The organism is Acinetobacter sp. A2 (assembly GCF_012371325.1).
GTDB lineage: Bacteria > Pseudomonadota > Gammaproteobacteria > Pseudomonadales > Moraxellaceae > Acinetobacter.
In genome coordinates this window covers 1-57,671 of record NZ_JAAZQX010000013.1, presented here as the reverse complement: position 1 = coordinate 57,671, position 57,671 = coordinate 1, and the positions used below count along the sequence as shown (strand labels likewise).

The following is a 57,671-nucleotide window of genomic DNA, read 5'->3' as shown; positions in this document are numbered from 1 at the left end:
TCCTGCGCGCTATCAAGCGAATATTATTGTGACTCACAAACCCAACAGTGGCGTACCTGTTATTTTTGAAGATTTTCCCACCCATTACAATTTATTAGGGCATGTGGAACAACTCACGCAAAATGGCACCATTACCACAGACTTTACTTTAATTCGTGCAGGAAGCTTACACAAAGCTAACGGCGGTTTTCTGATGCTCGAAGCAGAGCAATTACTTGAGCAGCCTTATGCATGGCAAGGACTAAAACGTGCTTTAAAATCAGGGCAATTAAAACTATCCTCTTTAGAGCACATGCTGACTTTAACCGGCAGCATTTCCATTGAGCCACAAGCCATTCCACTGAATATTAAAGTTATTTTACTGGCAGAACCTGAAATTTATTATGAAATTTTAGAGCTAGAACCTGAACTGGGCAGTGTCTTTAAAATCCGTGCCGACTTTACCGATACATTACAACGTAATGACGAAAACGAGCAGGCCTATATGCAACTGATTGCCGATTATGTGCAATCTGACAAATTGTTGCCATTTGATCGTTCTGCTTTAGCGGCATTGCTGACCGACTCAAGCCGTCAGGCAGAAGACCAAAGCTCTTTATCATTACATGCCCTCACCTTGGGTGATCTAATTCGCGAGTCACATCACCATGCGGCTCAAGCGGGTGATAAAACTGTTTCCGAACAGCATATCAATACGGCGCTCGATCATCGCAAATATCGCTTAGGCTATTTGCGTGAACTCTATTGGCAGGACTTATCGCGTGGTACGCAGTTAATCGAAACACGTGGGCACCGCTTAGGGCAAATCAATGCCTTGTCGGTGATTCACTATGCCGATGTCGAATTTGGATTACCTTCTCGCTTAACTGCTTCGGTCTACCAAGGCGGTGGCGACATTTTAGACATTGAACGCAGTGTAGAGCTTGGCGGGTCATTACATGCCAAAGGCGTGTTGTTGATGGCCAGTTTCTTAAAAGCGCATTTTGGTCGTGAACAAATCTTGCACTTTTCTGCTGCCCTCGCCTTTGAACAAAGCTATGGTCAAGTCGATGGTGACAGTGCGACTGTGGCAGAACTCTCGGCTTTGATTTCAGCGATTAGCCAATTGCCAATTGATCAGTCTTGGGCAATTACAGGTTCCATGAACCAGTTGGGTCAGGTACAACCAATTGGTGGCGTGAATGCAAAAATTGAAGGCTTCTTTGATGCCTGTAAGCTACAAGGTTTAACGGGTAAGCAAGGCGTGATTATCCCACGCCAGAACATGCAGCATTTAATGCTACGCAAAGATGTTATTGAAGCCGTCGAACAAGGTCAATTCCACATTCATGCCATTGATACCATTGACCAAGCCCTAGAAATTTTAATGGCACGTCCTGTTGGCAAACTCAACAAAAAAGGACGTTATAGCAAAGGCTCAATTTATGCTGCAGTCATGGAGCAGCTTGAGTATTGGCAAGCCATTGAAGATGGCGCGGAAATTGAAGAAGAGCCGAAGAAAAAGAAAAAAACCAAAAAAGAAAAGGATAAAAAAGACAAAGAGAAAAAGGACAAGAAAAAGCCGAAAGTGGTAGTACAAGCAGATGAGCAAGCTGAAGAACCAGCTGAAACTACTGAGCTTGCAGCGACAAGTCCTACAGTTGAATAATGTGCTTATCCCTTAAAACTATAGCAATAAAAAAAGCGCTTCGGCGCTTTTTTTATTTCAACTTTTGCGTTTTCAACACTCAGGCATAAATGCCCTCAGTTTAGTCGCTTAAGCTTCAGGTGCTGGGCTGTATTGCTCAACTAAAGGCTTTAACTCACCTTTTTGGAACATGTCCAACATAATATCGCTACCACCAATCAACTCGCCGTTAATCCACAATTGTGGGAAAGTTGGCCAGTTGGCAATTTTTGGTAAAGTCGTACGAATATCCTGATTTTCTAAAATATTCACATAAGCAAAAGGACGACCAATTTGACTGAGTGCTTCTACTGCGCGCGCAGAAAAACCACATTGTGGAAATTGTGGTGTGCCTTTCATATAAAGAAGAACAGCATGTTTAGCAATTTGTTCACGAATTAATGCTTCGGTATCGCGTACTTGTTCAGTCATTGGTAAATCCTCAACTCATCTGTGTGGCATTATACCCAAAACCGAGCAAAACAGTACGTCTAAAGCAATAAATCCAACTTTATTTACAATTAGGCTTTTCATCTGTGGCAGATTTTGCTTATATAAGTTTTTTCCTCCAACCTAACAGATAAGAGTTAGTCATGAATAACATTACCCTTGCTCCTGTGCAAACTGATCAACCATCACACTTGATGCCTGTATTTGGCCGTCAGCCGATCAGCTTTGTTCGCGGTCGAGGTTCTTATCTTTATACTGAAGATGGCACAGAATATTTAGATGCCCTCACTGGTATTGCTGTATGTGGTTTAGGTCACGCACATCCTGCTATTACAGAAGCTATTGCAGATCAGGCCGCAACTTTAATTCACACCAGTAACTTATTTGAAGTGCCTTGGCAAACTGCTGCTGCACAAAAATTGGCGCAAGTTGCTGGCATGGAAGAAGTATTTTTTTCAAACAGTGGCGCAGAGTCTAACGAAGGTGCAATTAAAATTGCACGTAAATTCGGTCACATGCAAGGCGTAGCCAATCCTAAAATTATAGTTGCAGATCACTCTTTCCACGGCCGTACTTTGGCTACCCTGTCTGCAACTGGCAATAAAAAAGTTCAAGAAGGTTTTGCACCTTTGGTGGAAGGCTTTATTCGCGTACCTTTTGGTGATGTTGAAGCCATTGAAGAAGCTGCAATTCAGCATCCAGACATTGTGGCAATTTTGGTTGAACCGATTCAAGGCGAAGGTGGTGTTAATACAGCACCACAAGGCTTTAGCTACCTAGAAGACATCCGCCGTATTTGTAATCAGCACAATTGGTTGATGATGCTTGATGAAGTACAAACAGGTAATGGTCGTACAGGTAAATTTTTTGCCTACCAACACACCAATATTGTGCCTGATGTATTGACTACAGCGAAAGGTTTGGGCAATGGCTTCCCAATTGGTGCAGTCATGACTCAAGGTCGTGGTGTGGGCGTTCTTACTGCTGGTAATCATGGCTCAACCTACAGTGGTACTGCGTTAGGTTCACGCGTGGTTTACACTGTGATTGACACCATTCAGAAAGAAAACTTGGTAGAAAATGCTGCACAAATGGGTGGCTATATTGTGACGCAATTGCGTCAACAACTCGCAGACCAAAATGTGACTGTGCGTGGCTTTGGTTTGATGATTGGTATTGAATTACCAAAACCATGTGCAGAGTTGGTAGATATTGCCCGTGATGAGTACAAAATGATCATTAATGTCACTGCAGGTTCTGTGGTGCGTTTATTGCCAACATTAAATATTACTCAGGCTCAGGCAGATCAATTAATTGAGCGCTTGGTCAGCATGATTAAAAAATTCTTGGCATAAATTCTATGCCCTACCGAAAAAGCCGCAGTTGAAACTGCGGCTTTTTATTTATTATTTATAATTGTGTGAAACTCAAAATACTTAACCATCATTGCCCCATCAAGATGCTTCTTGATACACACGCCCACCAGGTAATTGAGAAAAATACTGTTTTAATGCCTCTAGACAACGATGAATTTTCATTGGAAGTTGCTCATGTTTAGAAATAATCGCATACAAGGTAAATGCAGGTAATTTCCACTCAGGCAAAACTTCAACCAAACCACCGTTCAATAATTCTTTTTGAATATCTAAATGTAAAATGCGGGCTATACCATGCCCCTGCATACATAACGATTTAGACACCAAAACATTATTGGTCGATAACCGTGATCCCATTTCAATACTGACATTTTCATCACGGGTCACGTGCTGAAAACTTAAATGCTGAAAATTCTTCATAATCGTTAATGGAATTAGATCATGATTTTTTAAATCTTCAGGGCGTGAAATTGGTGCGGTCTGATTTAAATAACTTGGAGATGCCACTAAAACCTGATCTACATGTGCAATTGGAATCACATGCAAGTTTTGATCTTCAATTTTTGGGCTCATACGCAAGGCAATATCAATACGGTTATCAATTAAATCGATGTATTGATTGTCTGTTTCTAGATGGATAGATAAACCACGATGGGCCGACATCCAATGTGAAAGTGCAGGAATCACATGATTCGCGCCTAACTCAGGAGTGGTGGCAATTCGTAAATCACCGACCAGATCATCTCTTAATTCATTAATGCGGATTTTTCCGCGCTCAGCAGCAGCTAGCATTTCTTGACAGCTGTGGAAAAAAGCTTGTCCTGCTTCAGTCAAACTCAGTTTTCTAGTAGAACGATGCAGAAGTGTGACTTCCATTTCTTGTTCTAATGAACGGATTTGTTGACTGACGGCACTTGTGGTGATCCCTAGATCACGCGCTGCACCGCTAAACGAGCTTTTTTCAACAACACAAGCAAATACACCCATTGCTCGAAGTTGATCTAACATAAATTCCCTCTGAAATTATACAGGTGCTCTTATCTTTCGATAAAAGCAACCTATTGTATTATACGGTGAAATTTATGTTTTGTATTTGCAAAATTTAATTTATTGGTAAAACATTAGTCGGATTGATTGGCTTACCATCTAGGCGTACCTGAAACTCCAACATGGTACGTGTAGCACCCGAAGAGCCCATTTCTGCAATTTTTTGACCCGCTGTTACATTTTGACCACTATTCACGTTCATTTTACTGTTATGTGCATAAGCCGTGATATAACCATCAATATGCTTGATTAAAATTAAATTGCCATATTCTTTCAAGCCATCGGCTGCATACACCACTTGACCATCGGCAGCGGCATAAATTGGATCGCCTACATTGCCACCATAACGTGTACCCTTAACATTACTTGCTAAATTAAAATGCTCAATTACCGCACCTTGCGATGGTTTCACCCAACGCAGGCTACTACTGCGTACAGGAGTTGCTGGTGATGATGAGCTCGTAGTCGTTGTTGTGGACGAAATCACAGGTGCTGGAGTTGGCGTAGTTGGTAAAGTTACAGTCTGACGCTGAATTGGCGCAGCCTGCGTTACAGGGCGTGTGGTTGTGGTACGTGGTGCATTACCGCTTTTCAGGCGAATAGACTGCCCTACATAAATACGATACGGCGGTGCAATATCATTCATTTCTGCAATGCTGAGGTAGCTCAATCCATAACGTGCCGCAATACCACTTAAAGTATCACCCGAACGTACGGTATAAAAATTCGGTGCCGTTGCATAACGTGCAGAATTATTTACTTGAGGTTTAGAAGCACAGCCACTTAACAATACGGTAGAAACAACAGCAGTGGATAACACAAGGGTTTTCAACACGGCGGTTGGTGTGGCAAATAAACGATATTGAAACACCACGGGCATTCTCTTCCTCTCTACAAATTCTATATATGTTCCATTTCGCTAAGAGTAGCAAAAAAGTCCTTGAAATGAGGCTTAACAGCCACTTTTTCACAAAGTTATAACATTACTTTGTCAATTTTTTGGCAATTGACTGTGCAAGCTTTGTAAAACCTCATAATTGGTCGCATCCATTTGAATTGGTGTGACGCTAACATAGCCATTCGCCACAGCAAAAAAATCGGACTCGATCTCGGTTAAACCTTTTTTCGGTGCAGCAACCGCTTCCCCCGACAAACCAATCCAATATACCTGACGTCCACGCGGATCGACCTGACTGGTGATAGGCTTGGACTGGGTGCGTTGCCCTTGATAGGTGATTTTTGTGCCTTGCAGTACAGGTACATCTGGAATATTCACATTAAAAATATGGCGGGCTGGCAAACTTGGTAAACCTTGGGCAATAAAATCATGTACCCATTGTGCAGCTTGCATATAATCTTGCGGATGCTGATAAGAACGCACATTGTGCCCTGCCAGTGATACAGCAATGGCTGGTTGTTTCATCAAGCGACCTTCAAATGCAGCCCCAACAGTACCTGAATACAGCACATCATCACCAAGATTTGCACCACTATTAATACCACTAACCACCAGATCAAATTCAAAATCGAATAATCCATTCATGGACAAATATACACAATCTGCAGGTGTACCATTAACTGCCCAAACGTCTTCAGCAATTTGCACAGGTCTTAAAGGACGATCCAAAGTCAGTGCGCTTGAAAAACCACTACGTTCACTTTCAGGGGCTACAATGACAACACGACCCAGCGGTTTTAAGGCTTGCGCTAACGCTTGAATACCAGGTGCAAACACGCCATCATCATTGGCTATTAGAATATTCACAAAAAAATCTCAGATAAAACAACAATAAAGAATCAAATAAATTTAGGAAGCGCTACATCAAATTAAGTTCAAAATCACATTGCCCATGCTTCAGCAGATTCGGCACACAACATAAACTAAAATGACTGGTCAGCACATTTCATTGAAATATACACAAGATTATATATATTTAGCGACTAACATCCATCCAAAATATATGTGACTCTCATGATTTTAGCTTTGCCATTTCGTCGTTTATTGGGTTTAGGTTTTGCTGCTGTAATGACTCAAGCTGTTGTTGCCAGTGATCTAACTGCTGAAGAAGCCAATACCATTATTAAGGAAGATGTTGCTGCAGCACAAGTCATGACTGAAATGTGCCCTGCGCTGATTGGCAAAAATGCAAAATTAGACAGTAACATTCAAGCGCTGATTCAAACCTATTTACAAGATTATTCTGATAGCAGCATGACACTTGCAAAATTACAGGCCGATGCAGAATATCAATCTGTTTTAACCGAAGCACGTCAAGCCGCTAAAGACACCAGTGCCGATGAACAAAAAGCAGTATGTCTAGAAGCTTTAGAATTAGCAATTTAAATCAGATGATTTAAATTACGATTGAATCTTTTTCTAATAAGGCAAACTTTGAAAGTTTGCCTTATTTTTTATACTGCGCACATATAACTTACAACACATCCAGACTTTCCTGATTTCAAAGCAAAGCTCCACTTTTCTACATGATTGATGTTTGAATCACACAGCTTTAATACATTTTCACTCTTTCAATTACAAAATAAATGTTTAATCTTATAAACACTTAAATGAATCACATGATTCAGCTCAAACCATATTTAAGGTAATTTATATGCAATTTTCTGCTTCATTTTCTGGCTTTAAAAAATCACGTACAGTTCAAATTTTGGGTGCAATTGCACTGAGTTTAGGTTTAAGCCAAGCAGCAATGGCACAAGAAGAAAATATTGAAGTCACACCATTACAACAGGTGACTCAGCAAGAATTAGCGGCTATTTATGTATTATCTGAAGTTTGCCCTGCATTGGTAACAGATAAAGCCAAGTTTAATCAAGGTTATGCGCAACTTGCACAAGAATATATGCCTAAAGAAAAAGACGCTGTTACAGCATTAAATAAACTCAGCAAGCAAAAAAGCTTTCAACCTATTTTAAAAGAAGCACGTGCCGATGCCAAAGCGGCTGGAACAGCCAAAAACAAAGCAATTTGCCAAGAATTGACAGCATATAGCCGATAATACAATTTGGTTACAATACTTTTATCAATAAGCCGATTTCTCCCATAGAAGTCGGCTGAGCTTTGCCCTAAAATGCTAGCTCTTTGTGCATACATCAAGTATTGGAACCCCTTAGAATGACCCGAAAAAGCGCCCTTGCTGCATTATTACTATTACCAAGCTTTTCTTATGCAGCAACTGTCTTAGCCACACCACCAGAACTCAATAACAAATCATACGTTTTGATGGATTATGAGACGGGACAAATTTTAGCTTCAAAAAATGAAAACGAAAAACTCGCCCCTGCCTCTATGACCAAAATGATGACCAGTTTCATCATTGAACAAAAGTTATTGAAGGGTGAACTCACGGAAGATGAACAAGTCCGCATGAATGAATCTGCATGGTGTCGTGGTAGCAGCACAGAATCATGTATGTACGTTCCTTTAAATGGCACAGCCACTGTACTTGAAATGCTACGCGGTATTATTGTTCAATCAGGCAATGATGCCTCTAAAGCCATGGCCGAGCACATTGCAGGCAACGAAGGTACTTTCGTTCACATGATGAATGAAGAAGCCAAACGCATTGGCATGAGCAACACCCAGTTTATGAACTCTACAGGTATGCCTGCAGAAGGTCACTTATCTACCGCAAAAGATATGGCGACTTTGGCACAGCACATCATCCACGACAGTTCAAAGTATTATCCAATCTATTCTGAAAAAGAATTTTCTTTTAATGGGATTAAACAAGGCAACCGTAATGCCCTGTTATATACAGACCCAAGTGTAGATGGTTTAAAAACAGGCCACACCAATGAAGCAGGTTATTGTTTAACAACATCGTCTAAACGTGGTCCAATGCGTTTAATTTCGGTGATTTTTGGTGCACCAACCATGCAAGCACGTGCAACACAAACACGTGAATTATTGGCTTGGGGTTATGCAAATTACGAAACTGTACGTGTTCAACCTGCCAACCAAGTCTTGGCAAAAGCCAAAGTTTGGTACGGTAAAAGTAAAGAAGCTCAAATTGGTTTACCAGAAAACTTTAACGTGACCATGCCTAAAGGCAAAGCCAACCAAATCAAAACACAATTGGTGGTTCAGCCTAAATTGACTGCTCCTTTGAAAAAAGGTCAAGTCATTGGTAAATATGTGGCGACTTTAGACGGTAAAGTGATTGCAGAAAAACCATTGGTTGCTTTGCAAGATATTGAACAAGCAGGCTTCTTTGCACGTATGCTAGATCATATCAAGCAGTTCTTTAGCAACTTATTCTAAGATTTTCAGCTTAGACTAAAGCGAAGCACACATTGTCCGAATGTGTGCTTTTTTATTTTATACTGTGTTTAATCCTGAATTTATAAGCTATAGATGTGTCAATCATGAAAAAAAATATTCGTGCCTATTTAGACCACACTCCAAAAGTTGACGCAAGTTGTTATGTAGATGAATTATCTATTGTGATAGGTGATGTGCATCTGGCTGCCAATGTATCGGTTTGGCCTTTTGCCGTGATTCGTGGCGATGTTAATCATATTCGGATTGGTCAAAATTCCAACGTACAAGATCATGCCATGCTGCATGTTAGCCATAAAAAAGCCGACAAACCTGAAGGTTCTCCGCTAATTATTGGTGAAGATGTCACCGTTGGACATGGTGTAACCTTACACGGCTGCACCATTGGTAATCGGGTGTTATTGGGCATTAACACGATTGTTTTGGATGATGCCATTATTGAAGATGATGTGATGATTGGTGCAGGCTCTTTAGTACCTCCGCGTAAACGCTTGGAAAGTGGTTATTTGTATGTGGGTAGCCCTGTGCAAAAAGTTCGTCCTTTAACTGACAAGGAAAAGGAGTTTTTACCTTATTCTGCACGGCACTATGTGAAAGTTGCGGGGAATTATCAATAAACGGCCTTAATTTAGATTAGATCGGCAAAAGTCAATTTTTAAGCATGATGATTCCAAATTCGTCATGCTTCAGAAAAGATATTCCTCATTTAAAAACTCACGATCAATTGCAGTCAGCTTTAATGAAAGCTAAAAACCGGCAAAATCAGATTGATAAATTAATGTGATTGATGCAACTAGAGATATACTTTTAATCCAAAATAATAAAGAGCCAATTACAATTAATAGAAATATGTTTGTTGATGTTTTTAAACAGAATTTTAACCCACACATGATTCAAATATTAAAATCTCAAGGTATATATTTAGGCGATCCAGACAATGTTATATATAAAAAAATTAATAATACCCCTTAGTGTATTATGTTGCATATTTTTAACTAGCTGTTCACTCACCTCTCAGACAGATAAAAATAGTGTAGCACTCAAAAATGCCAATCGTGGAATAGTAGGTACAACATTGTTATCTGACACCAAAGTGTACCAAATCGCCTCCTCATCCGAACCATCCCCCTTAACGCAGCAGTTATTACTTTCAACACTTGAAAAAGTTGCTGTAATACGGGGCTATGAGCAAACCATTGGCAATGCTTATCATTTTGATACAGAACTAAATATTACTCAAATCAATCAAATCTGCTGGATGGGGATTTTTCTGCAAAAACATAAGCCATATTTACCAACCCAAATTGACAAACATGAAAGTTACCTCTGGATAAAGGCTTATGTTAAACATTGGCAACATCAACTAAATTCTACTTATGGTAATACATTGATTGAAAATGACTGTAGAAAATCAGAGTAAATTTATAACGTCCAAACGGTTTTGTTGCATAAATATATAAGCCATTGATTTTATTAAATTAAAATCCTGACTGAAAAACAATCAAATCCTATAAAATCATATAGTTAGGAAATCTTTGTGCAACAAAGCCCGTCCAAACTATTCTTGGTGAGATATTAATTATATTTTTGTTGATTTATCTCCGAGCATGCAGGTGCAATAACATCTTAAAGAAATCCCCTTTCAACATAGCCACATCCCCCTAAATTTTGTAGAATATGCGTTTTATCCCATGGTGCTTTTCAATGACCGCTTGGACTGCTCACGTTACTGTCGCCACCGTTATCGAAAAAAACGGAAAATTCCTGTTTGTTGAAGAACATACAGAGGGTGTGACGCATAGCGTGTTTAATCAGCCTGCAGGGCATGTTGAAGCGGGCGAAAGCTTAATTGAAGCTGCATTGCGTGAAACCATGGAGGAAACTGGGCATCAGGTCAAAATTAATGCCTTATTGGGTATTTATAGCTATACCCCGCCCATGTTTCCTGACCGTACTTATTACCGTTTCTGCTTTTTAGCCGAATCGCTACAACATGATGCGCAAGCTCAACTCGATCCAGACATTATCGGTACTGTGTGGATGTCTGCAGACGAACTGGCTGAATCTGCACGTGCCCGTAGTCCGTTGGTAATGAAAGCGGTTCAAGATGCGCTCAGTGGTCAGTCTTATCCTTTATCGCTCATTTACGAGCACCAAAATTCTCCCCTAATTTCAAGTTTGGATGCCTAATCCTATGCAACAACGTGTCATCGTCGGTATGTCAGGTGGTGTAGATTCATCTGTTTCTGCTGCACTTCTACTTCAACAAGGTTATCAGGTTGAAGGTCTTTTCATGAAAAACTGGGAAGAAGATGACGGCACCGAATATTGCACCGCAATGGAAGACCTTGCCGATGCGCAAGCAGTGTGCGATAAACTAGGTATTAAGTTGCATACAGCCAACTTTGCTATGGAGTATTGGGATCGTGTCTTTGAGCATTTTCTTGCCGAATATGCTGCAGGACGTACACCAAACCCAGATATTCTATGCAATAAAGAAATTAAATTCCGTGCCTTTTTAGATCACGCCATGAATTTGGGTGCAGATTTTATTGCCACTGGTCACTACGCTCGTCGTGGTGAAACGCAGTACAACTCTAAAGGCGAAGCCTACGCCCCACTATTACGTGGTTTAGATAAAAATAAAGATCAGACTTATTTCTTACATGCAGTGCATGGTCGTGAAATTAACAAAACCTTATTCCCAGTAGGTGAAATTGAAAAACCACAAGTCCGAAAAATTGCCGAAGAACTAGATTTAGTCACCGCCAAGAAAAAAGACTCGACTGGTATTTGTTTTATTGGTGAACGCCGCTTTAATGATTTCTTAAAACAATATTTACCTGCACAAGCTGGAAAAATTGTTTTAGACAACGGCAAAGAGGTTGGTGAACATCACGGCTTAATGTACTATACGCTCGGTCAGCGTGGCGGGATTGGCATTGGCGGCTTAAAAGGTGTTGCCGAAGGCGCGTGGTTTGTGCTGCACAAAGATATTGAAAATAATCGCTTGGTGATTGGTCAAGGCCATGAACATCCACTTATGCAAAGCACCATTTTATGGAGCGAAGCTGTGGATTGGGTTGCTGGTGAACAGGAAATTCCTGCAACGGGTTTCCGTTGTACTTGCCGTACCCGTTACCGTCAGGATGATCAAGATTGCGTGATCTTCAATGATGCTGATTTACCTGGTGGCGTACGTGTCGAGTTTGATGAACCACAGCGTGCCGTAACTCCTGGTCAAAGTGTCGTATTCTACTCGGGCGAAGTGTGTTTAGGCGGCGGTGTCATTCACCATACCAACGCACCAAAACCAGATTTTATTTAAGGATTGTTCCGGATGACAGAGTTACCGTTTCAACAGTCTCCAACTCTGAATGTTCGCCAAAATCGTGCTTTGGCATTAGCGGGTGTGTTCCAAGCCACTCAGCTTACGCACATGACCGCACTAACAGGCAGACAAAGTATTGGCGATAGCGGTAACTTTTATTTTGAGCAATTGATTAAAGCCAGTTTAAACATTCGTCCAAGTCATAACAAAAGCTCACAAACACTGGATTTTTTTAATCACTTGGCCGATATTTCGCTGGGTTTAAAAACGCTAGAAAGCAGCATCAACCAACCCTTCAATACTGCGCCAAAATCGCGTTTACCCAAGTTATCGAATGCCAAATTGCCCATGTCTTATGCTATGGCATTGCTGCAATTGGAAAAGAAAGTCTATAGCAACCCCAAATACGTTGAAATCATTGAACAATCACAGCAAAAAATTTTAAAACAACTCTCATTTTTTGATAATAACTATTTGCATCCCAGTATTATTGCCAATTTAGCGCAAACCTATGTAGACACAGCAGGACAAATTAACCCGCGCATTATGGTACGTGGCAATGCAGAGGCATTTAAAGATTCTGCACATACCAATCGAATTCGTGCTTCGCTTTTTACAGGCTTACAAATGGCACACCTGTGGCGTCAACTTGGTGGCAGCTCATGGGGCATGATATTTAGCAAACGTAAATTATTACGTGATATTCAAGATCTGGCGCGTTTACAGTATCAGGTGGTTTAAACCATGCTGAACACGCTTTTGTTTTAGGTTTAATTCCAAAGTTTAAGGAATCGATATGAACGCTTTAACCGCACTTTCTCCATTAGATGGGCGCTATGCAAGCAAATGTGATGCACTCCGCCCTTTCCTCTCTGAGTTTGGTTTAATCCATGCTCGTGTGACTGTTGAAGTGCGTTGGTTACAAGCGCTTGCCAATCGTCCAGAAATTACTGAAGTACCTGCGTTCAGTGCTGCAACCAATGCGGCATTAGATGCAATTGTTGCAAACTTCTCTGAAGATGATGCCAACCGCATTAAAGAAATTGAACGCACCACCAACCACGACGTAAAAGCGGTTGAATACTTCTTAAAAGAAAAAATTGCCAACATTGATGAGTTGAAAAATGCGGGGGAATTTATTCACTTTGCTTGTACTTCAGAAGACATTAACAACTTGTCACATGCTTTAATGCTTAAAAATGGCCGTGAAGTATTGATTGAAGCTATGCAGCAAATCATTGACTCAATTGTTTCATTGGCAGAAAAACATGCTGATCAACCAATGTTGTCACGTACTCACGGTCAAACTGCAAGCCCAACTACTTTGGGTAAAGAAATGGCGAACGTGGCGTATCGTCTTGCTCGTCAAATCAAACAGTTCAAACAAGTTGAGCTTTTGGGCAAAATCAATGGTGCCGTAGGTAACTACAACGCTCACCTTTCTGCTTACCCAGAAATCAACTGGCCTGCACATTCTCAAGCATTTGTAGAGTCTTTAGGCTTAACATTTAACCCATACACCACACAAATCGAGCCACACGACTACATGGCAGAATTGTTTGATGCATTACGTCGTTTCAACACCATTCTGATCGACTTTAACCGTGACGTTTGGGGTTATATCTCACTTGGCTTCTTCAAGCAAAAACTTAAAGAAGGCGAAGTGGGTTCTTCAACCATGCCACATAAAGTTAACCCAATTGACTTTGAAAACTCTGAAGGTAACTTAGGTATTGCTAACGCAGTCTTGGCGCACTTGGGCGAAAAATTACCAATTTCTCGCTGGCAGCGTGACTTAACCGACTCGACTGTTCTACGTAACATGGGTGTTGGTTTTGCACAAAGCTTGATCGCATTTGAAGCTTGCTCAAAAGGTATTGGCAAACTTGAATTGAACGCTCAACGTATTCTTGAAGATTTAGACAATGCACAAGAGGTATTGGCTGAACCAATTCAAACCGTTATGCGTCGCTATAACATCGAAAAACCATACGAAAAACTAAAAGCCCTGACTCGTGGTCAAGCCATGACACGTGACATGATGGTCGATTTTGTAAATGGTAACGAGTTAGAAGGCGTTCCTGCAGCAGACCGTGCACGTTTAGCGGAAATGACTCCTGCAACTTATATAGGTAATGCTGCTGAACAAGCTAAACAAGTTGCTGATCTTATTTCTAAAATCTAGTTTGTATAGCAATAACCCGAATACAAAAATGCGAAGCTTCGGCTTCGCATTTTTATTAGAATAAAATAAATCTCCCAAATCAAAATCCACATGGAAAATCAATTCCACATTAAACATTACTACGCTTTAGGCTTGGTCGTACTCGCCATGTTTGCTGCCAGTATTCAACCACTGGAATTTGAGTCATATTTACTGCATCAGGCAGGCACAGTTTTTATGATGGCTGGTTTGCTGATTGCCTTTAAAAAAGTAGGACTGAGCTTTTCCAGTTTTGTGCTGTATTTAATATTTTTACTGATTCACATTATCGGGGCACATTATCTGTATTCTTATGTGCCCTATAATAATTGGATTTTGCACAGCTTTGGCTTTAATTTAGATCAAAGCATGGGCTGGTCACGCAATATGTATGACCGCTTTGTGCATTTGACTTATGGGATTTTGCTCTACCCTGTTTTATTACGTTTGTTTGAAATCTGGTTTCCAAAAAATAAACCGATAGTTTTATATCTTTTGGTCATTCAATTTGTCATGGCAAGCAGTTTGATTTATGAATGGCTGGAATGGCTCATTGCGCTTGGCTTATCACCAGAAGATGCTGAAAATTATAACGGACAGCAAGGGGATATTTGGGATGCACACATGGATATGCTTTTAGCGACAATAGGGGCAATACTCATGGGCTGTTTCTACTTAATCAAGAAACACACCCCATAACAGAATACCCTTGCTGACTAAATCCAAATTTATTGCCAATACCACCACCAAAAACCAGCTAAACTTGCAACTGAAATCATCCAGACCAGCACTGTGAATACTGCGGGTTTACCTGAACCCCAAAACATGGTTTTGGCAAGCCATTTTTTAAACAATACACTGCTTAAAGTTAAACTTGCTAAATGCACCAACACTGCAACTAAGAATAAATTTGCAGCAAATTCATACACCTCCTTTAAGGTATGACTTTGGGTATAATCGGTGAAAAATCCAGCCAACACAGTTAAAGGCAATGCTAACCAAATCAACAAAATACTAAATTGAAACGCACTGGAACTACCCGACTTTAAAAACTGCAGTGAAAAATACTGCTGTGGCTGTTTCCAATAGCGTTTTATAAATTGTTGGACCATGCCTAAACGTCTTGAAATCCCTGTTGGCTGTCTACTGTTCAACATACTCAACACCTGCCACACTATTCGTAAAGCTAAACTAATTCCCAAAGTGTAACCAAAAGCCATGTGCAACTGATGCCATTCTTCCACATCGCCTGTTAAATATGCTCCTGTAAAGCTCAGTAGCATCACCATATGTAAAAAACGAATCATTAAATCTGTAGATGTTGATTGCTTCGCTGGCACAATATTTGTTTGCATATTCAACATGGCTAGGTGTTTTTTTCTTATTACCAAGATATCGCATCAAGCTGAATTGAAAATTAAGATGCTTAAATCAAAGACCTAAAAACTTTAATTTTTTATAAAATATGAATAAAAAAATTGCGCTCAATGAGCGCAATTTTTAGATCAAACTTAGAAGTTAGATGATCGCTATTACAGTTTCGGATCACGTATTTGCAGCAAACTACTATTGGCTTTGCTTAGGCTATCCACCAGTTTATTCATTACAGCTGGAATCAGACTGTCTGCCATTTGTGCTGCTTGTAAACCCAGTTTTTCACCCAATGTTGGTTTTTTACGAGTTTGAATTACATAAATATCATGCTGTGGCAATAAGCTCAGTAAGTACTCATCTGAAGTTTGTAGTTTATCCACCAAATTTAAATCTAAAGCATCATGACCATACCAATGCTCACCTGTTGCGACTTTTTCAACATTCAGTTGTGGGCGGTACTTTTCAACAAAGTGCTTAAACAGAATATGGGTTTGCTGCAACTCTTGTTCAAATTTTGCTTTGCCTTCTGCGGTATTTTCACCAAACATGGTCACGGTGCGTTTATATTCACCTGCGGTGTACATCTCAAAATCTATATTTTTTTCTTTCAGCAAGCGATTAAAGTTCGGTACTTGTGCCACTACCCCAATAGAACCCAAAATGGCAAATGGCGCTGACACAATTTCTGAACCAATGCATGCCATCATATAGCCACCACTTGCCGCAACTTTATCGACACAAATGGTTAAATGAAATCCTGCATCACGTAAACGCACCAATTGAGCAGCAGCAAGTCCATAGCCATGTACCATGCCACCAGGGCTTTCTAGGCGCACCACCACACGGTCACGACCTGCTTTTGCTGTTGCCAAAACCAAAGTGATTTCTTCACGTAATTGCTCTACTGCTGATGCGGCTGTATCGCCTTTAAAGTCAAGTACATAAATTTTTTGATTGTTCTTTTTACGGGCTCGTGCTTCACGTGCCATTTGTTGGCTAAGTTGCAATAACTCAAGTTTAGATGCCGTAGTTTGCGCAATTTTTTTTCGTTGTTCGTTAATTCGCGCATTTAAATGGCTAATACGAATTTCGGCAGGTAATTTAGGTAAATGAAATAACATAGATCCGCAATTCTCAATTTTATTTGTGCTTAGCTTAAGATGAGGGCTGAACTTAAAAATTCAATATCACCTTGTTGATTTGCTTAATTTAATCGATTTTAAATCTCATTACCGTTTAATTTGTGCAAAAGCAAAATCATGCTAGGTACTAAACATTCGTCATAAAAAAACCGCAAATCGGTTTGATTTGCGGTCCTTTTATACAGATTTTGAAAATTAACCAAAACGACCTGTAATATACGCTTCTGTTAATTGATGGTCTGGCTGAGTAAATACTTTTTCAGTTGCATTCACTTCAATCAAATCACCCAAATGGAAGTATGCAGTACGGTCAGATACACGTGCTGCCTGTTGCATAGAGTGCGTTACAATTGCAATTGTATATTGAGTAGAAAGTTCAGAAATTAATTCTTCTACTTTTGCCGTTGCAATTGGGTCAAGTGCCGAACATGGTTCATCCATTAAAATTACTTCTGGACTTACCGCAATGGTACGTGCGATACAAAGACGTTGTTGCTGACCACCCGACAAACCAGTACCTGGTTGATTCAAACGGTCTTTCACTTCATCCCACAAACCAGCTTTACGCAAACTGTTTTCTACAATTTCTTCCAAATCGTATTTATCGCGCGCTAAACCATGCAGTTTAGGGCCATAGGCTACGTTTTCAAAAATTGATTTTGGAAATGGGTTTGGCTTTTGGAACACCATACCAACTTGCGCACGTAATAATACGACGTCAAGGTTAGGATCATAAATGTCTTGGTTATCCAACATCACTTTACCCGTTACACGACAGCTATCAATGGTGTCGTTCATACGGTTTAAAGTACGCAAGAAAGTAGATTTACCGCAACCAGATGGACCAATAAATGCAATCACTTCATTTTCATAGATATTTAAATCAATACCTTTGATTGCTTCAGATTCACCATAGTACACATGCACATCATTGGTACTTAATTTCACATTTGAAGACTTAGCTTCTTTTTTGCTAGACGCTTGTGTATCAAACTGTGAAACAAACGAAGTTGATGATTGCTTCTGTTCTACATCTGGAGATGTAAATTGGCTTTGCTGTGGATTCACTTGTTTATCCTGTTCTAAGGAATTTGGTTTTTCTGTGCTTGCTACAGTATTCATATTCTGCCCTCAATTACCAGCGTACTTCAAACTTCTTACGTAACCAGATTGCAAGGCTGTTCAAGCCAATCATTAACGCAAGCAATACGATAATGGCTGCAGCGGTACGTCCTTCAAAGAAGTTACGCATTTCATTACCCTGCCATAAGAAAATTTGCACAGGTAACGCAGTAGATTGATCAAATGGAGTTGCTGGTACACTGGCAACAAAGGCACTCATACCAATTAATAACAATGGTGCAGTTTCACCTAAAGCTTGTGCGACACCAATAATTGCACCCGTTAAAATACCCGGCAATGCAAGTGGGAGTACATGGTGGAACACAGTTTGTAAACGCGATGCGCCCAAACCTAAAGCTGCCTGACGAATAGACGGTGGCACTGCTTTTAACGATGCACGTGTGGTAATAATTACGGTTGGTAAAGTCATTAAACTTAACACTAAACCACCCACCAACGGTGCAGACAATGGTAAGTGCATCCAACCAATAAAGATGGCAGCACCTAGCAAACCGAACACAATAGAAGGTACAGCAGCCAAGTTGTTAATGTTCACTTCAATAATATCAGTAATGGCATTTTTTGGCGCAAATTCTTCTAAGTAAATTGCCGATGCCACACCAATTGGAATCGAAATAAAGATCACAATTAGCATCATGAATAAAGAACCCATGAATGCACCCGCCAAACCAGATGTTGCAGGAGAACTACGTGAGTCTGGGCTAACAAAAATGTTGGTATTGAATGTACTTTCAATAATGCCTTGTGACTCTAACTTGTCTGCCAATTGACGTACTTCAGGGCTTAACTGTTGCTGCTCATCTGGCAGGCTACGGTCAATATTACCTTCTAACCATACATCTACGTTAGCATCTGCAAGTACTTTAACATCTTTGGTTTGACCAATCAGTGATGGATCAGCCAACACCATGTCACGTACACGGTACGCTTCAGAACTGGTATATAAATAGCCAAGATCATCACGCTGTGCTTCTAGCGCTTTATCTTTAGCAATAATGCCGTTCACAATGAGGGCATCCCAATCGACCATGCCCATTTCAGTTTGCCACGCAATCATACGTTCTTCGTATTGGGCTGGTGACTCACCTGCAATTGCTTTCGGTTTTGGACCTACATTCACAACTGCTGGATCGAAATAAATTGGAAGGCTCATGCTGCTTTGCCAAAATGCTGGCAAGCCTTTGGCCAAAATACTGCCAAAAAGCAACACGACAAAGAATAAACCTGCGATAACTGCCGACAGCCCCATAATACGGAAAGTTTTTTCCTTACGATGGCGCTTACCCAATGAACTGGCGATAGTCTTTTTACGTTGTTCACGTAATTCGGCAGCAGCTTGTGGATCTAACTGATCCAAAGACGATGTATTTGAAGTACTCATTAGTCGTATTGCTCACGATATTTACGCACGATGTATAGTGCAACAATGTTCAAACCTAAGGTAATCACGAACAGGGTCAAGCCAAGTGCGAAAGCAACCAATGCTTGCGGACTTGCGAAATCTGTATCACCTGTTAATTGGTTGACAATCGTAATCGTAACCGTAGATACCGCCTCTAATGGGTTTGCGTGTAGTAAAGGACTATTACCTGCAGCTAACACCACAATCATGGTTTCACCAATCGCACGTGACGCAGCAAGTAAGAACGCACCAATCACCCCTGGTAATGCAGCTGGCATAACTACACGGCGAATGGTTTCAGATTTGGTTGCACCCAAGCCTAAAGAACCATCACGTAGCGCACGCGGCACTTGCGTAATAATGTCATCAGACAATGAAGATACAAATGGAATGATCATAATACCCATGACCAGACCTGCAGTTAATGCACTAGTGGCATTAATATCGAGTCCAATTAAGGCACCTGCAGTTTTTAAGAACGGACCAATGATCATCATGGCAAATACACCATATACAATCGTTGGAATACCCGCTAAAACTTCAATGGTTGGTTTTGCCCAAGCACGGAATTTAGGAGATGCATATTCTGCTAGATAAATTGCAATCATTAAGCCAATTGGTACTGCAACAAGTAAGGCAATACCACTGACCATTAAGGTACCCCACAGCAATGGCAATAAACCATAACTGCCGTCTGCACTACCCGATGTACTAAAACCTGGGTTCCAGACAGTACCAAAGAAGAAATCCAGTGGGCTAACGAAACTAAAGAATCGCATTGCTTCACTGAACATAGACATCACAATACCGACTGTAGTCAGAATCGCGACACCAGAACATAATGCCAAAGAAATGTTGATGATTTTTTCAACTTGGTTACGTGCGCGGAATTGTTGTGAAACACGTTTCTTTGCCCACACCAGACCAAATAAAGCCGCACAAATAACAACCGCAAGTTTAGCGTATGAACCAATCGTTGCTACTTTAGACAATTGCTCTGCTGCTGCAATTTCATAAGCAGCTGGTGTATCACTTACACCAAAACCAGAAGCAATCGCTTGTACACGATCAACCAAAACACTGGTACTTGCAGGATCTAGACCAGCAGCAATGTGCGCAGGCACATTATTTAACACCACTTGCTCTAGAATACTTGGTTCAACCAAGTTCCAAACAATCAAAATTAAAAAAGCAGGGATACCACACCATAATGCTACCAACGCACCATAATATCCTGGGCGTGAATGTAACATTGCAGAGTTATTTCCCTTACCTGCTAGGTTACGGCTCTTGCTTAACCCGATTTGATAGGCTATGGCGATAATGGCCAATAACACACCTATGAGTAGCAGATTCATGTATTCTCCACTGTTTTTTCAATTTCGTTTTTGAAAAAACATTTCTTAGCAAAAAGCCGATGGCAGGTCATCCCTGCCATCAGCTGTTTTAACTCAAATTACTTAACCGCTTTACCAGCTTTGAAGTTAGCAAGAACTTGTGCACGCTCTTTGTCAGACATAGAAATTAAGCCTGCTTTGTCTAACTTAGAACCTTTACCAGATACTTTTTTGCTCAAGAAGTATTCAGTAAACTCTGGTAAGCCTTTGATTGATTTAAGGTGCTCACCTTTCACGTAGAAGAACAATGGACGTGATACAGGGTAAGAACCATTTAAGATTGTGTTTTCAGACGGTGCTACGTTGTTTACAGTTGCAACACGTAAACGGTCACGGTTTTGGTCATAGAAGCCTAAACCAAATACACCTACTGCGCTTGGAGAAGTTTTCAAGCGAGCCAATGTTTCTGTGTAGTCACCCGCAATTTCAATTACACGACCATCTTTACGGAAAGATGTACATGCTTTTTTCTTCGCATCTTTGTCTAAAGCTTTAATTGCTGAGTAAGCTTCACAGCCTGCATCAACCATTTTTTCTTGGAACACTTCACGTGTACCGTGGTTAGATGCTGGAATAACTAAAGTGATAGGCTCATTTGGAAGTGTTTTGTCAATTTGGTTCCAACGAGTATATGGGTTAGCAACCATTTTACCTTTAGATGGTAATTCAGCTGCAATTGCTGCAAACACGTGGTAAGGTTTTAATTTATAAGCTGCTTTGTTTGCATTTGATGCAAATACGATACCGTCGTAACCAATTTTAATTTCTAAAACTTGGTTAACACCAGCTTTTTTACAAGCTGCTAATTCTGAATCTTTAATTTTACGAGAAGAGTTCGCGATGTCGATTGTGTTATCACCTACACCGTTACAGAACTGCTTCAAACCACCTGAAGAACCGCCTGAACCAACAACTGGAGTTTTGAATTGTGGGAAAGTATTACCAAATTCTTCTGCTACAATACTTGCGTATGGTAGAACGGTTGAAGAACCCGCGATTTGGATGGTGTCACGAGCTGCGTTTGCAGTTGTTGTTACAGCTGCTGCAGATACGGCTAAAGCAATGGCGATGTTTGTAAAGCGCATTCTGTTCTCTCTCAATGTATGCAAGTTCGGAGTACGTCACTTGTTATTAAGTTTTGTACTTATTTCGATAACTGCATTGTGGTTTTATAATATGACAGCCATGTTACAACTTTGTTACGCTTTGGTTATATTTGCCTTTTCTGCATTGATTTATTTTAATTTCCTTAAAAATCAATATGTAATAAAATATTATTGTGCTCATTTTTTTCTTAAATTTATTTTTAAAATGTAATAATTCATGCCAATGTCATCTTTTTTCATGAATTTTTCTGAAATATTTGCTGTTTTATTCATCAATTCTAATTATTTTCTATGACAAATACGCCTAAAACCATTGAAGAATCTACGATGAACTCTTTTATTACACTCAAATTAACAAAACATTTTTAGCCCCGTTCTACGCTCGCTAAACAATAGGCACAAAAAAAGCCACCGTAGTGACTTCTTTTGCTGTATTTGATCAAAATTGCTGTAATTCAGCCATTAGTCAATTGCTGGTGTATATGTACCTGCAGCAATTGCATCTTTAATACGTTCTGCTTCAGTTAAGACCAAACCAAGTAAGTTCTTCACGTTGTCTAATGTTGCAACAGGGCTTAACGTCGTCATTTTCAATGATTGGACATTGCCTACTTTGGTTACACCAATATTAGCTTCACCACGCGCAAATAATTCATCTGCCACGTTTTGGTTCAGGCTATCTAAGAACTCTGCAGGATAACCTTCAGGCACAACACGGAACAATACAGAAGCAAACTGAGGCTCAACCAATAACTCTAAACCTGCCGTTGCTTTAATATAGTCAGCAACATCACGAGTTAAGGTCACACCATGGTCAATCATTGAACCGTAGAGCTCTTCACCTAAGGCTTCAATAGTCATCCAAAGTTTCAATGCATCAAAACGACGTGTCGTTTGTAGTGACTTAGACACAAGGTTTGGTACACCGTGTTCTTCATCATACGCAGAGTTCAAATATTCTGCTTCATAGTGCATGAAACGATAGTTCGCTTCATCTTTCAGCAAGAACGCACCGCACGAAATTGTTTGGAAATAATGCTTATGGAAATCAAGTGTTACAGAATCTGACAACTCAATACCATCAAGCATGTCACGATGACTGTTAGAAAGAATTAATGCCCCACCCCAAGCCGCGTCAATGTGCATCCATGCGCCATATTGATTGGTGATGTCACGAATTTTTCTGAGTGGATCAATCGCACCTGCATCGGTTGTACCCGCAGTTGCAACCACACAGGCAACAATCTTACCTTCTGCTTTTAAATGTGCCATGGTTTGCTCAAGCGCAACCACGTCCATTTGTGCATTTTCATTCACAGGTACAGTAACAACCGACTGGAAGCCCATACCCATCATCGCCATGTTCTTTTGCACAGAGAAGTGTGCATTTTCAGAACAAATGACTTTTACGTTGCGCATTGCATCGCTTGGTACACCATCACGCTGAACAGACCACGGATTACCGTTTTCATCTTTCCAGTTTTTCGCAATACAAGCATCACGCGCTAACAACACACCCATCAAGTTAGACTGTGTACCACCTGATGTGAACACACCTGCCTGACCTGCGCCATAGCCAACTTTTTGACGTAACCAGTCAATTAGCTGTACTTCCATCAATGAACCAGCAGGGCTTTGATCCCATGAATCCATAGATTGGTTGGTTGCATTAATTAACACTTCTGCAATTTGGCTTGCCACCATGGTTGGGCAATGCAAATGTGCCAAAGAATGTGGATGATGAACTTTTAAACTTTTGTTTAAGAAAAGCTCTACCATGCGTTCCAATGACTTTTGTACACCTAAACCCTGTTTAGACGGCTGGAAAGCAATCGCTTCACGCAATTCTTTAATGCTGCCGCCTGTGTACATTTTGTCATTTTGCAACCATGCCGCGACTGCTTGAGTCGCTTGTTCCATTGCTGCACTGTAGTCAGCAATGGATTGAGCATCATTGCAGAGTAACGCTTTACGATGTTCTGCAAAATCTACCATAAACTTATGCGCCTCGAACTGCGACTAACGCTTCAGCAATTGCTTTCTTGAAGCGAGCGATAACTTCTACACACTCTTCTTGTGTAATGATCAATGGGCAAAGTAAACGAATTACCGTACCACCGCGACCACCTTTTTCAAGCAATAGTTTGTTGTCAAAACATGCGGCCTGAACAGCAGCAGCCAATTGAGAATCTGCTGGATAAGCACCTAAACGGTCTTTTTCTTGGCGTTCATCTACAATTTCAATACCAATCATTAAACCGCGACCACGAACATTACCAATACATGGGAATTCAACCGCTAATTTTTTCAATTCAGCTTGAAGGAACTCACCACGCTCTTGTGCGTTTTGTGCCAAGTTTTGTTCTTTAATGGTTTTAAGCACCACAAGACCAGTACCCATTGCCAATTGGTTACCACGGAAAGTACCCGTGTGACCTGCAGGCTGCCATGCGTCAAACTTACGTTTAATAGCAAGTACAGCTAATGGCAAGCCACCACCAACAGCTTTAGACATAACAATCACGTCTGGCTCAATACCTGCATGTTCAAATGCAAACATTTTGCCTGAACGTGCAAAGCCCGCTTGTACTTCGTCTAGAATTAAAACGATGTTGTGCTTTTCAGTCACTTCACGGATTTTCTTCAACCATTTTACTGGTGCAGTCACAACACCGCCTTCACCCTGAATTGCTTCAAGAATTACAGCTGCAGGCTTAGTGACACCGCTTTCTACATCTTCAATAAAGTTTTCAAAATAATACGTTAATGCATCTACACCCGCTTCGCCACCAATGCCAATTGGGCAACGGTATTCATGCGGATACGGCATAAATTGAACACCAGGCATTAAACCATTGACTGCATTTTTTGCAGACAAGTTACCTGTCATGGCCAATGAACCATGAGTCATACCATGATAGCCGCCTGAGAAGCTAATCACTGAACTACGACCGGTGTAGGTTTTTGCCAGTTTAATTGCAGCTTCAGTGCCATCTGCACCTGTAGGACCACAGAACTGTAAGCAGTACTCTTCTTGACCGCCAGGCATGTGTGAAAGCAACGCTTCAGTAAAAGCATCTTTCAAAGGTGTCGTTAAATCTAGGGTGTGTAATGGCAAACCACTCGCTAAAGTGTCTTGGATGCTTTGAACCACCGCAGGATGGTTATGACCCAATGCCAAGGTCCCTGCCCCAGCCAAACAATCTAGGTACTCAGTACCTTCAACATCGGTAACCCAACAACCCAGTGCTTTCGCTATCGCTAACGGTAATTTACGAGGATAACTACGCACATTCGATTCCATCTGACTTTGGCGAGTCAAGTAGTATTCGTTTGTGGAATGGTTGGCAGGGTTTACAGAAGTAACGCTCATATCGAATTACCATCTCTGATATGGGTTGAAAGAAATAAGTCTGGTGACTTGCGGTCCTTTGACTCGGTGCTTTTTTGATCTAGCGAGATAGAGTTTTGTTCTTCAAGACTAGGAAGCGGGATAATACCTAATTTTTCTAGAAAATAAACAGGTTTAACCCAAATATTGCCTAATTTCATCGAAAAAACATATCTTGCAGATGATTCGATTGAATTATCATCTTACATTGTGACAAAGGAAAGAAAAATTAACTCTTTCCTATTCCTTTATACTTTCTTTTGAGCAATCTCTCAAGCCGTGCAGCATTTATTTTCAAAATAGTATAGATCATTATTTTTATTGAATTTTATAAATCTGAATTTACTGCAATTTTATAGTGAAATTTTACAAAGCCACCACAATTTCGACTAAAAATCCTCACAAAGCAAAGTTACTATTTAATGCAGACAAATCATCTCCAAAATTTCCGATAATTTGAACAATAGGTCAGAATATGCGCTTACTTTCTCTCGCTGCTACGCTCTTGGCTGCTGGTGCTGCCAGTACGGTATTTGCACAGCAAAATGAATCACTGAATTACAATATCGTCAATGTACAAGCTGAAGCTTCACGCGAAGTTTCAAACGATCAAATGCATGCAGTACTGTATATTGAAAAAAGTCACAAACAACCTGCAGAGTTGGCATCGCAAATCAATCAGTTAATGAGCCAAGCCATTGCAACGGCACGTAAGTATCCACAAGTGAAAGTTGAAACAGGTTCACAGACCACCTATCCAATTTACGACAATGACAGCCGTAAGTTAAAAGAATGGCGTGGTCGTGCCGAAGTACGTGTACAAAGCACCGACTTTAAAGCCGCAAGCCAATTGGTTAGCGAACTACAACAAAACTTCCAAACCCAATCAATTAATTTTAGCGTGTCGGATGCGCAGCGTAAAAAAGTTGAAAATGAGTTAATGGTAGAAGCCTCTAAAAACTTCCAGCAACGTGCGCAAATGCTGAGTCAGGCTTGGAATAAATCGGGCTATAACTTGGTGAATTTAAACCTGAATACTAATTCTTATTTCCCACAACCTGTGATGCGCGCGAGTATGGCTAAATTTGCAGTCGCGGAATCGGCTGTAGCTGATCAAGATATGGCGGCGGGTGAATCTAAAATTACCGTCAATGCAAATGGAACGATTCAGTTTAAATAAAAATCTGAATTTACCTAAAACAGCTCATCAAGATTCATTTACTCGAATCATCTGAGCATATAAAAATCCCGCGAGGCAAACCAAGCGGGATTTTTTAAAACTTAAACTTAATTCAAAGCTTAAAATGCAAGCCAAATTTAGTAGATTGCCATGTGATAGCGATATATAAAACTCATAAGCTACTGTTTTAATTATATTATTTTATAGGGTCAAAATATTTAACCTCTCATTTAACCTCTGCATGAGTTCTGTACCCCCTATTTTTGAGCAATAAATTATTTTTCTGATTGATTAATTATTTTCAATTTTACGCATTGCGTAGGTTGGAGTTTTGAGTCTGCCTCGCACGCCCACGCTTTTTTTAATTCTCTAGCACTTCAACAATTGTTTGTTGTGTTTTTTCGCTCCTCTTTTTGGTGGAACGAAAAACTAAATATTTGATCTGCTCACTTTACTGGTGGCTCAGGTATGGTCATCTTGACCAATGGGGGGTAGTCCTATGTTCAGGCTATTTGTAGCAGTAAACCGCTTGAATAATCGCATTGTAGTTCTATTGGGATTTTAAGCATTAAAACCACAGTTGCATCCATCCCTCGTAGTTGTTGCGAAACACAACGCAATTTTGCGTCATCATAATGTTAGTAAATGTTAGTTTTGCGGACTGCTTTAAAAAAAGAAAACCTGATAAAACATGAGATTCAGAACGGCGTAAATCCTAAGTAATCCTAAGGTCACAACCTCACAAAACCTGACTTTTAAAACGCCGTAGCAGTTAATAAAAAATTAACTTTTTAACAAAACAGAATTTTTTTTATACGTGCGATTGGCTGCGGTCTAGGTTTTGAATCGTGGTATAGCTATTCACCTCCCCCCACTGGTTAGCTCTATCCAATTATGGATTGACCTTAGAAAACAATAAATTATTGATAGAACAATCAACACTTGCACTCTATAAAAAGAGATGCAAGCGTGTAGCTATCAGGCTTGTGGCTATGCTGCATTTTGCAAGTTCATTATTCCCATGATGGTTTTAAACCATGTCTATTCATAAAGGCATGAAAGTTTGCAATGCAATATTGCTCTGACTTTCGCTCTAGCTCGTCATGCCTCTGCACCAATCTGTTGTAGGTTGAATGGTGCATCCCTTTAGGCTTCAACTTATGCCACGACTTCATGAATGCGGTGTCATACTGCCAGTTAAGTTTATTCCTGATTTTATACATGCCTGCTCGTGTGCTTTCTAATTTGCAGCTTTGTTGGGTCATGTAATTTAGCTTGTGGCAAGTTCTACAAAAAAACATTGAATTGCGTAGGTATAGCTTTGCAACTCGCTTAGAACACTTTGGGCAATTAAACCAATAGCGTTTGCCACCGTAGTTGCATGGTGTGGTGACAACATCCACTAAATAGCGGTGCTGCTGCTCGTTGCATGTGTAGCTTAATACTAAACCGCCGTTATCGTAGTGATATGTTATAGATGAAAATACTTCTTGAGAGTCGCCTTTTCGCCATGCCCATGAGTTACTTCCTCCACCATCAAATACCTTATATCGAGCCATGACTCGGCTGTCTAAGCTCAAACAATCCTCAACCTGACTGTGTGTTTTTTGCATAAATAACTGCACCTCAATTCACAAGTATTAAATCAGGCTCAATGCCTTATGTACCCTGTGTTTTAGTCATTTTACAGTGTTTTTCAATATGAAATTTCACTAATGATTTAGGTTGGCAATCAAGGTCTAGGTTTGAATCATGTTTAAGGTTTTGTCTAATTAGACTATGCCGATCTAATCGAATCTAAGGAATAAAAAAAGCTCCCCATTTTTAGGGAGCTATCCGTGACAAGTTATCTAGCATCACAGCAATTGCAGAATATCCGCCTTTATCTCTGTGACTTCACGATCTGCACCGCTTTGGTCTTTCCACTTCCTTGTTCTCATGCTGCCCTCAATATAAACCTTGCTGCCTTTCTTGAGGTACTTGCTCGCAATCTCGCCTAATCGGTTGCTAGTGGTGATTCTGTGCCATTCTGTAGCACTTTTGCGCTCGCCAGTGGCTTTGTCTTTCCAGTGGTCGGTAGTTGCAACGCTGAAATTAGTAACGCTGCCACCATTGGGAAATTGTTTTGTTTCAGGGTCACGACCTAGCACACCCATCACGATTGATTTATTCACGTTCGCCATTGTTCAATTCTCAATATATTTCATTTATCTAAAAAGCTGACTAAATGACTAAATTGCTCTGTATGCCTTTATATATATGGGTTTACGTTTAGCAGTCACTAAATATCACAATGACTAAGTGACTAAATGAATACGTGGTTTAGTCATCCACTTAGTCATTTAGTCAAAGCCATTTTTGCTGACTGCTAAGTGAAAAGCCTTGCTGTATAAGGGTTTCGGCTTAACTTAGTCACTTAGTCACGATTTCAGTAATAAAGGATTAATTACAACGTACCGAGTACGCCCCAACGATTCAATTTTGATATGGTTAGAATCCTCTAACTGTTGAATAACCATTTCTAAAAGATGATTGTTTTTCTGCATCGGTCTTGGGCATGATGTCTGCATGTAAGAGTAAGTAAGTCGGTCTGTTTTTTGCTGCACACATTTACCGATAAGCCACTTAATCAGCTTTTGAGCATCACTTTCCGCCTTAACCTCAATTTCTGCATACATTGCCCATTCATTTAATGAGTGTTTGACGACCTCACAAGCTCCTTGCAAGGTTTTGCCATCAATCTGTTGCAGTCCCTCAAAATAAGCAAATACAGTGGCTAAACGGCGTGCCAATTGACTAGCACGGCTCGCAAACGCCTGTAGGTACTCAAAACGCTTGCCTGCACGTTGTAGCGACTCAATGACGTTATAAAATTCTGTATCAATCGCTATGGCTTCCTCATTCATAGGGATGACATACCGCCCATTGTGTAGCTCATGCCCTGTTTGTACCTGTGGGCAGCTATCGAGCAATGATTCGCACCGTGTCCAGTAAGCAATAAGCCTGTGGTCTTTGTTGGCGTTTTTATTGCGATATGCTGCATCTTGTAGGCGTGTGCCTGCCAAGTTTTCAGGAATGGTTAAGATGAATCTAGGTAAAAAACCTTGCCCCCTTAGCACTGGGTCTTTTAAGGCATTGTCTAAAACTTCACGCTGCCCTTGTAGATTAAACGTCACTCGAACGTCATGCGCCCGACCACTGCCATTGAGGTTTGACTTTGAGCGTGTACGTTCCACATACCCATCATCAAACAGTTTTGTATAACCGCCTAATGCTTGGTTACGTGTATCGGCTTTCATAGTATGCCCACCGAAAAATTGCCCTGCTTCATCACTTGAAATAGAAGCATTTTGCAAGATTCCATCAATAAACAATCCTGCAATAGATTCAAGGGTTATGTCGCTGTATAGGGTGCTAGGGTCATTCGGTGGTGGATTCTCTGCACAGTACGCCTCACGGTCTTTTTTGGGTAATCCTGCTTGACCACTTTTCCATTGCTCTAAATCGGCTCGGTATATTTCATACTGCTTGCGCTCATAGTCCAAAATCGCACGATCTGCTAGATTTTTGCTTGTACTCTTACGGCTGCCACTTTGCCCCTCTGTGAGTAAAAATAGACTGCATGGCTCGCCGTGTGCTTTGAATCTATCGGGTGCATTTACTTTGGCTTGAGCAATATGTGACATTGCACCAATAACACATTGTGCAGTCATGGCTATTGGTGATTGCACATGCTCGGAAATAGCTAAAACTGCCTCCCTTGCTAACAATGGCAGTGCATCAATAGGATAAGGGTTGCTTGGTACTGATTCCGCTTGTTGAAGTGGTAGCAACTCGCCCCAGTGTTGAGAATCTGCATCTTGATTGAATGCACCTGATTCAATAATTTGCTTCCGTTTCTCAAGAAAAAACATTTCTATTTGTTGAGAGGTAAACGCTCTAAAAGAGTCATCCACTTGAACAAATAAATCAGTATTTTCTTTTGGTGGAATCTTGCCTGCAATCAATCTAAAAACAGTTTTAGGCATACCACTGTTTAAAATCTTGTACGCTTCATCTAAACTTTGATGCAGCAAAACCGCTTTGCCTGCCTTAGCAAGTTGAATAAATAAATCCATATCATTTGTACCGACTACATACGATAAATGAGGTTTATTTAAACCGCTTGCAAACAATCCTTTTTTACCAATAATGAATGACACTTGTTGGCTGTCTATTTCTTTAAATGGTGTTGTGGTGGTGTCGTATTTTCTTGCTGTACCTCTGACTGCATAGCCTATAACCTCGCTCAATTGTTTTGGATTCACTAAGGGGTAGGCTTCGCAATTTTCGCAGTTATAATTAGGCAATTTAGAGTAGATATAGCTCTCAGGCTTTACTTTAAAATTGCCCTCATCAATACAGTTTGTCGCAAAATCTTCTAGCTGAAAAAACTCTACCCGATGCCCTGTTACTGGGTCGATATTAACTGCTAGAGGTATTGGCTTGTTTAAAATATCGGGGTGTTTTGCATTCATTCCGCACCCCCTTTGGTGTTCTGCCACTCTTTTTCATATTGTTCTGACATTTCCACATGGAAGCTATGACGTTCCTCTGCTAGGTAGCTATACATTTCCAGTGCGGTTTTTAGTTCATCGAAATGGCATGAATGTATGCCTTGCTGCTGTAAGTCCACACTTAACTTGATGAAGTCACGGCGTACTCGGTTTAGTGCGCTTTGCATCCAGTTCATGTCATACGCAGCCAACGACTGAATGTCGTGCATGTCGCCTGCATCGTATTTTTTAGGTGCATTTGTAGAATTGATTTGTTTAGGCATGAGAATTGCCTCCTGTTAGTTTTGAGTTGAGATTCGGCTTAACTTGAGAAATTAAGGCGAGGGGCATCACTCTCGATCTAACAGAATCGCCCGACATATTCGGCATTGCTGCCTTATTTTGTCGTGTCTGCCCCTCATAGAGGGATTGCAGCCTTGTTTGCGTAGCTGAAACGCTTGCGCTTGTTTTCTGCACAGCTTGAGAGGCTTTGCAAAACTTAGGCACAATAAAACCACAATGACGCTGTGGGGTAACGCTGTTAGATTTTGAGAGGTCTACAGCATAAGCGGAACGGCTTAGACTTGCAATAACAAAGCAAAACAAAACAAAACACATGCCTAGAAGTAGTCCCTTAAACATTTCAAAAAATAGCTCTTTCATGCTTATAACTCCTCTTGAATAATCTCTAGGACTTCAATCATCTGTGCTTTGATTTCTGCCATTGAGAAAATACGCCCCTCCTCAATATCAATAATCAAACCGACTGCAATGTCGTAGATATTCGCTAACCGCATTTCGTCATCGGTCATGGGTTGGCTGTCTGCATCATTTTCGGATTTAAAATCTATAATTTCGCTCATGCTGACACCTCTGCCAACTTGTCAAACAAGGTCTTTAAGCTGCCGTAGTGAAATGCCACAACGTCCACCGCATCGGGGTTTTTCATTAATTGTGCATGAGCCGCCAAAATCTCTAGCTCTGCACCATCCACCGCATCAAGTTCAACAAAAACCATTGCATCATCATTCACGATTAAATGCGCTTCAGTTTCTGTGTCATTCATTGGTCGGTATGAAGCCAATACAAAATCTTTCATGCTGCCACCTCCCGAAGTTCATAACGTGCATGTCTGCCAATGCCTGACTTATTGCGCTCGTTATGGGTCACAATGTCATAGCCTGCATTGCGTAAACGCCTAATAATTGCGCTCAGGCGGTAGCAGTTGAAAAGGTCGATAGCTTCAGCTTGTGAAATGGTCTTGCCTTGCTTGAGGTGTGCTAGGACTTGTTTTAATTGAGTGTTATTCATTGATTAAGCCTCCATCGTTGCAAGGTCGGCTTGTTCTTCAATCCACGCCTCGACCTCTGACATGCGCCATACAGTGACGTTGCTTGAGAGTTTTAAAGGCTTCGGAAATTTCCCCTCACGCACCCAAGTCCATATTGTTTTTTCGGTCACTGGTAACAGTCCGATGCGCTCAGGCTTGGCATTAACTTTGCGTTTCATGCCTGCGTTTTCGCCTGTCTTGATGGTGTAGATTTTTTCGGGGGTAGATGGTGCGCTCGCTAATTGTTTAATGCGAGCGTATTTTTCATGTGCTGACATATTGCACCCTTGCAAGTTACTTAGCGTTATTGCTTGGGTGAAGTATGTGTAGGATTTTTATGCAAAAAAATTGCTCTACATTTAGAAAATAGGGCTGTATATTTTTTTGGTTAGATTGATTTTTTATAAAATATAAAAATGAGCTTTAACTTATAATTCAATATCTTAAAACGGTAGCTCATCATCGGCTATATTTACTTGGTTATGACTATTACCATCTATCAGTGCTGAAAAATCAGCCGATAAAACACTTCTGTTTGATTGTTTTTTAATCAATTCTAAATCTGTGTTGCTGCCTGATTCGTCTGTTTGAATAACATCGGCTACAATCTCCTTTTTAGGAGGGCGACCGCTCTTATCACTCGGACTGGTTAGGCTTGCCATGTTGTTAATTATTGTATTTGTTAGAGTTTCTTCATCCAAAAACCTGTCCCCTATTTCTTTTATAACGGCTTCTAGCTGCTTTACTGGCGCATTGCCAGCTAAATCCATTTCCTTTGAATGAAGCCATGCTGTAACCATAAGGGCTAATGTTGGAGAGTAGTTTTTGTGTTTTTTATTTAAATATTCGACTTGTGGCTTCTCACTAAAAAATGCCGATGGGTGGCAAGGTATTTCTTTTAGCCAGTTCTTTAAGTCCTCTCGGTCTATTAGTGTTTCCCTATCAATCATTCCTCGACACAACCAATCCCTATTATTGTCGTTGGGGTGGTCTTTTTGTGAAGCAAAGTAAGCAATGCAAGTTGCTTCATCTACTGCAATTTGTGCTTTTAGCTTATCGCCTCGTATGGCTCTTTTTACTGCATTGTAGGCAATATAAAAATCATCTCTTGCACTATCATGGTATTTACGATGATTCGCTACGTTGTAATGCAATTCATCATTCCACCAATCTTCAGAAATATCACTAGGCGCAATCCCTGCTATCAATGCAGATGCCTCGATAATATTTAACGTATCTAATAATGCTAAACGATCAAAATTGTTTAATGGTTGTAAATCCATTCATGCCTCCCACAGCACCCCAAAATAAGCTGCTAAGTCAATCGGATTGGGTGTCCGACTTTCGGGAGCTAACCTAGACTTAGCAATCTGAATATAAGCGAAATGACAAGTTACTGCCAATCATTGAACGTCCTAGCTTGTCGCTTACACTGTCTTTTTAAATAAAATAATGTCGGGGTCATCCTCTTTGTGTAGGTGGTCGGCTAGTTCTTCAATGTCGGGGTTGTAATAGGTATTAATTAAAATACCAATGGTTTTATGACCTGTGATTTTTGCCAGTACCTCTACTGGGAGTTTTGCAGTTTTAACCATCCGTGAAATAGCTTCATGTCGGGTGTCATGGAAAGTTAAGTCATTAATTTTTAATTTACCTTTCACCACTTGATTAAAATATGCTGACAATGCACCTCTGCCCACTTCACCATCCCCAACCTTGCTTTTAACGGTACATACATCAGTTTCATCTATACCTCGCATATAACTTAGAAGCTCAATGGCTCGCTTAGATAAAGGGACTTTTCTAGCTGTACCGTTCTTTGTGATTTCAAGTTCAACATGCTTGTCGTAAACGTCTGCCCACTTTAAGCCTGTTATCTCGCCTGCTCGCATCGCCGTTTCAATTGCAAAGAGAAATGCCCAAGCGGTCTGCTGTTTTTTGGTGACTGGTTGAGAACGCCCATCATATTTGAATGCCTGCAAAATTTGGTCTATTTCATCCTGAGAGATACGTCTATTTCTACTAGGTGACTGCTTCGGCTTTGCTATGTCATCCAATGGGGAGTTGGTCATAATTCTTAGTTCTTGTCGTGCATACTTGAATACAGCACTCAATAAGCCTAAATCCCTAGCGACTGTTGCACCCTTAACCTTTTTCAGCCGTTCATCCCTAAATTGAATCATGTCTAGCTGCCCCAGTTGGTTTACTGGTTTTTTCATCAATCGGGGAAATGATTTTATATAGTTACTCAAGATAATGGTTTCCACACGTCCACCCCTTTTGTGTGGTGTGACTTTTTCCATGTAAAGCCTTATCAAGTCGGCAAAACTCATCTCTGATAAATCTTTAATCTTTTCTTGTCGTTTTTGCTCAGTCGGGTTAATGCCCTCTGATATTTGTTTTTTTATCTCATCACGTCTTAAACGTGCATCTTTAGCATTCAGCACCTTTGGATATTCGCCCAAAGTGATGGTGTTTTTCTTACCGCCAAGCGTATAAAGCACTTTCCAAGTTTTGCGACCTGTTGGGGAAACAAACAAGTACAGCATCTCGCTGTCGTGGATTTTTTGCAGCTTAGAGGTTGGTTTAATCGCATCAATTTGTAATTTTGACAGCATCGCTATTCCCTCAATAATTCATATAGTTAAGAGGCTCTAAAATTTATGGCGCTTAATTTCTAGTATTTATGGCGATTAATAATATTTAACCTCCAATTTAACCTCTCGATTTAACCTCTTGTTAGTCTATTGCATGTTATTGCACTACACAACAAAAAGGCTCAATCCCTTACAGAATCAAGCCTTAGCGTTATGTTTGGTTATGGTGAGTTTTTGCTAGTATATTGCCATGTGATTGCGGTGAATCATCTCCAGTGAACGTGCTTCACCTAAGACTTGATGCACTTTGTCGGATGCCAAACCTTTGACTAAGTCTGCAGAGCGTGAACTGAAGTTTACACGTCCAACTGCCACACGATGGCCTTGCGTATCTACACATTCCACCACATCACCACGGTCAAAATGCCCTTCTACGGCTTTTACACCCACAGGCAATAAACTGCGATGATTTTCTTTAATGGCTTTGACTGCACCATCATCAATCACCAAACGTCCTGCTGTTTGTAAATGTGCTGCCAACCATTGTTGATGTGCGGCAATACGGTCATTATCGGTAATAAATAAAGTACCCAACAATTCGCCCGCCATTAAACGCGCAAGTACGTTGTCACTTTCACCACTGGCAATCAACGTCGGACAGCCCGATTTAGCCGCTAAACGTGCCGCACGAACTTTGGTCAGCATACCGCCACGGCCAAACTTACCACCACCACCTGCCATATCAAACAGACTTTCATCTAAAGCACGTACAGTGTGGAACAGTTTTGCATTTGGGTTAGAACGTGGGTCAGAGTCAAACATGCCTTGCTGATCAGTCAAAATGATCAGTAAGTCTGCATGCACTTGCCCTGCTACCATTGCAGCTAAGGTGTCGTTATCGCCAAAACGAATTTCATCGGTAGAGACTGTGTCATTTTCATTAATGACAGGAATCACACGCCATTCAATCAGGTTCTGCAAAGCATCACATGAGTTTAAATAACGACGACGATCTGCCAGATCATCATGCGTTAAAAGTACTTGTGCCGTTTGAATTTGGTGTTTTTCCAACACACTTGACCAAGTCTGAATTAGTCCCATTTGACCAATGGCAGCGCATGCCTGAAGACTGGGTAGATCAGTGGGTCGATGTTCTAGTTTCATTCGCACCATACCTTCAGCCACAGCTCCCGATGACACCAAAATAATTTCGTGTCCTGCATTGTGTAGATCTGCAATTTGTCCCGCCCAATGCGAGATCGCATCTAAATCTAAACCTTGCCCATTGGCTGTGAGTAAAGATGATCCGATTTTAACAACGATTCGTTTACAACCCTTGAGCTGACGTTGCCCATCTACCACTTCTATCATCCTGTCCTCAGTCACTTTTTGTAGCGCTTAGCGTACGTAGTACACTTCTACATCGCCATCTTCACCATCATCGTCTTCGTCGTCATCGCCCAACATACCTGCAAGACGTTGCTGACGGCGCATCTCACGATACGCTTCTTTCGCGGCAATGGTTTGTTCACGTGTTTCAGCTTCTAACTGATCACGGAATGCTTTCATTTCTGCAGCATAGTCAGGATCTTCAACTTCACGTTCGCGTTGTTGCTCAATTTGATCCATCAGGTAATAAACCACTTGCTGAGTACCTTCAGACATTAAGCCTGAAGTTTTAAATACAGGGCCGTCCCACTGCAATTCTTCCAGAATGTGTTTACACCACTCTTCGCGTGAATCTTCAGGAATTTGATCCAGTTTATTTAACACCAACACCATTGGCAGTTTAGCCAAAGTTGGAGAGAATTTTTTCAATTCTTCCATAATTGCTTTGGCATTATACGCTGGGTCAGAGCCATCAATAGGCTGAACATCAACAATGTGTAGCAAAATACGGGTACGTGCCAAGTGTTTCAAGAAACGAATACCAAGACCTGCACCTTCAGCCGCACCTTCAATTAGCCCCGGAATATCGGCCATCACAAAAGAACGATGACGGTCTGCATCCACCACACCCAGATTTGGCACCATGGTGGTAAATGGATAGTCGGCTACTTTTGGTTTTGCCGCAGAAACAGCACGAATGAACGTTGACTTACCCGCATTTGGCATACCCAATAAGCCAACATCCGCAAGTACTTTCAACTCCAGACGAATTTCACGGAACTCGCCTTTGGTACCATGCGTAAATTTACGCGGGGTACGGTTGGTCGATGATTTAAAGTGCGTATTCCCTAAACCACCATCTCCACCTTGTGCAACCAATACTTTCTGACCACTTTCGACTAAGTCTGCAATGATGTCGCCAGAGTCGGTATCTACAATGGTCGTTCCCACTGGTACTGTCAATACAACAGATTCACCGCCACGACCAGCACAGTTTGCGCCAGAACCATTTTTACCACGTTCAGCGCGAAATTTACGGGTATAACGATAATCTACAAGGGTGCTTGCGTTGTCGTCGGCTTGCACATAAATACTGCCGCCACGTCCACCATCACCACCATCTGGTCCACCAAATGGTACGAATTTTTCTCGGCGAAAACTGGCTACGCCATTGCCACCGTCGCCAGCCTCTACGGTAATGACTGCTTCATCAACAAAGCGCATCTTGCCAATCCTCTAAAACTTTAAAAGCCGTATATTCTGCCATATTTTAGAAAATTTCTCGAATTATATTTATGCAATCGTATCAACTCAGGCTTTTTATATCAGGAACGTCAAAATCACTGATTTATTTTAACAATCATGTGATCGTTTTTTCTTATTTCTCCTTCTTAGGTTAAATTCTTATAGTGCATCCGCCCTTTTTGTTTTACTTGCATTTATGTCTGACTCTGCAACCACAACAACTGCTTTATCTCCTCAATTTATTTTACTGATGGCAACAGCATGTGGTTTATGTGCAGGCTCTGCTTATTTTAACCAACCGCTGATTTATTCAATTGAAAAAAGTTTAGGCATCAGCACCAGCCAAGCAGGTTTTGCAGTAGTACTTGCACAAATCGGCTATGGTTTAGGATTAATGTTACTTGTGCCTTTGGGCGATTTACTCAATAAAAGAAAATTGATTGTGAGTTTGATGGTCTTTGCAGCACTCTCACAAATTTTACTGTCCTTTAGCAGCAATTTAACCATGCTGTATTTCTTTACGGTATGTGCCACATTTGGTGCGATTTCCGCACAGGTTTTAATTCCTTTTGCATCAAGCATTAGTCCACCCGAATCGAGTGCTGCCATTGTAGGTAAACTGATGAGTGGTTTGGTGATGGGTATTATTTTATCGCGCACCTTTGCTGGTTTTGTTTCGACCTTTTGGTCTTGGGAAGGTGTTTATTTAAGTAGCGGCATAATCACCCTACTGTTTGCAGGGCTGATGTGGAAAAAGCTACCTTCTACAACTGCCAATAAAAATTTGACCGTGGTAGCTATTTATCGTTCTCTAATACAATTGGCCACCACCCAGCCACATTTAATTCGCAGAGCCTGCGCAGGTGCTTTAGGCTTTGCCATTTTATCTTTAGTTTTCACTTCCATGACTTTTGTCTTGGCCAATCCACCTTATCATTTTAGTGATTTTCAAATCGGGCTTTTTGGCTTATTGGGTGTAATAGGCATTTTTTCTTCGAGCTGGTCAGGTAAAACGGTAGGCAAAGGACATGAAAATTTTGTCGCTATGCTCTGTATCAGTTTGATGTTGTTTTCTTGCATTCCACTCTTTTTTGCGCAGCAGAATATTGTGGCTTATGCAGTGGGCGTATTGATGAGTTATTTTGGCCTCACTGCATTTCACGTACTGAATCAGAACTTGGTGTATCGAATTGATGCCACCGCACGCTCACGTATTAATGCCGTATATATGACCATTTATTTTTCTGGTGCAGCACTTGGTTCTCTGACGGCGGTCTACGCATGGCAGCACTGGGGTTGGATGGGCTGTGTAGCGAGTATTTTAATATTTGCCGTAGGTATTTTATTGATTGATCGTTATGATTTTAGACAGCAAGAAAGATAATTATTCTGACAGAGTCTGATTGATATTTTTTTCTAAATAATCAATCAACTGATTAACTTTTTCTGCAATTTGTGAACCTTCAAATGTAAGTTGATACTCCACTTTAGGTGGTACGGTTGGATAGACAGTGCGTAAAATCAAACCATCTTGTTCTAAAATTTTCAGGGTTTGTGCCAACATTTTTTCACTCACCCCTTCAATGCGCTGTCTTAACTCACTAAAGCGATGTAAACCCTCACTCAAACAATGCAGCACCAACATCGACCATTTATTGGCAAGGTGTTCTAACAAAATACGAGATGGACAATCTTTGGCAAGGACTTGTCCGAGTACATGACTGCTGGCATATTGCATAACTTAATCCTTGTGTAGATTGACCTTAAAAGTTGAATTAAAAATCAAGCTTACTTTTAAACATAGACTTTATTTTTGTAAGTTTAGAATAACTTATTTTGCTAAAACTTCAAATATCTATCATACGCTTTAAGCATAGAAAAAATGTATAAAAAAAGAGCCTTAAAAAGGCTCTTTTTCAAATTCTGATGTTACAAATTATGCATTTGTTTCAGCAGGAATTTTTGGATAACTTACGCCGCCCATTTGCTCAGCGATACGTAATACTTGACAGCTATAACCCACTTCGTTGTCATACCAAACGTAAGCAGTTAAACGGTTGCCAGAAGTAATGGTTGCTTGCGCGTCAAATACACCCGCAGTACGTGAACCAATGAAGTCGCTTGAAACCACTTCAGTCGAGTTGGTATAACCAATCTGACCTTGAAGGTTAGAGTGAATTGAAATTTGACGAATATATTCGTTCACTTCTTCACGATCTACTTCTTTCTCAAGCGTTAAGTTCAAGATAGCAAGTGATACGTTTGGCGTTGGAACACGTACAGAGTTACCTGTTAATTTACCTTGCAATGCAGGCAATGCTTTCGCAACTGCTTTTGCTGCACCAGTTTCAGTAATAACCATGTTCAAAGTTGCCGCACGACCACGACGATCTGCCTTGTGGTAGTTATCAATCAAGTTTTGGTCATTGGTAAATGAGTGCACAGTTTCAACGTGACCATTCACAACAGTGTATTTGTCATGCAACACTTTTAAAGTTGGTGTGATTGCATTCGTTGTACAGCTTGCTGCAGAAATAATGGTATCTTCATCAAGAATGTCAGCTTGGTTTACGCCGTAAACCACGTTCTTCATGTCGCCTTTACCTGGTGCAGTTAAAATTACGCGTGCAGCACCTGGGCATTGAAGGTGTTGAGCAAGACCTTCTGCATCACGCCATTTACCTGTGTTGTCAATGACTAAAGCATTGTTGATGCCGTAAGCTGTGTAATCTACTTCAGATGGGTTAGATGCATAGATCACTTTGATGAAGTTACCATTTGCGATAATGGCTTCATTTTCTTCATCTACAGAAATAGTGCCTGCAAACGGACCGTGAATAGAGTCACGACGTAGCAAAGATGCACGTTTTTCTAAATCACCGTCAGATGATTTACGTACCACAATAGCTTTAAGGTTTAAGCCACGACCAAGACCTGATTGACCAATGATTAAACGTGCAAGAATACGACCGATACGACCAAAACCGTAAAGAACAACATCTTTGCTTTCTACTGTTGTTGGGTTACCTGCTAAAGATTTCACAGCGTCTGCAACAAATGCATCTACATCGCCGCCTTTTTCTTTATATTCAACAGCAAGTTTACCCAAGTCAACTTCTGCTGAACCAATGTTCTCTACTTTGGTTAAAGCTTCAAGAATTGGGAATGTGTGAACAACTGAAAGTTCTACATCCATCATACGAGTACGACGGTGTGCTTTCAAAATTTGGATCACAGAACGGTTAACTAAAGAACGACCAAATACTGAAACCATGATATTTTTTTCACGGTACAACTGACCGAGTAAAGCAATCATACGTTCCGCGATTTCTTCACGGTTTTTCCAGCGACCTTGGTGCTCTGCGTGTAGGGCGATGATAGTCTCTTTGCTCACAGATACGTCCTCTAATTAATTGTATATCTAGGCATGAATTTCAAAACCCGATAATTGTAATGGAATTGTCGTCAAGATTGAATCAAAAGCTGGCATTGACCCGACTATTTTCTTATATATTCACTATAAATTCATAAAATAGTTGTAATTATTTTTGTGATTTTACTTTTTTCATTCAATGTTCAATTTTTCAGGCCAAAAACTTGGCAGGTATATTTAAGCTTCATCTGCTTTTTCTATACCTTAAATTCAAAAAAGATCATTTTTTCAAACTAAGATGTATCGGCAAACCTTTAAACCATCTTCTTTGTATTTCTACAGAAGTATGCCAATAGATTTTTAAGATATTTATCGCTCTGATTGCTGCTCTATCTTCTGCTGTAAATCTTGCTGATTCTGTTTTTGCTTTCTTAAATGCAAACAACCTTCCATTACCAGCAACGCCACCGCCAACCAAATTGGAATATAGGTCAGCCATTCCCCTGCTTCTATTCGCTCACCCAATAACATTGAGGCAAAAGCCAACAGCACAGGTTCTAAATAACTCAATAAGCCAAAAATCACAAAAGGCAAATAACGACTGGCCAAAATATAACTACCCAGCCCTAATGCACTTAAAAAACCCAGTCCCAATACCGCCCAAATTAAATGGGTAAAATTTGCAATGACTTGCAAACTGTCACTATAGACAAAGGCCAAATACAGCGAAATAGGAATCACGAGCAGCAAATCCCACCAAAAACCACCCAAGTGATCGGTTTGAAAGACACGACGTAAAAAGAAATATAAAGGATAGGCAAAAGCGACATATAAGGTTTCCCACGCCACACTGCCAATCCGCCAAATTTCGTGACTGACACCCAACACCGCCAAGGCAACTGCTGCCATTTGCCAAGTTGATAATTTTTCTTTATAGAGCACGCAACCGACCAAGACCATCACCAAGGGTAATAAGAAATACCCGAGAGATACTTGTAGACCTCGCCCGTTAATAGGTCCCCATAGAAATAGCCATAATTGCGTGGTGCATAAAAAAGAACTGGCAAGCAACCACAACAGTAAAAGTGGTTGTTGTTTAATGCGTGAAAAAATAGCGAAAATATGCTTAAAATCTCCCGACCACCACATAAATACGGTCAGGAATGGCAAGGTTGCCAACATACGCCACGCAAACGTTTCTTCGCTGTCTAAAGGCTTTAAGAGTTGGGTATAAAAGTACAACAGTCCAAAAGTGACCGATGCCAAAACCGATAATGCTACGCCTTTATACATCTACCCACTCCTGCCCAAGTGTGCATTATACCGATATTGTAATGACAGCATATTGACTGCTTAAAATTTTGCAAAGAAGTGCATCATTTTTCTACATTTTTAATAGAATTATTTTACTGCATGTTCAAATCTAAGATTTTTTTCACACATAAAAAACCACGCAGTCTGTGCGTGGTCCATCCATCTTTAAATTATTAAGCTCGCTATTTAACTGAGCAGGTTATCATGCTTTTAGCTATGGCTTAGCTCTTCTATTTCACTTTATTCTTCAGCTGACTTTTTCTTTGGTGTATGTTGGGTATAAATCACATCCCCCAAATCATAGCCCAATGATTTAGCATAATTCAGATATTCCGTAACCACAGCCTGATCGGGCTGCGCGGTGCGCGACAGTACCCATAAATATTTACGGCGTGGCTCACCTACCAATACCGTTTGGTAATCTTCATCAAGTTTTAATACCCAATAATCACCGCGTCCTACAGGTAACCAGCGTACAACTTCAGGTAAAAAGCTGACTTTAAGTTTGCTGTTAAAAGGCGCATTTTGCACAAAAGCTTCACCCAATGCGCGCATTTGTTTGCCATCTTTTCCAGTACAACGGTTATCGACCTGCACATTGCCATTTTCATTTAAGGTATAGGCTGCGGTTACATTGGAAGCACATTTATTCTGAAAATAGAGAGGTTTTCTCGCCACTTCATACCAAACGCCCAAATACTTATCTAACTCAACTTTTTCAACCGTTTTCATCGGCTCATTGGTTTTGGAATAGGCCAAAGTGGCTGCACCTAAACCTATTAGTACCGCTCCACCTAGGGCAATTTTGGCGAGTCGTGCACCTGCAAACGGGAGTTTTTTAGCAGTCATACAATACCTCTAAGCTCTAATTTTAAAGTCAATTTCATTTATCTTCTTCAAAATAACCGCAAGCTTTTCAATTTACTGTATGGATATGTAAATATTGAAACTCAAATTTACATGCACGTAGTTGGACGCATAAAGCATTTACAATAATAAGGTAAAGCTGAAGATTTAGCCCGATTGCAGCATTTGTGCTTTTAAACGCAGAATTTCATCTCTTAAACGTGCCGCCTGTTCAAATTGCAATTCTTTAGAGGCTTTTAGCATCTCTTTTTCAAGCTTAGCAATGTGTTTTGCATACAGTTTAGGATCGGCCAAAATATGCTGTTCATCGGCACTCAAAGCACGGGTTTGTGCATTGATTTTTTCATCGACCTGTTCATCATTCAGCACTTCGCCCGTATCAATTTCTTTAATGACCTGACGCACGGCACTGCGAGGTGTAATACCGTGTAAGGTATTAAATTCAATCTGTTTAGCACGACGACGGTCTGTTTCATCTATGGCTTTTTGCATAGAGTCCGTAATGCGGTCTGCATATAAAATTGCTTTGCCTTTTAAGTTACGTGCTGCACGTCCAATAGTTTGAATCAATGAACGTTCCGAGCGTAAAAAACCTTCTTTATCGGCATCTAAAATAGCCACTAAAGAGACTTCTGGCATATCCAGACCTTCACGCAACAAGTTAATGCCAACCAGTACATCATGCACACCTGTACGCAATTCGTGAATAATTTTAACCCGCTCCACGGTATCAATATCTGAGTGTAAATAAGCCACTTGAATACCGTATTCTTTTAAATATGAGGTTAAATCTTCAGCCATGCGTTTGGTTAAAGTCGTGACCAACACCCGCTCATTCAGTTCTTTGCGTATATTAATTTCTGAAAGCACATCATCCACTTGCGTCAGCACAGGACGAATTTCTATTTCAGGGTCAATCAACCCTGTTGGACGCACCACTTGCTCTACAATTTGCTGTGATTTTTCCAATTCATATTGTGCAGGTGTGGCACTCACATAAATTGTGGATGGCACGATGCGCTCCCATTCTTCAAATTTCATGGGACGGTTGTCCAACGCACTTGGCAAACGGAAACCATAATTCACCAAGTTTTCTTTACGGGAGCGGTCACCTTTATACATTGCGCCTATTTGCGGCACAGTCACGTGTGACTCATCAATAATTAGCAAAGCATCATCAGGTACATAATCAAACAAAGTTGGTGGAGCTTCGCCTGCGGGACGGCCAGACAAATGTCGTGAATAGTTTTCAATGCCATTGGTATAACCCAATTGTTGCATCATCTCTAAATCATAACGGGTACGCTGTTCTATACGCTGCGCTTCCAGCAATTTGTCGTGTTCACGGAAAAACACCAAACGCTCTTTCAACTCTTCTTTAATGGTACCAATCGCGCGTTCCAAATTATCTTTAGGCGTTACATAGTGACTTTTAGGATATATCGTCACCCGTGGTACTTTGCGTACCAATTTGCCTGTGAGTGGATCAAACCAGCGAATCGAATCAACTTCATCATCAAACAATTCTATGCGAATAGCATGCTGATCAGATTCAGCTGGGAAAATATCTAAAATTTCACCCCGAATACGGTAAGTACCACGCAAAAACTCCAGCTCATTGCGCGTGTATTGCATTTCGACCAAACGACGAATCAAATCATCCCGATTCACCCGATCTCCCTGCACCACATGCAGTAACATACTCATATAGGCATTCGGATCGCCCAAACCATAAATAGCAGAAACAGACGCCACAATAATCGCATCACGACGTTCTAATAATGCACGTGTCGCAGAGAGTCGCATTTGGTCAATGTGATCGTTAATCGCGGAATCTTTTTCAATAAAAGTATCTGAAGATGGCACATAGGCTTCAGGCTGATAATAGTCATAATAACTGACAAAATATTCAACCGCATTGTTCGGGAAAAATGCTTTAAATTCGCCATACAACTGCGCCGCCAAGGTTTTGTTATGTGCCATCACAATGGTTGGACGCTGTGTTCTGGCAATCACATTGGCCATGGTATAGGTCTTACCTGAACCAGTCACCCCCAGTAATAGCTGATCGTGATAGCCCTGTTCTATCCCTTGAACCAATTTTTCAATGGCTTGTGGTTGGTCACCCGCAGGTTGATAGTTGGTGACTAAATCGAAAGGTTGCTTATCACTCACAAATGCAGCTCTTTTGTTTGATGCGAACCTGACATTTTAGCAGAATTGCCTGCTGTCGGGGCAGCCGAATATGTAGGTAGGATGTTGCGCATCTGCATGCAAAGCTCCAATTGCTGTTTCCGCTCTGAGATGTGCTACGACTAATTTAGCGCTAAGCGCTGCTTTAAGGCTTGACCCATAGGCTATTCAAAGGCAACATGAAATTTCAGGACGACAACCATAAAAGCACACTCATGACTTACCAATATCACGACGAATCAATTATCAAAAGCCTCCCTGAAGATACTGTTTTCGTATTTGGCAGTAACATGGCAGGACAACATGCGGGTGGTGCAGCACGAACTGCCAAAGAATTTTTTGGTGCAGTAGATGGTGTGGGACGCGGTTGGGCAGGACAAAGTTTTGCCATTCCTACCATGAATGAACATTTACAACAAATGCCCCTTTCACAGATTCAGCACTATGTAGATGACTTTAAAACCTATGCCAAAAATCATCCTAAAATGAAGTATTTTTTAACTTCAATTGGCTGTGGTATTGCAGGTTATACCGTTGAAGAAATTGCTCCTATGTTTAAAGGCATTGCGCACAATGTGATTTTCCCTGCGTCATTTCGTCCTTTTGTTGAAAAAGCACTACCTAGACTGACACAAAAACTGTTACATACCATTTACCGTGATTCTGTGATTTTCACCCCTGCCACCGATGAATTAATTGAAGTCTTGGCTTTGAGTGAAAATGAAAAAGCCTTAGCCAAAATTATACTGAATACACAAATGTACCCAACCGACAGCAATGGTCGTGATCGGGTCTTTGAAATTCAGGATATTTTGCACAACTTAAATGGTAAGGTATTTGAATTCCAGAGCAATTCTGAAGGGCCTATGCTATTTGGTGCCGCCATTTTAGCCTTATTGGAGCTGTATAATATCAATGAGCAAGACTTTAGCGATGTTTGGCATGGCGTACGTGAAATTGCACCACCGAAGCCTGCCAACAAAGCCCGTAAACATGTACGTTAATCTGATAATTTAAAATTTTAAGACCATAAAAAAATGCCACAACAATGTGGCATTTTTTTAGCGCTTACCCATAGAACGACGGGTTCCACGTGGTGGTGGCCACGTTTTATCGGCATATTGCTCAGGTTTAGGACGCACCGAATTATGCACTGCTTCATCATTATCTTGTGCTTTGTTCGGCATTGGGAATGGGAGATTCACCAATGGTTTTTTTGAAGTAGGCTGCTGCTTACTCATGACCATCACTCTAATAAAATTTGGCTTATTTTAAAGTTTTTTGCCGCATGATGCGAGAAACTTCCACATCACTTTCAATTTGAGCCAGTTTTTATAAGAAATTGGTCTAATTTGGTGATTTTTTATTAATTTGATGCAATTTTAAACGACGTAGCCATCGAATTTAGGCTAAGATAATATGCTTTTTATTTTTTTATCCCTATAAGAAGGAATATGCCGTGGACGTACGTCTCTCTGATCGTGTCAATGCCATCAAACCGTCCCCAACACTTGCTGTAACCAACAAAGCTGCTGAACTTAAAGCTGCGGGTCATAACGTGATTGGTTTAGGTGCAGGTGAGCCGGATTTCGATACACCACAACACATCAAAGATGCTGCAATTGCCGCAATTAATAACGGTTTTACAAAATATACCGCTGTTGACGGTACGCCAGGTCTTAAAAAAGCGATTATCGCAAAATTAAAACGTGACAATAATCTTGACTACCAAGCTAACCAAATTTTGGTGTCTTGTGGCGGTAAACAATCATTCTTTAACTTGGCTTTAGCTTTGTTAAACAAAGGTGATGAAGTCATCATCCCTGCTCCATTCTGGGTAAGCTATCCAGACATGGTGATCATTGCTGAAGGCGTGCCAGTGATTGTGAAATGTGGTGAAGAACAACGTTTCAAAATCACACCTGAACAATTAGAAGCAGCAATCACAGACAAAACTCGTTTAGTGGTGTTGAACAGCCCATCTAACCCTACAGGTATGATCTATACCAAAGCAGAATTAGAAGCTTTGGCTGCAGTATTACGTAAATATCCTGAAGTATTTATTGCTTCTGACGATATGTATGAGCCAATCCGTTGGGAAGATGAGTTCTACAACATTGCGACTGTTGCACCAGACCTTTATGACCGCACAATCGTATTAAACGGTGTGTCTAAAGCCTATGCAATGACTGGCTGGCGTATCGGCTATGCAGCGGGTCCTGCTAAATTGATTGGTGCAATGAAAAAAATCCAATCACAATCTACTTCTAACCCAACTTCTATTTCACAAGTTGCTGCAGAAGCTGCGTTGAATGGCCCACAAGACGTACTTGAGCCAATGGTTGAAGCATTCAAACGCCGTCACGACCTTGTGGTAAATGGCTTGAATGACATCAAAGGTATTTCTTGCCTACCTGCAGATGGCGCATTCTATGCATACGCAAACATCAAACCATTAATTCGTGCAAAAGGCTTAAAATCTTGCACAGAATTTTCTGCATGGTTATTGGAAGAAACTGGTGTTGCTGTTGTTCCAGGTGATGCGTTCGGTTTAGGCGGTTTCATGCGTATTTCTTATGCAACTGCAGACGAAGTGCTTGTAGATGCGCTTGCACGCATCAAAAAAGCTGCTGAATCAATTGAAGGCGTAGATGCAGCGATTGCTTCTATCGAAGCTGAAAAAGCTGCACAATAATCTAAACTTGTTTAGATGAACAAAACCCACGATTGAATCGTGGGTTTTTTATTTCTAATTTCATTTTGCGACGATCATTTTTAAACGCATGGCATATATAGCCCCAGAAAGAGAATACTTTTATACACGCGGTTTGGCTAAAATCACCATCAAAATGCCGCAGAGTACAATCAAACTGGCAAATAGCATCAACCACGTTAATTGCTCACCCAGAAAAATTACCCCACCTAGAATCGCCAAACTGGGCACAGAAAGTTGCACGGTACTGGCAGTAATACCATCTATTTTTTTAACAATGCTGTACCACAGCACATAGGCCCCACCTGATGCAAGCGCGCCTGACAGCACAGCTAAAACTACACCATTCAAACTAATAAAACTGTCTGGTAAGTGCCACAGAAACAACATAGCCACTAACGGTAGTCCAAAAAGGAAATTGGACAAGGTAGCAGTCAAAGCATGCTGCATATTCTTGGCCAAGATGCTATAAAAACCCCATGCAATACCTGCAACAAGCATCATCAGTGCATATTTAAACGTCGGTGCATCAGCTTCAGGCAGTAATAATAAACACATACCCAACAAGGCACAGCCTAACCCCGTCCAGCGTGGCCAAGTCATGCGTTCACCCTGCCAAACGGCATAACTAATCATAGTGATTTGCACCGCACCAAACAGCAGCAATGCACCTACACCTGCATCGATATACAAATAGGCCAAAGAAAAACCGAGAATATAAATAGTCAGACTCAGCGCAGATTTCCATTGGAATTGTAAAGGATGTTGTACCTGAAAAAGGACATACAACAAGCCTAAAGCGACTGCCCCACTGCCCACACGCAGCAGACTAAAACTCATAGGATCAATTTGCTGCTCTGCCAAAGCCAAGCGACAAAGCACAGAGTTTGCAGCAAAAGCCAACATGGCAATACTTATTTTAAACCACACGGCTGAATATCCTTATCAAGCTGCACTACATGATTTTATCGTATGTTTAGTTTTCAATTACTACTATCTGCAGTTCGTAGTAAAAAGAATTTCAAAACTGCCAACTCAATTTCAATGATTGAATTGGCAAAATTGAACGCACTAATGTGTTTATCTATACAAAGTTAAACACCCTTTTTTAATGCGGTAATCAGTTCAGATTTTGAAACTTCAGGTCGAGATGTACCTTTAAATTCGCATAAATAGCGAAAAGCAGAGTTTAACTCGACACGTAAGATTTTTTGCTCAGACAGCGACCACACCCGTGAACGGTTACTGCCTGAAAGCGCACTGCCTGCCAATTGATATAAATATAGGTCATGGTCACGTTGCAATGGTTTTTTCGTGCCGTTGTCGGGATGGTCTGACAATAACTGACAAGGCGATTGAATCAGCCATTTTTCACTGAACCACAATTGCAATAAATCACCCAAATACAAATCTTGATGCGTCAAAGGCCAGACTTGAATATAAGCACCTTGAACAGGTGTTGCGTACTGTTCAGGGTTAGAAAGAATAGAAAGATAATGTTCTTGATAATAAGAAAAATTTGAAAAAATATCAGAAATGCTAAGCGTATTCATGCGCTTACTCCTATTTAGCCATTTTAGTGCTGGCAAGTTGGGTTAAATCCACACTGTTTAAGTTTGCACTTAAACACTTTGTTATGCCATTCAGACTAACAATCGTTTTTTCATGATGCAAGTTTTGTCAGGCATTTTTTGGAAAATATTATTTTTTTGCTCAAATAAAAAGCATATAAAATAAAAATGAAAGGAACATGACAGTTTTTGCTTGACCCTTGCTTAAATCTGCTTATAATCGCATGCAGATTCTCCCATAGCTCAGTCGGTAGAGCGACGGACTGTTAATCCGCAGGTCCCTGGTTCGAGCCCAGGTGGGAGAGCCAAATTCTAAAAAGCCCAAGCATGATGACTTGGGCTTTTTATTGCCTGAAATTTATTGGCTGGACTTCTTTTTAAAGCCCCAAAGCTTGAGAGATAACTGCATTTATCAACACGTCTATAAGCCTCAAAATATAAAAAGCGAAACCGAGCTAATTGCTTAACTCGGTTTGAAGTGGAATACTGTCAATCTATTTCAGGACAAGACAAAGTTATCTATACAGTTTAAACAGCTTGTGCAGGCACACCACTATGAAAACGGAACAGATCATCTGGACTGAGAATTAAGTTCTTTTCCACTTCACGTATATGCTGAATTCGCCCCTGAATATCTTCTTCTGGGTTTTTCAGTTTTGCTGTTTTAGCCACATCCAACGCCAGTGCCAAATAATCTTCATAATGGCGTGATTCAGATTTAAGCAAATAACGATAATACTTACCTAATTCTTCATCAACCAAAGGAGCAAGCGCATAAAAACGCTCACATGAACGCGCTTCTACAAATGCACCAATCACCAGTACATCAATTAATGCTTCAGGCTCATAGGTTCGGATTTCTTTACGTAACCCCCCCGCATAACGCCCCGCACTTAAACCCTGCCACGCCTGCCCACGCTTTGCCATGAACTCCAATACTTGTTCATAGTGCAGCATTTCTTCACGTACCAATTGCGCCAATTTGACCTGTAAATCGGTAAAAAAGCTGTAACGGAACATCAGGTTCATGGCTGTACCCGCTGCTTTCTTTTCACAGTTAGCATGATCCTGCATCAAAATATCTAAATTTTTTAATGCTTCGTTCAACCATTCTTTAGGTGTTTCACAGCCTAAAAATGCAATTACAGGCTGCATCAATTCATCATAATTTATGCTAGACATAACTTTTCAAATTTTATCTTTCAATCTTAAATATACAGATTCAAATTAACGCGCTGCATCAATTGCGGCTTTCATGCGTTTTACGGCTTGTTCCAAACCGACAAATACTGCATCACCAATTAAAGCATGACCAATATTTAACTCATGGATGTGCGGGATCGTAGCAATTGGGCCTACATTTTCTAAATTAAGACCATGTCCTGCATTAATCACCAAACCACGACTGGCTGCATATTCAACACCTTGCACAATGCGAGTTAACTCAGCCTGTTGTGTGGCTTCACTTGCTGCATTGGCATAGGCACCTGTATGAATTTCAATGGTCGGTGCACCACATGCCACTGCCGCATCAATTTGCGCAATATCAGCATCAATAAACAATGAAACGTCACAACCCATTGCTGTTAATTCTTGCGTCGCTGCCTTGACAGCTTCAAAATTCCCCACCACATCTAGACCGCCTTCAGTGGTCACTTCTTCACGACGTTCAGGTACCAAACACACATGCTGAGGACGAATTTCTTTGGCAAATGCGATCATTTCTTCAGTCACGGCCATTTCCAAATTCATACGGGTTTTTAGCAATGGACGCATACGACGTACATCATCATCCTGAATATGACGACGATCTTCACGCAAATGCAAAGTAATCCCCTCTGCACCCGCTTGTTCACAAATCAACGCGGCCTTTACAGGGTCTGGATAGTTCGTGCCACGCGCTTGTCTTAAAGTTGCTACATGGTCAATATTGACACCAAGTAAAGCCATAATAGATTCCTACATTACGCTTGAGTTTGAGAATTCTGAATCCACAATTGGCGACTTTTTAAAGGTCGATCACCCAACAGTGAACTAATCATTTGCCGATACAGCCTAGACAGTAATTGTAACTGCTCTAGGTTAAAATCCCTACCCTTTTCATAGTCACACATACTCAGAATCTGCGCACCGAGTAAATTTGACCGTGAAGCTTGAGCGGTGGGAATAAAACCATCATTGAGCTGAAAATGATAATGCAGATTAGGTTGAATTGCTTCCTGATTGGCATCGACCGAGAAATCGATGGCATAACCTAATTCTTCCAATAAAGCATGTTCAAACTGACGCAAAATCTGTCTTAAAAACTGATTTGGATTTTCTTGGCTAGATAAGTGCTGCAAATACGCTAAGGTCTGATGGTATTGCACAAAAGTTTCAGGCATTTCGACTTCGACAGAACAGAGTCGCAACACAATTTCATTTAAATAAAAACCTGAAAAAAATGCATCACCAAAGAAAAAAACAGGCTGATTGACAATTTCCAGTTTAGTGAAGTTTTTAAGCTCTGATTTTCCCGATGCCTGAATACGAATCGGTTGATATTGCGGTGGTGGCATTTGTCTTAAAATACCATCGACCCGCCCATGTTCACGGGTAAACAAATGCACAATATGGCTTCGTTCACGGTATTTACGATGATGGATGAGATAACCATGCAAGATTTCATTGCGCATAATTGCGTCAATTAATCCTGTTCTTTGGCTTTTTCTGGCTGAGATTCTTCCTCGTCATCACCATCTGGAATGACAGCACCGACAACAGCAGCAGTGCCTTTGACCACACCTTTCGTGGTTTTATAGGCAACTTTAACGGGAACTGTCACAACTTTATGAATACAACCTTGCAAGACAAACATACATGCCACAATTGCTAACACTTTCATCATTACAGTTCCCTTTTATTCAAACTTAGATATCGCTATATCCTAAGCTTTTTAATGCACGCTCATCGTCAGACCAACCGCCTTTGACTTTCACCCAAAGCGTCAGCATGATTTTTTGCTCGAACATTTTTTCCATATCGACTCGTGCATCCATACCAATTTTTTTCAGTTTCGCACCTTTTTCACCAATCACAATGGCTTTTTGACCTGGGCGATCTACAAAAATAGTGGCATCAATATAAGTACATGGCGCTTTCATACGACCTGTTTTTTCATTCAAAACAGCATCTTCTGTTTTAAATGATTCGATTTGTACAGTTAAATCGTAAGGCAGTTCTTCACCCAATTGACGCATGATCTTTTCACGAATAATTTCAGACGCCAAGAAGCGCTCAGAACGGTCTGTGATTTGATCCAAAGAATACAGCGGTGGTTGGAACGGCAAATAGCGCTCAATCGTGTCACGCAAATGATCTAGGTTCGCGCCACGCAGTGCCGATACAGGTACAATTTCGGCAAAGTTCATTAACTTGGCACGTTCCTGAATAATCGGCAATGCCTGATTTTTATTTTCAAAAGTATCAAGTTTGTTGATGACTAGAATCACTGGCATTTCTGCATTTTTCAGTTTTTCCAAAACCAGTTCATCATTTTGAGTCCACTTTTGTGCATCCACCACAAACAGAACTAAATTTACATCGCGCAAAGCAGAAGATGCAGCACGGTTCATCATTTTGTTGATGGCACGTACTTCTTTTTTGTGCATCCCAGGTGTATCTACAAACACAGCCTGAGATTTTTCACGGGTATCAATACCCACAATTTTATGGCGAGTGGTTTGTGGCTTACGTGAAGTAATTGAAAGTTTTTGCCCCAATAAGTGATTCATGAGGGTAGATTTACCCACATTCGGGCGACCAACAATTGCAACAAAACCACTGCGGAAATCAGATGGAATTTCAGTTCCCTGACCGCTAAAGAACTGGTTGATTAAGTCATTGGCGTCGTTATTCGACTCGTGATCAGCATCTACGTGATCGGAATGGATGGTCATTCAGACTTTTGCTCCAAGAATTTTAAAATATCTGCCGCTACTGCCTGCTCGGCAAAGCGACGGCTTGAACCTTCACCCTTCATTACAGGTAAACTATCGACTCGGCATTCCACAATAAAATGCTGATTCGGTGCATCACCCTGAATATCTACAACCTCGTAAACCGGGAGAGGTTTTTTACGTGCTTGTAAATACTCTTGTAAGCGGGATTTTGGATCTTTGAGTTGATCGGTTGGCTCAATGTGATCTAAATACGGGCTATACCATTTTAGCACAATAGATTGCAGCAAATTTAAATCGCTACTATCGACATAAATAGCGCCAATAATCGCCTCTACGGTATCTGCCAGTATAGACTCACGATGATGACCGCCAGATTTCAATTCACCAGTACTGAGAATTAAATTCTGACTCAGTTTTAAATCATTGGCGATTTTACCCAAGGCTTCTTGGCGTACCAAGGTTGCCCGCATACGAGTTAAACGCCCCTCATTTTCGTGAGGATAGGCCTCATATAAATAATTGGCGATAATCATGCCCAATAATGAATCGCCTAGAAATTCCAGGCGTTCGTAATTGTGTTTATGGCTAACCGAGCGGTGGGTTAAAGCCAGTTTAAGCAATTCAGTTTGCTTAAACTGATAACCAATGCGGCTGGCTAGGCGGGTCTCATTTAGCTTGGACTGAGCTTTGATCAAAACTTTTCTCGAATTTCATTACAATATCAATATTCAATAAGAACGGTTTTCTTATTTCATATTCTTTTTTCACTTGCAGACCATCAACATTCGTGACTTGAGCAACATCTGCAAACTTCATATCACGGATGTTATTCATACTTAAACGCTTATCCATTTCACCAATAAATTTTTGTGGTGAAAGGTTTTTTGGCCCGTTCAATAACTGTTCTTCAATTTGGTTATCCAACATTCGATCATCGAAATATGGCCCCCAAACTGCAATTGCGACTTTTGCCATAAATGCAAAACCAATAATTGCAATTAAAATTGCAATATAAGATGCTCCTTGTTGATGACGCATTTTTTATTTTCCTAATCTGTTGTATTAATCAATTTTGCCGTTACGACTAAATGACGGCAAATTAAACCCAGACTCTTTATGCATCCAAACATAAAATGCACGACCTGTTAGGTTTTCCTCTGGTACAAAGCCCCAAAAACGACTGTCAGCACTTTGATCGCGGTTATCCCCCATCGTGAAGTAATGACCTTCTGGAACTTTGACTTCCCAATATAAACCATTTTCTGCTGAATATTTACCATTGTCTACATAGTTCAGGAATGGCGCCTGACGTGCCACATTCACCCCTTCTAGCTCACGCATAGTAAAAGTGTGCTCACCCAAAGCTTCCTGATGGTAAATCGAAGCTGGTGTATCTAAACTGTCTTTGTCCCGGCTAAACTGAATTGGTGTTTTACTCACTTTTTCACCATTAATACTCAGCTGACCATGATCATAGACAATATGATCGCCCGGTAGACCTACAATACGCTTAATGTAGCTGATACTTGGTTGTGGTGGATAACGGAAAACTGCTACCTCGCCACGTTCTGGTGAACCCACATCAATAATTTTACTGTTGATGATTGGCAAGCGCACACCATATTCAAACTTATTCACCAAAATAAAATCGCCTGTTTCCAAGGTTGGCACCATCGAGTCAGACGGAATATTGAATGGCTCATATAAGAATGAACGTAGTACCATCACTACCGCCAAAACAGGCCAGAAGTCATAGGCCCATGTAATTATGAAGTTTTCATTGCCTCGGCCTTTGTTGGCTCTTTGCTTAAATACAAATTTATCCAACAACCACACTGCAATAAAAAACAGCGTGGCAGGAACGAGAATCAAATTAAAATCAAAATCCATGGGCTTGTTATCCTTATAATTTTAGCGATCGACTTTTAATACTGCCAAGAATGCTTCTTGTGGAATTTCAACACTTCCCACTTGCTTCATACGCTTCTTACCTTCTTTCTGTTTGGCAAGTAGTTTCTTCTTACGTGAAACGTCACCACCATAACATTTCGCAAGTACGTTTTTACGCATTGCTTTTACAGTTGAACGTGCAATGATCTGTGCGCCAATCGCAGCCTGAATAGCCACATCAAACATTTGACGTGGAATCAAGTCTTTCATTTTTTCAACCAAGGCAATGCCACGGTGACGTGCATCTTGACGGTGACAAATCATCGCCAAAGCATCTACCTTTTCACCATTAATCAGTACATCCACCTTAACCAGTGATGAACTTTCAAAACGGACAAAGTTATAATCTAAAGATGCAAAACCACGTGAACATGACTTCAATTTATCAAAGAAGTCCATCACCACTTCTGCCATTGGAATTTCAAAAGTAACAGACACTTGGTTACCCAAGAATTTCATATCTTTTTGCACACCACGACGCTCAATACATAAGGTCATGACGTTACCTAAGTATTCCTGTGGCACTAAAATATGACATTCGGCAATGGGTTCACGTAAATCTTCAACTGTTGAACCATCAGGCATTTTTGATGGGCTGTCTATATAAACCGTTTCGCCATTTTTCATTACCGCTTCATAAATTACAGTCGGTGCAGATGAAATGAGGTCTAAGTCGTACTCACGCTCTAAACGCTCTTGTACGATTTCCATGTGTAGCATACCCAAGAAGCCACAACGGAAACCAAAACCTAAGGCATCGGAACTTTCTGGTTCAAAGAACAATGCTGAGTCGTTAATTTGTAGCTTGTGCAATGCCTCACGGAAAGGTTCAAAATCGCTGGCATCAATCGGGAATAAACCTGCATAGACCTGCGGTTTCACCTTTTTAAAGCCTGGTAATGTTTCAACTTCTGGTGTGGTTGCAAGCGTGATGGTATCACCCACTGGCGCACCAAAAATGTCTTTAATCCCTGCAATTACGAAGCCCACTTCACCTGCTTCTAAAACACCTGTTTCAGTATGTTTTGGATTAAAAATACCCACAGATGTGATGATGTGTGTTTGACCTGTCGATTTCATCAACATCTTGTCACCTTTACGCACACGACCTTGCTTGATACGCACCAAAGACACAACGCCCAAGTAGTTATCAAACCATGAGTCAATAATTAAGGCTTGTAGCGGTGCTTCGCGGTCACCTTGTGGCGCAGGAATTACATTCACCAAAGTTTCTAAAACATTGTCGATGCCTAAACCTGTTTTTGCAGAACAAGTTGGTGCTTCTTGTGCTTCAATACCAATAATTTCTTCAATTTCATGAATCACACGCTCAGGCTCTGCCTGCGGTAAATCAATTTTATTGAGTACAGGTAAAACTTCTAAGCCTTGCTCAATTGCGGTATAGCAGTTTGCAACCGACTGTGCTTCTACACCTTGAGCAGCATCAACCACCAATAGTGCACCTTCACAAGCGGCTAAAGAACGTGATACTTCATAAGAAAAGTCGACGTGTCCTGGGGTATCAATGAAGTTTAACTGGTATTCCTGACCATTTGGATGGTTATAGTATAAAGTCACTGATGTGGCTTTAATGGTAATCCCACGCTCACGCTCAAGCTCCATAGAATCCAACACCTGCGCTTGCATCTCACGATCTTGTAGACCGCCACAGGTTTGAATGAAACGATCTGCCAGAGTCGATTTACCATGATCGATGTGCGCAATGATCGAAAAGTTACGGATGTTTTTAATATCAACAGATTTTTTAGCTTGCGCCATGGGTTACCTTAAAAAATAACACGCCCTGCACCTTAAAATTCATGCAGAGCAAAAGCCGAATAGAAATTGCGAAGGATTATAGCAGATGGATTTTTCAATGTATCCATAATAATGAGTTCCTTTTGCTGCCATTTAGTTTTTTATTTTATACAACAGACTTCGGCATTTTATGTGCAGATTTAAATACTTTATGAATCTTAAAGACCTCGACCTATAACGTGTTGTAACGACCAACTAGAGCACATTTAGTGCCTAACTTATCTGCTCCTTAAAATGTAGTCAAACATACTCAAGGACTAATTCGCACTCTGTTAATGTCTTGTTGCCAAACGTGTAACTAGAGCCTGAGTCGGTCAGTTCCGACTT

At 40.8% G+C, this 57,671-nt stretch carries 59 protein-coding genes and 1 tRNA gene (1 of these 60 running past the window's edge); 18 read left to right on the top strand and 42 right to left on the bottom strand.

All coding sequences use genetic code 11. The features are described 5' to 3' along the window. Positions 1-1,648 carry the 3' portion of an ATP-binding protein gene (locus HHA43_RS06775; RefSeq protein ID WP_168525733.1) on the top strand. Its footprint begins 1,016 nt before the window's first position, so 1,648 of the gene's 2,664 nt are visible here — the last part of the coding sequence; the start codon falls outside the window, past its left edge; its stop codon occupies positions 1,646-1,648. 108 nt (positions 1,649-1,756) lie between these two features. Here HHA43_RS06775 and grxD read toward each other — a convergent pair whose 3' ends face one another. Next, positions 1,757-2,098 (bottom strand): Grx4 family monothiol glutaredoxin, encoded by a 342-nt coding sequence (gene grxD, locus HHA43_RS06770; RefSeq protein WP_019837647.1) that lies wholly within the window; start codon positions 2,096-2,098, stop codon positions 1,757-1,759. 161 nt (positions 2,099-2,259) lie between these two features. Between grxD and HHA43_RS06765 the strand changes: the two genes are divergently transcribed. Beyond that, the gene (locus HHA43_RS06765; protein WP_168542160.1) at positions 2,260-3,471 is read left to right on the top strand and encodes an aspartate aminotransferase family protein; all 1,212 of its coding nucleotides are present in this window, start codon (positions 2,260-2,262) and stop codon (positions 3,469-3,471) included. Between the two features lie 99 nt (positions 3,472-3,570). Here HHA43_RS06765 and HHA43_RS06760 read toward each other — a convergent pair whose 3' ends face one another. The 3 genes from HHA43_RS06760 to surE all read right to left on the bottom strand — a co-directional run bounded on the left by HHA43_RS06760 (position 3,571) and on the right by surE (position 6,304). After that, the gene (locus HHA43_RS06760) at positions 3,571-4,500 is read right to left on the bottom strand and encodes a LysR family transcriptional regulator (RefSeq protein ID WP_168460049.1); all 930 of its coding nucleotides are present in this window, start codon (positions 4,498-4,500) and stop codon (positions 3,571-3,573) included. A 94-nt stretch (positions 4,501-4,594) separates the two neighbouring features. Then, positions 4,595-5,419, bottom strand: a complete 825-nt coding sequence (locus HHA43_RS06755; RefSeq protein ID WP_168525731.1) for a peptidoglycan DD-metalloendopeptidase family protein — start codon at positions 5,417-5,419, stop codon at positions 4,595-4,597. 111 nt (positions 5,420-5,530) lie between these two features. Continuing rightward, positions 5,531-6,304: a 5'/3'-nucleotidase SurE gene (surE, locus tag HHA43_RS06750; RefSeq protein ID WP_168460051.1), complete on the bottom strand. Its 774-nt coding sequence runs from the start codon at positions 6,302-6,304 to the stop codon at positions 5,531-5,533. Between the two features lie 207 nt (positions 6,305-6,511). Here surE and HHA43_RS06745 point away from each other — a divergent pair, with 207 nt between their 5' ends. The 11 genes from HHA43_RS06745 to HHA43_RS06695 all read left to right on the top strand — a co-directional run bounded on the left by HHA43_RS06745 (position 6,512) and on the right by HHA43_RS06695 (position 15,072). Next, a complete protein-coding gene (locus HHA43_RS06745) occupies positions 6,512-6,883 on the top strand; it encodes an MCR_0457 family protein (RefSeq protein WP_168418189.1) in 372 nt (123 codons plus the stop codon). Positions 6,884-7,151: 268 nt separating this feature from the next. Next, complete coding sequence (locus HHA43_RS06740) at positions 7,152-7,556, top strand: MCR_0457 family protein (protein ID WP_168542158.1); 405 nt, start codon at positions 7,152-7,154, stop codon at positions 7,554-7,556. A 116-nt stretch (positions 7,557-7,672) separates the two neighbouring features. Further along, on the top strand, positions 7,673-8,821 hold the full coding sequence (dacC, locus tag HHA43_RS06735) for a D-alanyl-D-alanine carboxypeptidase PBP5/6 (protein WP_168460053.1): 1,149 nt from the start codon (positions 7,673-7,675) through the stop codon (positions 8,819-8,821). Positions 8,822-8,925: 104 nt separating this feature from the next. Further along, positions 8,926-9,456, top strand: coding sequence for a gamma carbonic anhydrase family protein (locus HHA43_RS06730; protein WP_168525729.1), 531 nt, complete (start codon positions 8,926-8,928; stop codon positions 9,454-9,456). A gap of 163 nt (positions 9,457-9,619) precedes the next feature. Further along, the gene (locus HHA43_RS13205) at positions 9,620-9,811 is read left to right on the top strand and encodes a hypothetical protein (protein WP_228284163.1); all 192 of its coding nucleotides are present in this window, start codon (positions 9,620-9,622) and stop codon (positions 9,809-9,811) included. Next, positions 9,777-10,259 (top strand): hypothetical protein, encoded by a 483-nt coding sequence (locus HHA43_RS06720; protein ID WP_168542156.1) that lies wholly within the window; start codon positions 9,777-9,779, stop codon positions 10,257-10,259. Before HHA43_RS13205 ends, HHA43_RS06720 begins: the two co-directional genes overlap by 35 nt. A 284-nt stretch (positions 10,260-10,543) precedes the next feature. Next, a complete protein-coding gene (locus HHA43_RS06715; RefSeq protein ID WP_168542154.1) occupies positions 10,544-11,029 on the top strand; it encodes an NUDIX hydrolase in 486 nt (161 codons plus the stop codon). 4 nt (positions 11,030-11,033) lie between these two features. Beyond that, entirely contained in the window at positions 11,034-12,167 is a 1,134-nt protein-coding gene (gene mnmA / locus HHA43_RS06710) for a tRNA 2-thiouridine(34) synthase MnmA (RefSeq protein WP_168542152.1), read from the top strand. Between the two features lie 12 nt (positions 12,168-12,179). After that, a complete protein-coding gene (hflD, locus tag HHA43_RS06705; RefSeq protein WP_168418184.1) occupies positions 12,180-12,911 on the top strand; it encodes a high frequency lysogenization protein HflD in 732 nt (243 codons plus the stop codon). Between the two features lie 55 nt (positions 12,912-12,966). After that, the gene (gene purB, locus HHA43_RS06700) at positions 12,967-14,355 is read left to right on the top strand and encodes an adenylosuccinate lyase (RefSeq protein ID WP_168525723.1); all 1,389 of its coding nucleotides are present in this window, start codon (positions 12,967-12,969) and stop codon (positions 14,353-14,355) included. A 90-nt stretch (positions 14,356-14,445) separates the two neighbouring features. Then, entirely contained in the window at positions 14,446-15,072 is a 627-nt protein-coding gene (locus tag HHA43_RS06695) for a DUF2238 domain-containing protein (RefSeq protein ID WP_168542150.1), read from the top strand. A gap of 29 nt (positions 15,073-15,101) precedes the next feature. On the opposite strand, the gene HHA43_RS06690 is transcribed toward HHA43_RS06695, so the two are convergent. The 8 genes from HHA43_RS06690 to HHA43_RS06655 form a co-directional block, all read right to left on the bottom strand. Continuing rightward, a complete protein-coding gene (locus HHA43_RS06690; RefSeq protein ID WP_168542148.1) occupies positions 15,102-15,728 on the bottom strand; it encodes a cytochrome b/b6 domain-containing protein in 627 nt (208 codons plus the stop codon). A 177-nt stretch (positions 15,729-15,905) separates the two neighbouring features. Beyond that, positions 15,906-16,868 carry a protease SohB gene (gene sohB / locus HHA43_RS06685; RefSeq protein ID WP_168460071.1) on the bottom strand — a complete coding sequence of 321 codons (963 nt, stop codon included), beginning with the start codon at positions 16,866-16,868 and terminating at the stop codon, positions 15,906-15,908. Between the two features lie 216 nt (positions 16,869-17,084). Then, positions 17,085-18,011, bottom strand: a complete 927-nt coding sequence (gene pstB / locus HHA43_RS06680; protein ID WP_096901086.1) for a phosphate ABC transporter ATP-binding protein PstB — start codon at positions 18,009-18,011, stop codon at positions 17,085-17,087. A 13-nt stretch (positions 18,012-18,024) separates the two neighbouring features. Continuing rightward, positions 18,025-19,413: a phosphate ABC transporter permease PstA gene (gene pstA, locus HHA43_RS06675; protein ID WP_168460072.1), complete on the bottom strand. Its 1,389-nt coding sequence runs from the start codon at positions 19,411-19,413 to the stop codon at positions 18,025-18,027. Further along, positions 19,413-20,792, bottom strand: a complete 1,380-nt coding sequence (gene pstC, locus HHA43_RS06670; protein ID WP_019837665.1) for a phosphate ABC transporter permease subunit PstC — start codon at positions 20,790-20,792, stop codon at positions 19,413-19,415. The genes pstA and pstC overlap by 1 nt, the downstream gene beginning before the upstream one ends. A gap of 98 nt (positions 20,793-20,890) precedes the next feature. Then, positions 20,891-21,916, bottom strand: a complete 1,026-nt coding sequence (locus HHA43_RS06665; RefSeq protein WP_168418178.1) for a substrate-binding domain-containing protein — start codon at positions 21,914-21,916, stop codon at positions 20,891-20,893. A 483-nt stretch (positions 21,917-22,399) separates the two neighbouring features. Next, positions 22,400-23,932, bottom strand: a complete 1,533-nt coding sequence (locus tag HHA43_RS06660) for a pyridoxal phosphate-dependent decarboxylase family protein (RefSeq protein ID WP_168525713.1) — start codon at positions 23,930-23,932, stop codon at positions 22,400-22,402. A gap of 4 nt (positions 23,933-23,936) precedes the next feature. Beyond that, positions 23,937-25,310 (bottom strand): diaminobutyrate--2-oxoglutarate transaminase, encoded by a 1,374-nt coding sequence (locus tag HHA43_RS06655; RefSeq protein ID WP_168542146.1) that lies wholly within the window; start codon positions 25,308-25,310, stop codon positions 23,937-23,939. Positions 25,311-25,803: 493 nt separating this feature from the next. Between HHA43_RS06655 and HHA43_RS06650 the strand changes: the two genes are divergently transcribed. Beyond that, positions 25,804-26,508, top strand: coding sequence for an SIMPL domain-containing protein (locus HHA43_RS06650; RefSeq protein WP_168460074.1), 705 nt, complete (start codon positions 25,804-25,806; stop codon positions 26,506-26,508). A gap of 1,013 nt (positions 26,509-27,521) precedes the next feature. Here the strand turns inward: HHA43_RS06650 and HHA43_RS06645 are convergent. From HHA43_RS06645 to cgtA, 13 genes are all read right to left on the bottom strand, one after another. Beyond that, the gene (locus HHA43_RS06645; RefSeq protein ID WP_168542144.1) at positions 27,522-28,121 is read right to left on the bottom strand and encodes a hypothetical protein; all 600 of its coding nucleotides are present in this window, start codon (positions 28,119-28,121) and stop codon (positions 27,522-27,524) included. 243 nt (positions 28,122-28,364) lie between these two features. Then, a complete protein-coding gene (gene ssb / locus HHA43_RS06640; RefSeq protein ID WP_168542142.1) occupies positions 28,365-28,691 on the bottom strand; it encodes a single-stranded DNA-binding protein in 327 nt (108 codons plus the stop codon). Positions 28,692-28,928: 237 nt separating this feature from the next. Then, positions 28,929-31,025 (bottom strand): DUF3987 domain-containing protein, encoded by a 2,097-nt coding sequence (locus HHA43_RS06635; protein WP_228284162.1) that lies wholly within the window; start codon positions 31,023-31,025, stop codon positions 28,929-28,931. Next, positions 31,022-31,327 carry a hypothetical protein gene (locus tag HHA43_RS06630; protein WP_168542140.1) on the bottom strand — a complete coding sequence of 102 codons (306 nt, stop codon included), beginning with the start codon at positions 31,325-31,327 and terminating at the stop codon, positions 31,022-31,024. The genes HHA43_RS06635 and HHA43_RS06630 overlap by 4 nt, the downstream gene beginning before the upstream one ends. Beyond that, positions 31,320-31,706 (bottom strand): hypothetical protein, encoded by a 387-nt coding sequence (locus HHA43_RS06625; RefSeq protein ID WP_228284161.1) that lies wholly within the window; start codon positions 31,704-31,706, stop codon positions 31,320-31,322. The genes HHA43_RS06630 and HHA43_RS06625 overlap by 8 nt, the downstream gene beginning before the upstream one ends. Positions 31,707-31,708: 2 nt before the next feature. Next, positions 31,709-31,906 carry a hypothetical protein gene (locus tag HHA43_RS06620; RefSeq protein WP_168542138.1) on the bottom strand — a complete coding sequence of 66 codons (198 nt, stop codon included), beginning with the start codon at positions 31,904-31,906 and terminating at the stop codon, positions 31,709-31,711. After that, complete coding sequence (locus tag HHA43_RS06615; RefSeq protein ID WP_168542136.1) at positions 31,903-32,142, bottom strand: hypothetical protein; 240 nt, start codon at positions 32,140-32,142, stop codon at positions 31,903-31,905. Before HHA43_RS06615 ends, HHA43_RS06620 begins: the two co-directional genes overlap by 4 nt. Then, positions 32,139-32,354, bottom strand: coding sequence for a helix-turn-helix domain-containing protein (locus HHA43_RS06610; RefSeq protein WP_168542134.1), 216 nt, complete (start codon positions 32,352-32,354; stop codon positions 32,139-32,141). The genes HHA43_RS06615 and HHA43_RS06610 overlap by 4 nt, the downstream gene beginning before the upstream one ends. 3 nt (positions 32,355-32,357) lie before the next feature. Beyond that, positions 32,358-32,651: a helix-turn-helix transcriptional regulator gene (locus tag HHA43_RS06605; RefSeq protein ID WP_168542132.1), complete on the bottom strand. Its 294-nt coding sequence runs from the start codon at positions 32,649-32,651 to the stop codon at positions 32,358-32,360. A 165-nt stretch (positions 32,652-32,816) separates the two neighbouring features. Then, positions 32,817-33,656, bottom strand: coding sequence for a hypothetical protein (locus tag HHA43_RS06600; protein ID WP_168542130.1), 840 nt, complete (start codon positions 33,654-33,656; stop codon positions 32,817-32,819). 144 nt (positions 33,657-33,800) lie between these two features. Next, positions 33,801-34,991: a tyrosine-type recombinase/integrase gene (locus HHA43_RS06595; RefSeq protein WP_168542128.1), complete on the bottom strand. Its 1,191-nt coding sequence runs from the start codon at positions 34,989-34,991 to the stop codon at positions 33,801-33,803. Between the two features lie 216 nt (positions 34,992-35,207). After that, positions 35,208-36,341, bottom strand: coding sequence for a glutamate 5-kinase (proB, locus tag HHA43_RS06590; RefSeq protein WP_168418174.1), 1,134 nt, complete (start codon positions 36,339-36,341; stop codon positions 35,208-35,210). Positions 36,342-36,368: 27 nt separating this feature from the next. Beyond that, entirely contained in the window at positions 36,369-37,583 is a 1,215-nt protein-coding gene (gene cgtA / locus HHA43_RS06585) for an Obg family GTPase CgtA (protein WP_168418173.1), read from the bottom strand. Between the two features lie 217 nt (positions 37,584-37,800). On the opposite strand from cgtA, the gene HHA43_RS06580 reads away from it, so the two are divergent. Next, entirely contained in the window at positions 37,801-38,988 is a 1,188-nt protein-coding gene (locus tag HHA43_RS06580) for an MFS transporter (RefSeq protein ID WP_168542126.1), read from the top strand. Here the strand turns inward: HHA43_RS06580 and HHA43_RS06575 are convergent, their stop codons facing one another. The 5 genes from HHA43_RS06575 to uvrB form a co-directional block, all read right to left on the bottom strand. Beyond that, entirely contained in the window at positions 38,989-39,342 is a 354-nt protein-coding gene (locus HHA43_RS06575; protein WP_168418171.1) for a winged helix-turn-helix transcriptional regulator, read from the bottom strand. 198 nt (positions 39,343-39,540) lie between these two features. Then, entirely contained in the window at positions 39,541-40,998 is a 1,458-nt protein-coding gene (locus HHA43_RS06570) for a glyceraldehyde-3-phosphate dehydrogenase (protein ID WP_168418170.1), read from the bottom strand. 348 nt (positions 40,999-41,346) lie between these two features. Then, complete coding sequence (rarD, locus tag HHA43_RS06565) at positions 41,347-42,270, bottom strand: EamA family transporter RarD (RefSeq protein WP_019837675.1); 924 nt, start codon at positions 42,268-42,270, stop codon at positions 41,347-41,349. 261 nt (positions 42,271-42,531) lie between these two features. Further along, the gene (locus tag HHA43_RS06560) at positions 42,532-43,140 is read right to left on the bottom strand and encodes a lipocalin family protein (RefSeq protein WP_168525707.1); all 609 of its coding nucleotides are present in this window, start codon (positions 43,138-43,140) and stop codon (positions 42,532-42,534) included. Between the two features lie 165 nt (positions 43,141-43,305). After that, entirely contained in the window at positions 43,306-45,333 is a 2,028-nt protein-coding gene (gene uvrB, locus HHA43_RS06555; protein ID WP_168418168.1) for an excinuclease ABC subunit UvrB, read from the bottom strand. A 233-nt stretch (positions 45,334-45,566) separates the two neighbouring features. Here uvrB and HHA43_RS06550 point away from each other — a divergent pair, with 233 nt between their 5' ends. Further along, positions 45,567-46,355, top strand: coding sequence for a hypothetical protein (locus tag HHA43_RS06550; RefSeq protein WP_168460082.1), 789 nt, complete (start codon positions 45,567-45,569; stop codon positions 46,353-46,355). 57 nt (positions 46,356-46,412) lie between these two features. On the opposite strand, the gene HHA43_RS06545 is transcribed toward HHA43_RS06550, so the two are convergent. After that, positions 46,413-46,592 carry a hypothetical protein gene (locus HHA43_RS06545; RefSeq protein ID WP_168460083.1) on the bottom strand — a complete coding sequence of 60 codons (180 nt, stop codon included), beginning with the start codon at positions 46,590-46,592 and terminating at the stop codon, positions 46,413-46,415. A gap of 218 nt (positions 46,593-46,810) precedes the next feature. On the opposite strand from HHA43_RS06545, the gene HHA43_RS06540 reads away from it, so the two are divergent. After that, positions 46,811-48,046: a pyridoxal phosphate-dependent aminotransferase gene (locus HHA43_RS06540; RefSeq protein WP_168460084.1), complete on the top strand. Its 1,236-nt coding sequence runs from the start codon at positions 46,811-46,813 to the stop codon at positions 48,044-48,046. A gap of 120 nt (positions 48,047-48,166) precedes the next feature. Here the strand turns inward: HHA43_RS06540 and HHA43_RS06535 are convergent, their stop codons facing one another. Then, positions 48,167-48,994 carry a DMT family transporter gene (locus HHA43_RS06535; RefSeq protein ID WP_168542124.1) on the bottom strand — a complete coding sequence of 276 codons (828 nt, stop codon included), beginning with the start codon at positions 48,992-48,994 and terminating at the stop codon, positions 48,167-48,169. Positions 48,995-49,158: 164 nt separating this feature from the next. Continuing rightward, positions 49,159-49,617, bottom strand: a complete 459-nt coding sequence (locus tag HHA43_RS06530) for a hypothetical protein (RefSeq protein WP_168542122.1) — start codon at positions 49,615-49,617, stop codon at positions 49,159-49,161. Between the two features lie 250 nt (positions 49,618-49,867). On the opposite strand from HHA43_RS06530, the gene HHA43_RS06525 reads away from it, so the two are divergent. Further along, positions 49,868-49,943 (top strand) — tRNA-Asn (locus tag HHA43_RS06525). 220 nt (positions 49,944-50,163) lie between these two features. Here HHA43_RS06525 and HHA43_RS06520 read toward each other — a convergent pair. The 9 genes from HHA43_RS06520 to lepA are packed head-to-tail and all read right to left on the bottom strand — an operon-like array spanning position 50,164 to position 57,305. Further along, on the bottom strand, positions 50,164-50,817 hold the full coding sequence (locus tag HHA43_RS06520; RefSeq protein ID WP_168542120.1) for a tRNA-(ms[2]io[6]A)-hydroxylase: 654 nt from the start codon (positions 50,815-50,817) through the stop codon (positions 50,164-50,166). A gap of 45 nt (positions 50,818-50,862) precedes the next feature. Then, on the bottom strand, positions 50,863-51,588 hold the full coding sequence (pdxJ, locus tag HHA43_RS06515; protein ID WP_168542170.1) for a pyridoxine 5'-phosphate synthase: 726 nt from the start codon (positions 51,586-51,588) through the stop codon (positions 50,863-50,865). 11 nt (positions 51,589-51,599) lie between these two features. Beyond that, positions 51,600-52,313 (bottom strand): DNA repair protein RecO, encoded by a 714-nt coding sequence (gene recO, locus HHA43_RS06510; RefSeq protein WP_323126716.1) that lies wholly within the window; start codon positions 52,311-52,313, stop codon positions 51,600-51,602. Between the two features lie 8 nt (positions 52,314-52,321). Next, positions 52,322-52,522, bottom strand: a complete 201-nt coding sequence (locus tag HHA43_RS06505; RefSeq protein WP_168418161.1) for an NF038104 family lipoprotein — start codon at positions 52,520-52,522, stop codon at positions 52,322-52,324. 22 nt (positions 52,523-52,544) lie between these two features. Then, positions 52,545-53,573 (bottom strand): GTPase Era, encoded by a 1,029-nt coding sequence (gene era / locus HHA43_RS06500; protein WP_168418160.1) that lies wholly within the window; start codon positions 53,571-53,573, stop codon positions 52,545-52,547. Further along, positions 53,570-54,271: a ribonuclease III gene (gene rnc / locus HHA43_RS06495; protein ID WP_168418159.1), complete on the bottom strand. Its 702-nt coding sequence runs from the start codon at positions 54,269-54,271 to the stop codon at positions 53,570-53,572. Before rnc ends, era begins: the two co-directional genes overlap by 4 nt. Continuing rightward, a complete protein-coding gene (locus HHA43_RS06490) occupies positions 54,243-54,614 on the bottom strand; it encodes a DUF4845 domain-containing protein (RefSeq protein WP_168418158.1) in 372 nt (123 codons plus the stop codon). The genes rnc and HHA43_RS06490 overlap by 29 nt, the downstream gene beginning before the upstream one ends. Before the next feature lie 24 nt (positions 54,615-54,638). Continuing rightward, complete coding sequence (lepB, locus tag HHA43_RS06485; RefSeq protein ID WP_168542116.1) at positions 54,639-55,466, bottom strand: signal peptidase I; 828 nt, start codon at positions 55,464-55,466, stop codon at positions 54,639-54,641. A 21-nt stretch (positions 55,467-55,487) separates the two neighbouring features. Next, positions 55,488-57,305 carry a translation elongation factor 4 gene (lepA, locus tag HHA43_RS06480; protein ID WP_168525699.1) on the bottom strand — a complete coding sequence of 606 codons (1,818 nt, stop codon included), beginning with the start codon at positions 57,303-57,305 and terminating at the stop codon, positions 55,488-55,490. Positions 57,306-57,671 lie beyond the last annotated feature (366 nt).

Coding starts and splice junctions, on each gene's coding strand:
- HHA43_RS06615 (WP_168542136.1), bottom strand. CDS start 32,142: ATGAAAGATTTTGTATTGGCTTCATACCGACCAATGAATGACACAGAA.
- pstB (WP_096901086.1), bottom strand. CDS start 18,011: ATGAATACTGTAGCAAGCACAGAAAAACCAAATTCCTTAGAACAGGAT.
- pstA (WP_168460072.1), bottom strand. CDS start 19,413: ATGAGTACTTCAAATACATCGTCTTTGGATCAGTTAGATCCACAAGCT.
- proB (WP_168418174.1), bottom strand. CDS start 36,341: ATGATAGAAGTGGTAGATGGGCAACGTCAGCTCAAGGGTTGTAAACGA.
- HHA43_RS06695 (WP_168542150.1), top strand. CDS start 14,446: ATGGAAAATCAATTCCACATTAAACATTACTACGCTTTAGGCTTGGTC.
- purB (WP_168525723.1), top strand. CDS start 12,967: ATGAACGCTTTAACCGCACTTTCTCCATTAGATGGGCGCTATGCAAGC.
- HHA43_RS06575 (WP_168418171.1), bottom strand. CDS start 39,342: ATGCAATATGCCAGCAGTCATGTACTCGGACAAGTCCTTGCCAAAGAT.
- era (WP_168418160.1), bottom strand. CDS start 53,573: ATGACCATCCATTCCGATCACGTAGATGCTGATCACGAGTCGAATAAC.
- mnmA (WP_168542152.1), top strand. CDS start 11,034: ATGCAACAACGTGTCATCGTCGGTATGTCAGGTGGTGTAGATTCATCT.
- HHA43_RS06530 (WP_168542122.1), bottom strand. CDS start 49,617: ATGAATACGCTTAGCATTTCTGATATTTTTTCAAATTTTTCTTATTAT.
- HHA43_RS06620 (WP_168542138.1), bottom strand. CDS start 31,906: ATGAGCGAAATTATAGATTTTAAATCCGAAAATGATGCAGACAGCCAA.
- lepB (WP_168542116.1), bottom strand. CDS start 55,466: ATGGATTTTGATTTTAATTTGATTCTCGTTCCTGCCACGCTGTTTTTT.
- rarD (WP_019837675.1), bottom strand. CDS start 42,270: ATGTATAAAGGCGTAGCATTATCGGTTTTGGCATCGGTCACTTTTGGA.
- HHA43_RS06655 (WP_168542146.1), bottom strand. CDS start 25,310: ATGAGCGTTACTTCTGTAAACCCTGCCAACCATTCCACAAACGAATAC.
- HHA43_RS06755 (WP_168525731.1), bottom strand. CDS start 5,419: ATGCCCGTGGTGTTTCAATATCGTTTATTTGCCACACCAACCGCCGTG.
- HHA43_RS06765 (WP_168542160.1), top strand. CDS start 2,260: ATGAATAACATTACCCTTGCTCCTGTGCAAACTGATCAACCATCACAC.
- HHA43_RS06610 (WP_168542134.1), bottom strand. CDS start 32,354: ATGAATAACACTCAATTAAAACAAGTCCTAGCACACCTCAAGCAAGGC.
- HHA43_RS06720 (WP_168542156.1), top strand. CDS start 9,777: ATGTTATATATAAAAAAATTAATAATACCCCTTAGTGTATTATGTTGC.
- HHA43_RS06645 (WP_168542144.1), bottom strand. CDS start 28,121: ATGCAAAAAACACACAGTCAGGTTGAGGATTGTTTGAGCTTAGACAGC.
- HHA43_RS06630 (WP_168542140.1), bottom strand. CDS start 31,327: ATGCCTAAACAAATCAATTCTACAAATGCACCTAAAAAATACGATGCA.
- HHA43_RS06745 (WP_168418189.1), top strand. CDS start 6,512: ATGATTTTAGCTTTGCCATTTCGTCGTTTATTGGGTTTAGGTTTTGCT.
- HHA43_RS06625 (WP_228284161.1), bottom strand. CDS start 31,706: ATGAAAGAGCTATTTTTTGAAATGTTTAAGGGACTACTTCTAGGCATG.
- ssb (WP_168542142.1), bottom strand. CDS start 28,691: ATGGCGAACGTGAATAAATCAATCGTGATGGGTGTGCTAGGTCGTGAC.
- hflD (WP_168418184.1), top strand. CDS start 12,180: ATGACAGAGTTACCGTTTCAACAGTCTCCAACTCTGAATGTTCGCCAA.
- HHA43_RS06520 (WP_168542120.1), bottom strand. CDS start 50,817: ATGTCTAGCATAAATTATGATGAATTGATGCAGCCTGTAATTGCATTT.
- HHA43_RS06605 (WP_168542132.1), bottom strand. CDS start 32,651: ATGTCAGCACATGAAAAATACGCTCGCATTAAACAATTAGCGAGCGCA.
- HHA43_RS06550 (WP_168460082.1), top strand. CDS start 45,567: ATGACTTACCAATATCACGACGAATCAATTATCAAAAGCCTCCCTGAA.
- HHA43_RS06600 (WP_168542130.1), bottom strand. CDS start 33,656: ATGGATTTACAACCATTAAACAATTTTGATCGTTTAGCATTATTAGAT.
- HHA43_RS06690 (WP_168542148.1), bottom strand. CDS start 15,728: ATGCAAACAAATATTGTGCCAGCGAAGCAATCAACATCTACAGATTTA.
- HHA43_RS06715 (WP_168542154.1), top strand. CDS start 10,544: ATGACCGCTTGGACTGCTCACGTTACTGTCGCCACCGTTATCGAAAAA.
- HHA43_RS06730 (WP_168525729.1), top strand. CDS start 8,926: ATGAAAAAAAATATTCGTGCCTATTTAGACCACACTCCAAAAGTTGAC.
- HHA43_RS06635 (WP_228284162.1), bottom strand. CDS start 31,025: ATGAATGCAAAACACCCCGATATTTTAAACAAGCCAATACCTCTAGCA.
- HHA43_RS06490 (WP_168418158.1), bottom strand. CDS start 54,614: ATGCGTCATCAACAAGGAGCATCTTATATTGCAATTTTAATTGCAATT.
- HHA43_RS06505 (WP_168418161.1), bottom strand. CDS start 52,522: ATGATGAAAGTGTTAGCAATTGTGGCATGTATGTTTGTCTTGCAAGGT.
- HHA43_RS06650 (WP_168460074.1), top strand. CDS start 25,804: ATGCGCTTACTTTCTCTCGCTGCTACGCTCTTGGCTGCTGGTGCTGCC.
- dacC (WP_168460053.1), top strand. CDS start 7,673: ATGACCCGAAAAAGCGCCCTTGCTGCATTATTACTATTACCAAGCTTT.
- HHA43_RS06595 (WP_168542128.1), bottom strand. CDS start 34,991: ATGCTGTCAAAATTACAAATTGATGCGATTAAACCAACCTCTAAGCTG.
- HHA43_RS06560 (WP_168525707.1), bottom strand. CDS start 43,140: ATGACTGCTAAAAAACTCCCGTTTGCAGGTGCACGACTCGCCAAAATT.
- pstC (WP_019837665.1), bottom strand. CDS start 20,792: ATGAATCTGCTACTCATAGGTGTGTTATTGGCCATTATCGCCATAGCC.
- cgtA (WP_168418173.1), bottom strand. CDS start 37,583: ATGCGCTTTGTTGATGAAGCAGTCATTACCGTAGAGGCTGGCGACGGT.
- grxD (WP_019837647.1), bottom strand. CDS start 2,098: ATGACTGAACAAGTACGCGATACCGAAGCATTAATTCGTGAACAAATT.
- sohB (WP_168460071.1), bottom strand. CDS start 16,868: ATGTTATTTCATTTACCTAAATTACCTGCCGAAATTCGTATTAGCCAT.
- HHA43_RS06760 (WP_168460049.1), bottom strand. CDS start 4,500: ATGTTAGATCAACTTCGAGCAATGGGTGTATTTGCTTGTGTTGTTGAA.
- HHA43_RS06580 (WP_168542126.1), top strand. CDS start 37,801: ATGTCTGACTCTGCAACCACAACAACTGCTTTATCTCCTCAATTTATT.
- HHA43_RS06665 (WP_168418178.1), bottom strand. CDS start 21,916: ATGCGCTTTACAAACATCGCCATTGCTTTAGCCGTATCTGCAGCAGCT.
- lepA (WP_168525699.1), bottom strand. CDS start 57,305: ATGGCGCAAGCTAAAAAATCTGTTGATATTAAAAACATCCGTAACTTT.
- HHA43_RS06545 (WP_168460083.1), bottom strand. CDS start 46,592: ATGAGTAAGCAGCAGCCTACTTCAAAAAAACCATTGGTGAATCTCCCA.
- HHA43_RS06660 (WP_168525713.1), bottom strand. CDS start 23,932: ATGGTAGATTTTGCAGAACATCGTAAAGCGTTACTCTGCAATGATGCT.
- HHA43_RS06740 (WP_168542158.1), top strand. CDS start 7,152: ATGCAATTTTCTGCTTCATTTTCTGGCTTTAAAAAATCACGTACAGTT.